This window comes from Nonomuraea sp. ATR24, from assembly GCF_041950485.1.
GTDB lineage: Bacteria > Actinomycetota > Actinomycetes > Streptosporangiales > Streptosporangiaceae > Nonomuraea > Nonomuraea ceibae.
In genome coordinates, this window is record NZ_JBGNUU010000026.1 from 57,033 (window position 1) to 114,340 (window position 57,308).

The 57,308-nt window shown below is 72.7% G+C and carries 53 protein-coding genes (2 of these 53 cut by a window edge); 27 read left to right on the forward strand and 26 right to left on the reverse strand.

Annotation, left to right across the window (positions count from 1 at the left end; all coding sequences use genetic code 11):
* The 5 genes from ACBI99_RS39800 to ACBI99_RS39820 form a co-directional block, all read left to right on the forward strand.
* A protein-coding gene (locus ACBI99_RS39800) for a hypothetical protein (protein ID WP_357590707.1) crosses the window boundary here: on the forward strand, positions 1-95 show its final stretch. 802 nt of this gene lie to the left of the window's left edge; the window shows 95 of its 897 coding nt (coding positions 803-897); its start codon lies beyond the left edge, outside the window; it ends in the stop codon at positions 93-95.
* 39 nt (positions 96-134) lie between these two features.
* Positions 135-1,817 (forward strand): DNA polymerase/3'-5' exonuclease PolX, encoded by a 1,683-nt coding sequence (gene polX / locus ACBI99_RS39805; RefSeq protein ID WP_375074830.1) that lies wholly within the window; start codon positions 135-137, stop codon positions 1,815-1,817.
* Between the two features lie 204 nt (positions 1,818-2,021).
* On the forward strand, positions 2,022-3,068 hold the full coding sequence (locus tag ACBI99_RS39810) for a sulfite oxidase (RefSeq protein WP_357590710.1): 1,047 nt from the start codon (positions 2,022-2,024) through the stop codon (positions 3,066-3,068).
* Positions 3,069-3,238: 170 nt separating this feature from the next.
* Positions 3,239-5,104, forward strand: coding sequence for a wax ester/triacylglycerol synthase domain-containing protein (locus ACBI99_RS39815; RefSeq protein ID WP_375074831.1), 1,866 nt, complete (start codon positions 3,239-3,241; stop codon positions 5,102-5,104).
* A 56-nt stretch (positions 5,105-5,160) separates the two neighbouring features.
* The gene (locus tag ACBI99_RS39820; protein ID WP_219507412.1) at positions 5,161-6,090 is read left to right on the forward strand and encodes an aldo/keto reductase; all 930 of its coding nucleotides are present in this window, start codon (positions 5,161-5,163) and stop codon (positions 6,088-6,090) included.
* Positions 6,091-6,189: 99 nt separating this feature from the next.
* On the opposite strand, the gene ACBI99_RS39825 is transcribed toward ACBI99_RS39820, so the two are convergent.
* On the reverse strand, positions 6,190-7,257 hold the full coding sequence (locus ACBI99_RS39825) for a polyprenyl synthetase family protein (RefSeq protein ID WP_219507413.1): 1,068 nt from the start codon (positions 7,255-7,257) through the stop codon (positions 6,190-6,192).
* Between the two features lie 121 nt (positions 7,258-7,378).
* On the opposite strand from ACBI99_RS39825, the gene ACBI99_RS39830 reads away from it, so the two are divergent.
* The 7 genes from ACBI99_RS39830 to ACBI99_RS39860 all read left to right on the forward strand — a co-directional run bounded on the left by ACBI99_RS39830 (position 7,379) and on the right by ACBI99_RS39860 (position 15,436).
* The gene (locus ACBI99_RS39830; protein ID WP_357590716.1) at positions 7,379-8,731 is read left to right on the forward strand and encodes a cytochrome P450; all 1,353 of its coding nucleotides are present in this window, start codon (positions 7,379-7,381) and stop codon (positions 8,729-8,731) included.
* Positions 8,728-9,606, forward strand: coding sequence for a hypothetical protein (locus ACBI99_RS39835; RefSeq protein ID WP_357590718.1), 879 nt, complete (start codon positions 8,728-8,730; stop codon positions 9,604-9,606). Before ACBI99_RS39830 ends, ACBI99_RS39835 begins: the two co-directional genes overlap by 4 nt.
* Complete coding sequence (locus ACBI99_RS39840) at positions 9,603-11,564, forward strand: prenyltransferase/squalene oxidase repeat-containing protein (protein ID WP_375074832.1); 1,962 nt, start codon at positions 9,603-9,605, stop codon at positions 11,562-11,564. The genes ACBI99_RS39835 and ACBI99_RS39840 overlap by 4 nt, the downstream gene beginning before the upstream one ends.
* A gap of 156 nt (positions 11,565-11,720) precedes the next feature.
* Positions 11,721-14,114, forward strand: a complete 2,394-nt coding sequence (locus tag ACBI99_RS39845; protein ID WP_375074833.1) for a nitrate- and nitrite sensing domain-containing protein — start codon at positions 11,721-11,723, stop codon at positions 14,112-14,114.
* On the forward strand, positions 14,111-14,515 hold the full coding sequence (locus tag ACBI99_RS39850) for a roadblock/LC7 domain-containing protein (protein ID WP_357590724.1): 405 nt from the start codon (positions 14,111-14,113) through the stop codon (positions 14,513-14,515). The genes ACBI99_RS39845 and ACBI99_RS39850 overlap by 4 nt, the downstream gene beginning before the upstream one ends.
* Positions 14,512-14,871 (forward strand): DUF742 domain-containing protein, encoded by a 360-nt coding sequence (locus ACBI99_RS39855; RefSeq protein ID WP_219507419.1) that lies wholly within the window; start codon positions 14,512-14,514, stop codon positions 14,869-14,871. Before ACBI99_RS39850 ends, ACBI99_RS39855 begins: the two co-directional genes overlap by 4 nt.
* Positions 14,852-15,436: an ATP/GTP-binding protein gene (locus ACBI99_RS39860; RefSeq protein WP_219507421.1), complete on the forward strand. Its 585-nt coding sequence runs from the start codon at positions 14,852-14,854 to the stop codon at positions 15,434-15,436. The genes ACBI99_RS39855 and ACBI99_RS39860 overlap by 20 nt, the downstream gene beginning before the upstream one ends.
* 42 nt (positions 15,437-15,478) lie before the next feature.
* On the opposite strand, the gene ACBI99_RS39865 is transcribed toward ACBI99_RS39860, so the two are convergent.
* The 14 genes from ACBI99_RS39865 to ACBI99_RS39930 form a co-directional block, all read right to left on the reverse strand.
* Positions 15,479-16,423 (reverse strand): hypothetical protein, encoded by a 945-nt coding sequence (locus tag ACBI99_RS39865; protein ID WP_375074834.1) that lies wholly within the window; start codon positions 16,421-16,423, stop codon positions 15,479-15,481.
* A gap of 76 nt (positions 16,424-16,499) precedes the next feature.
* Positions 16,500-18,119: a cation acetate symporter gene (locus ACBI99_RS39870; RefSeq protein WP_219507424.1), complete on the reverse strand. Its 1,620-nt coding sequence runs from the start codon at positions 18,117-18,119 to the stop codon at positions 16,500-16,502.
* Positions 18,116-18,445, reverse strand: coding sequence for a DUF485 domain-containing protein (locus ACBI99_RS39875; RefSeq protein ID WP_219507426.1), 330 nt, complete (start codon positions 18,443-18,445; stop codon positions 18,116-18,118). Before ACBI99_RS39875 ends, ACBI99_RS39870 begins: the two co-directional genes overlap by 4 nt.
* A 152-nt stretch (positions 18,446-18,597) precedes the next feature.
* A complete protein-coding gene (locus ACBI99_RS39880) occupies positions 18,598-19,752 on the reverse strand; it encodes a PLP-dependent aspartate aminotransferase family protein (protein ID WP_219507427.1) in 1,155 nt (384 codons plus the stop codon).
* Positions 19,753-19,801: 49 nt separating this feature from the next.
* Positions 19,802-21,286 (reverse strand): cation acetate symporter, encoded by a 1,485-nt coding sequence (locus tag ACBI99_RS39885; RefSeq protein WP_219507429.1) that lies wholly within the window; start codon positions 21,284-21,286, stop codon positions 19,802-19,804.
* Entirely contained in the window at positions 21,283-21,663 is a 381-nt protein-coding gene (locus tag ACBI99_RS39890) for a hypothetical protein (protein ID WP_219507430.1), read from the reverse strand. The genes ACBI99_RS39885 and ACBI99_RS39890 overlap by 4 nt, the downstream gene beginning before the upstream one ends.
* Complete coding sequence (locus ACBI99_RS39895; protein ID WP_375074835.1) at positions 21,660-22,409, reverse strand: LytR/AlgR family response regulator transcription factor; 750 nt, start codon at positions 22,407-22,409, stop codon at positions 21,660-21,662. Before ACBI99_RS39895 ends, ACBI99_RS39890 begins: the two co-directional genes overlap by 4 nt.
* Positions 22,410-22,442: 33 nt before the next feature.
* A complete protein-coding gene (locus ACBI99_RS39900) occupies positions 22,443-23,621 on the reverse strand; it encodes a histidine kinase (protein ID WP_357590728.1) in 1,179 nt (392 codons plus the stop codon).
* A gap of 13 nt (positions 23,622-23,634) precedes the next feature.
* Positions 23,635-24,042 carry an HIT family protein gene (locus tag ACBI99_RS39905; protein WP_219507434.1) on the reverse strand — a complete coding sequence of 136 codons (408 nt, stop codon included), beginning with the start codon at positions 24,040-24,042 and terminating at the stop codon, positions 23,635-23,637.
* On the reverse strand, positions 24,039-24,749 hold the full coding sequence (locus ACBI99_RS39910; protein WP_357590730.1) for a DUF1838 family protein: 711 nt from the start codon (positions 24,747-24,749) through the stop codon (positions 24,039-24,041). The genes ACBI99_RS39905 and ACBI99_RS39910 overlap by 4 nt, the downstream gene beginning before the upstream one ends.
* An 18-nt stretch (positions 24,750-24,767) precedes the next feature.
* Positions 24,768-25,652 carry a YihY/virulence factor BrkB family protein gene (locus ACBI99_RS39915; RefSeq protein ID WP_308125849.1) on the reverse strand — a complete coding sequence of 295 codons (885 nt, stop codon included), beginning with the start codon at positions 25,650-25,652 and terminating at the stop codon, positions 24,768-24,770.
* A gap of 54 nt (positions 25,653-25,706) precedes the next feature.
* Positions 25,707-26,438: a DUF3618 domain-containing protein gene (locus tag ACBI99_RS39920; protein ID WP_375074836.1), complete on the reverse strand. Its 732-nt coding sequence runs from the start codon at positions 26,436-26,438 to the stop codon at positions 25,707-25,709.
* The gene (locus ACBI99_RS39925) at positions 26,435-26,815 is read right to left on the reverse strand and encodes a phage holin family protein (protein ID WP_219507438.1); all 381 of its coding nucleotides are present in this window, start codon (positions 26,813-26,815) and stop codon (positions 26,435-26,437) included. Before ACBI99_RS39925 ends, ACBI99_RS39920 begins: the two co-directional genes overlap by 4 nt.
* 81 nt (positions 26,816-26,896) lie before the next feature.
* Entirely contained in the window at positions 26,897-27,061 is a 165-nt protein-coding gene (locus ACBI99_RS39930) for a hypothetical protein (protein WP_357590735.1), read from the reverse strand.
* Positions 27,062-27,163: 102 nt separating this feature from the next.
* On the opposite strand from ACBI99_RS39930, the gene ACBI99_RS39935 reads away from it, so the two are divergent.
* Both ACBI99_RS39935 and ACBI99_RS39940 read left to right on the forward strand, forming a co-directional pair.
* Positions 27,164-30,301 (forward strand): SNF2-related protein, encoded by a 3,138-nt coding sequence (locus ACBI99_RS39935; RefSeq protein ID WP_375074837.1) that lies wholly within the window; start codon positions 27,164-27,166, stop codon positions 30,299-30,301.
* A gap of 1 nt (position 30,302) precedes the next feature.
* The gene (locus ACBI99_RS39940; RefSeq protein ID WP_375074838.1) at positions 30,303-31,052 is read left to right on the forward strand and encodes an SWIM zinc finger family protein; all 750 of its coding nucleotides are present in this window, start codon (positions 30,303-30,305) and stop codon (positions 31,050-31,052) included.
* A 22-nt stretch (positions 31,053-31,074) separates the two neighbouring features.
* On the opposite strand, the gene ACBI99_RS39945 is transcribed toward ACBI99_RS39940, so the two are convergent.
* From ACBI99_RS39945 to ctaD, 8 genes are all read right to left on the reverse strand, one after another.
* Positions 31,075-32,013, reverse strand: a complete 939-nt coding sequence (locus ACBI99_RS39945; protein ID WP_219507443.1) for a diacylglycerol kinase family protein — start codon at positions 32,011-32,013, stop codon at positions 31,075-31,077.
* A 48-nt stretch (positions 32,014-32,061) separates the two neighbouring features.
* Positions 32,062-34,809: an immune inhibitor A domain-containing protein gene (locus tag ACBI99_RS39950; protein WP_308125850.1), complete on the reverse strand. Its 2,748-nt coding sequence runs from the start codon at positions 34,807-34,809 to the stop codon at positions 32,062-32,064.
* A 124-nt stretch (positions 34,810-34,933) separates the two neighbouring features.
* Entirely contained in the window at positions 34,934-35,275 is a 342-nt protein-coding gene (locus tag ACBI99_RS39955; RefSeq protein WP_357590741.1) for a hypothetical protein, read from the reverse strand.
* A gap of 19 nt (positions 35,276-35,294) precedes the next feature.
* Entirely contained in the window at positions 35,295-35,681 is a 387-nt protein-coding gene (locus ACBI99_RS39960; protein WP_357590742.1) for a hypothetical protein, read from the reverse strand.
* Positions 35,678-36,403, reverse strand: a complete 726-nt coding sequence (sdhB, locus tag ACBI99_RS39965; protein ID WP_375074839.1) for a succinate dehydrogenase iron-sulfur subunit — start codon at positions 36,401-36,403, stop codon at positions 35,678-35,680. Before sdhB ends, ACBI99_RS39960 begins: the two co-directional genes overlap by 4 nt.
* On the reverse strand, positions 36,396-38,123 hold the full coding sequence (frdA, locus tag ACBI99_RS39970; protein ID WP_375074840.1) for a fumarate reductase (quinol) flavoprotein subunit: 1,728 nt from the start codon (positions 38,121-38,123) through the stop codon (positions 36,396-36,398). Before frdA ends, sdhB begins: the two co-directional genes overlap by 8 nt.
* A gap of 4 nt (positions 38,124-38,127) precedes the next feature.
* Positions 38,128-38,361: a hypothetical protein gene (locus ACBI99_RS39975; protein ID WP_219507452.1), complete on the reverse strand. Its 234-nt coding sequence runs from the start codon at positions 38,359-38,361 to the stop codon at positions 38,128-38,130.
* A 66-nt stretch (positions 38,362-38,427) separates the two neighbouring features.
* The gene (gene ctaD / locus ACBI99_RS39980) at positions 38,428-40,122 is read right to left on the reverse strand and encodes a cytochrome c oxidase subunit I (RefSeq protein WP_375074841.1); all 1,695 of its coding nucleotides are present in this window, start codon (positions 40,120-40,122) and stop codon (positions 38,428-38,430) included.
* Positions 40,123-40,295: 173 nt separating this feature from the next.
* On the opposite strand from ctaD, the gene ACBI99_RS39985 reads away from it, so the two are divergent.
* Positions 40,296-41,501 carry an aminotransferase class I/II-fold pyridoxal phosphate-dependent enzyme gene (locus ACBI99_RS39985; RefSeq protein WP_219507454.1) on the forward strand — a complete coding sequence of 402 codons (1,206 nt, stop codon included), beginning with the start codon at positions 40,296-40,298 and terminating at the stop codon, positions 41,499-41,501.
* A gap of 54 nt (positions 41,502-41,555) precedes the next feature.
* On the opposite strand, the gene ACBI99_RS39990 is transcribed toward ACBI99_RS39985, so the two are convergent.
* Positions 41,556-42,113: a hypothetical protein gene (locus ACBI99_RS39990; RefSeq protein WP_219507455.1), complete on the reverse strand. Its 558-nt coding sequence runs from the start codon at positions 42,111-42,113 to the stop codon at positions 41,556-41,558.
* A gap of 70 nt (positions 42,114-42,183) precedes the next feature.
* Between ACBI99_RS39990 and ACBI99_RS39995 the strand changes: the two genes are divergently transcribed.
* The 6 genes from ACBI99_RS39995 (at position 42,184) to ACBI99_RS40020 (ending at position 51,928) form a co-directional block, all read left to right on the forward strand.
* On the forward strand, positions 42,184-43,545 hold the full coding sequence (locus ACBI99_RS39995; protein WP_308125851.1) for an FAD-linked oxidase C-terminal domain-containing protein: 1,362 nt from the start codon (positions 42,184-42,186) through the stop codon (positions 43,543-43,545).
* Between the two features lie 157 nt (positions 43,546-43,702).
* Positions 43,703-45,952, forward strand: coding sequence for a protein kinase (locus tag ACBI99_RS40000; protein ID WP_375074842.1), 2,250 nt, complete (start codon positions 43,703-43,705; stop codon positions 45,950-45,952).
* Between the two features lie 84 nt (positions 45,953-46,036).
* On the forward strand, positions 46,037-47,569 hold the full coding sequence (locus tag ACBI99_RS40005) for a carboxyl transferase domain-containing protein (RefSeq protein WP_357590855.1): 1,533 nt from the start codon (positions 46,037-46,039) through the stop codon (positions 47,567-47,569).
* On the forward strand, positions 47,566-49,452 hold the full coding sequence (locus ACBI99_RS40010) for a biotin carboxylase N-terminal domain-containing protein (RefSeq protein ID WP_375074843.1): 1,887 nt from the start codon (positions 47,566-47,568) through the stop codon (positions 49,450-49,452). The genes ACBI99_RS40005 and ACBI99_RS40010 overlap by 4 nt, the downstream gene beginning before the upstream one ends.
* Positions 49,449-50,213: an enoyl-CoA hydratase-related protein gene (locus tag ACBI99_RS40015; RefSeq protein ID WP_364168808.1), complete on the forward strand. Its 765-nt coding sequence runs from the start codon at positions 49,449-49,451 to the stop codon at positions 50,211-50,213. Before ACBI99_RS40010 ends, ACBI99_RS40015 begins: the two co-directional genes overlap by 4 nt.
* Positions 50,214-50,296: 83 nt before the next feature.
* On the forward strand, positions 50,297-51,928 hold the full coding sequence (locus ACBI99_RS40020) for an acyclic terpene utilization AtuA family protein (RefSeq protein WP_375074849.1): 1,632 nt from the start codon (positions 50,297-50,299) through the stop codon (positions 51,926-51,928).
* A 33-nt stretch (positions 51,929-51,961) separates the two neighbouring features.
* Here ACBI99_RS40020 and ACBI99_RS40025 read toward each other — a convergent pair whose 3' ends face one another.
* Complete coding sequence (locus tag ACBI99_RS40025; protein ID WP_357590757.1) at positions 51,962-52,837, reverse strand: ROK family protein; 876 nt, start codon at positions 52,835-52,837, stop codon at positions 51,962-51,964.
* Between the two features lie 67 nt (positions 52,838-52,904).
* Here ACBI99_RS40025 and ACBI99_RS40030 point away from each other — a divergent pair, with 67 nt between their 5' ends.
* The 5 genes from ACBI99_RS40030 (at position 52,905) to ACBI99_RS40050 (ending at position 56,418) form a co-directional block, all read left to right on the forward strand.
* Complete coding sequence (locus ACBI99_RS40030; protein ID WP_357590759.1) at positions 52,905-53,711, forward strand: GNAT family N-acetyltransferase; 807 nt, start codon at positions 52,905-52,907, stop codon at positions 53,709-53,711.
* Between the two features lie 61 nt (positions 53,712-53,772).
* Entirely contained in the window at positions 53,773-54,789 is a 1,017-nt protein-coding gene (locus ACBI99_RS40035) for a phosphotransferase family protein (RefSeq protein WP_375074844.1), read from the forward strand.
* Positions 54,790-54,892: 103 nt separating this feature from the next.
* On the forward strand, positions 54,893-55,102 hold the full coding sequence (locus ACBI99_RS40040) for a hypothetical protein (RefSeq protein ID WP_357590763.1): 210 nt from the start codon (positions 54,893-54,895) through the stop codon (positions 55,100-55,102).
* Between the two features lie 128 nt (positions 55,103-55,230).
* The gene (locus ACBI99_RS40045; protein ID WP_375074845.1) at positions 55,231-56,082 is read left to right on the forward strand and encodes a helix-turn-helix domain-containing protein; all 852 of its coding nucleotides are present in this window, start codon (positions 55,231-55,233) and stop codon (positions 56,080-56,082) included.
* 69 nt (positions 56,083-56,151) lie between these two features.
* Positions 56,152-56,418 (forward strand): hypothetical protein, encoded by a 267-nt coding sequence (locus ACBI99_RS40050; protein ID WP_219507468.1) that lies wholly within the window; start codon positions 56,152-56,154, stop codon positions 56,416-56,418.
* Positions 56,419-56,449: 31 nt separating this feature from the next.
* Here the strand turns inward: ACBI99_RS40050 and ACBI99_RS40055 are convergent, their stop codons facing one another.
* On the reverse strand, positions 56,450-56,920 hold the full coding sequence (locus ACBI99_RS40055) for a MarR family winged helix-turn-helix transcriptional regulator (protein ID WP_375074846.1): 471 nt from the start codon (positions 56,918-56,920) through the stop codon (positions 56,450-56,452).
* A gap of 36 nt (positions 56,921-56,956) precedes the next feature.
* On the opposite strand from ACBI99_RS40055, the gene ACBI99_RS40060 reads away from it, so the two are divergent.
* On the forward strand, positions 56,957-57,308 hold the 5' portion of the coding sequence (locus ACBI99_RS40060; protein ID WP_357590767.1) for a hypothetical protein. Its footprint extends 44 nt past the window's final position; 352 of the gene's 396 nt are visible here — the first part of the coding sequence; its start codon is at positions 56,957-56,959; the stop codon falls past the right edge of the window.

Consider the following 57,308-nt stretch of genomic DNA (forward strand, 5'->3'; position numbering starts at 1 on the left):
ACTACGCCCGGATCTCCCCGGCGGGGGCGCTGGAGTGGCGCGGCGCCGCCACCGTGCGGGCCGTCGACGTGCTGCGGCGCAACGGGCGCAGCTGACCTCCGGGACTGTCGGTGCGGGCTTCTAAGCTTGGGGCCATGGCACGGGCAAACGAGGAGGCTGCGGCCGCCCTCCAGGAATACGCGGAGCTGTTCGCGCTCACCGGGGGCGACGCGTTCCGGGTGCGCAGTTATCAGAAGGCGGCCAAGGCGATCGCCGGCTACCCCGACGACATCGCGGCCGTCGACGTGCGCGCCGTCCCCGGCGTGGGCGAGGCGATCGCCAAGAAGATGGAGGAGTTCCTGCAGCGCGGGAGCTTCCGGCAGCTCGACGACCTGCGCGGGCGGGTGCCCGACGGGGTGCGGCGGCTGACCCGGGTGCCTTCGCTCGGGCCCAAGACCGCGATCATGCTGTTCGAGGACTTCGGCATCGACTCGCCCGTCGCGCTCGGCGAGGCGATCGCCGCCGGCCGCCTCGACGGGGTCAAGGGCCTCGGCCCCAAGACGCTGGCCAACCTCGCCAAGGGCATCGAGCAGCTGGAGCAGTCGGGCCGCCGCGTCCACATCGGCGTCGCGATGGCGCTGGCCGAGCAGGTCATGGGCTCGCTGGAGGCCGAGCGCATCGGCTACGCGGGCTCGCTGCGCCGGATGAAGGACACGATCGGCGACATCGACATCCTGGCCGTGGCCGACGAGTCCGTCATGACGGCCTTCCGCGCCCAGCCGTACGTGGCCGAGGTCATCGCGGCCGGCGACAAGAAGACGTCCGTGCGCACCACCTCCGGCATGCAGGTCGACCTGCGGGTGGTGCCGGCGGGCTCGTGGGGCGCCGCGATGCAGTACTTCACCGGCTCCAAGGAGCACAACGTGGCCATCCGGGAGATGGCGGTGAAGAAGGGCTGGAAGCTGTCCGAATACGGGCTGTTCGACGGTGAGCGGGTGATCGCCGCCGAGTCGGAGGAGGAGATCTACGCGGCGCTCGGCATGCAGTTCGTGCCGCCGCCGATGCGCGAGGACGGCGGCGAGGTGCAGGCCGCGCTCCGCGGCGAGCTGCCCGCCCTGCTCCAGCTGGCCGACCTGCGCGGTGATCTCCACACGCACACCGACCTGACCGACGGCATCGCCTCGCTGGAGGACATGGTGGCCGCCGGCGCCGCCCGGGGCTACTCCTACTACGCCGTCACCGACCACGCCCCCGACCTGGCCATGCAGCGCATGACCCTCGACAAGGCGCTGGAGCAGCGCGAGCGCGTCGCCGCGTTGCAGCCGCGCCATCCCGGCATGCGCATCCTGCACGGCACCGAGCTCAACATCGCGCCCGACGGGTCGGTCGACTGGCCGGGCGAGGTGCTGCGCACGTTCGACGTGTGCGTGGCGTCGGTCCACTCCCACTTCTCGATGCCGCGCGACGAGATGACCCGGCGCTTCATCACCGCCTGCGAGAACCCGTACGTGGACATCATCGGCCACCCCACCACCCGCAAGATCGGCAAGCGGGAGCCGGTCGACGCCGACTGGGACGCGATCTTCCGCGCGGCGGCGCGCACCGGCACCGCCATGGAGATCGACTCCTACCCCGACCGCTCCGACCTGCCCTCCGACCTGGTGCGGCTGGCCAAGCACCACGGGGTCAAGTTCTCCGTCGACAGCGACTCGCACGCCATCCCGCACCTGGCGCACCAGCGGTTCGGCGTGGGCATCGCGCAGCGCGCCTGGCTCACCGCCGACGACGTGATCAACGCCTGGCCGCTCGACCGGCTGCTCGCCTTCCTCGGCCGCTGACGGGCGGCCCTGGGGCCCGCCTGCCTCACGCCACCGTCCTCCCCCGGGCCGCCCGGGGAGGGGGCGGGATGTTACCGGTTGTCACCGTTGGGCATGGATCGGTGAAGGGGAAATCGATCGGAGGAGGAGGGCGTGGCTTGCGCTGCGGCCGATTACATGGTTAACAGGTAGGAAATGTGGATGGGGAAAGGCGGGAGGTCAGGCATGGCGCATTCGCTGGTGACGATGGTGAAGCCGGTGCCGGCAAGCCTGTTCGTGCTGCGCGACAGCGGCGCGGAGATGCGCTGGGAGGGCATGGCGGGCCAGGGCTACCACACGCCCACCGACCGGTTCTTCGTACGCAACCACACCTACACGCCGATCATCGACGCGGCCACCTGGCGGCTGCGGGTGCACGGCGAAGGGCTGCGGCAGGCGGCCGGCTACTCCTACGACGACCTGCTCGCCATGCCGTCGCGCACGATCGACGCCGCCATCGAGTGCGCGGGCAACGGGCGGCGCTTCTACGAGACGCAGCAGGGCGAGCCCGCGCCGGGGACCCCGTGGGGCCTCGGCGCCGTCGGGGTGGCGCGGTGGCGGGGGGTGCCGCTGCGCGACCTGCTGAAGGCGTCCGGCATCCGGCGCGAGGCCGTGGACGTGCTCGCCCAGGGGCTCGACGCGCCGTTCGAGCACTACGGCCGGGTGCGCCGGCCGCTGCCCGCGGACAAGGCGATGGACGACGTCCTCGTCGCGTACGAGATGAATGGCGAGCCCCTCCCGCACGACCACGGATTTCCGGTGCGCCTGGTGGTGCCGGGATGGGCGGGAATAGCGTCCATCAAGTGGCTGGGCGACATCGAAGTTCTCACCCGGCCGATATTCACGCCGTGGAACACCGAGTTCTACCGCGACGTCGCCGAACTCCCCGTGAAGAGCGCGTTCGAACTCCCCTGGGACGCGACGCTGCCGGCGGGCCTGCCACTCGTGCTCCACGGCAGGTCATGGTCCGGGCACGGCCGCGTCGTCCGGGTGGAGGTCAGCGTCGACGGCGGCGCCACCTGGCGCACCGCCGAACACCACGGCCACCACCTGGTCAGAGCCTGGCTGCCCTGGCACGTGGAGTGGGCGCCGAGCCGGCCCGGACGGCACGTGCTGATGGCCAGGGCGACGGACGAGACCGGCGCGACCCAGCCGATGGAGGCGCCGTGGCATCCGCAGGGCTACGGGTTCGGCGCCGTCGTACGGCATCCGGTGCAGGTGGTCCTCGGTTAGGGAAATGTCACGGAAGCGCGCTGAGCTGGCCAATCAGCGAATGGGCCGCACGGGGCCGCCGAATTCATCTGTAAGACTTTCGCGGAAACGTCCGGGAAATTCTTCTGTGCGATCGTCGGCTTCATCGCTGGGGAACTCGCTGGGGAAGTCGCTGGGGAAAAGGAGAGCAGATGCGCCAGCTGACCGCGCTCGACGCGCAGTTCCTCAACGTCGAGTCCGCGACGACCGCCGCGCACGTGGCGGGGCTGGCGATCGTGGACCCCGCCGGCGGGCGGCTCAACCGGCAGGCGCTCGCCGACCTCCTGCGGCGGCGCCTCCACCTCGCCCCGGCGCTGGGGCTGCGGCTGGCCGAGGTGCCGTTCGGGCTGGACCGGCCCTACTGGGTCACCGATGCGGAGCTCGACCTCGACCGGCACCTGTTCGAGCTGACGCTCCCGGCTCCGGGCGGGGATCGGCAGCTCGCGGAGGCGGTGGCGCGGATCCACGCCCGGCGGCTGGACCGGGCGCGTCCGCTGTGGGAGATGCACCTCATCCACGGACTCGCCGGTGGCCTCGTCGGCGTCTACACCAAGGTCCACCACGCGGCCATCGACGGCGTCTCGGGCGCCGAAACGCTGGCCGCCCTCCTCGACCTGACCCCCGACGGCCCCCTGCCCACCGGCCTCACGACCTCCCCCAGCCGGGGGTCGGCGTCCCCTGTTCGGGAGTCGGCGTCCATGACCCCGGGAGGCCCCGCCGGTCAGGGCCCCGCGCCGACCGGCTCGGACGCGTCCCCGCTGCCGGGGCACCTCGCCACCGGCAACGCACCGGCAGCCCGCGCCGAAGGGGGCGCGGCGGAAGCCCGTGCCGACAGCCGCGCGGCGGAAGCCCGTGCCGACGGGGGCGCGTACGGGATAGGGGCCTGCTCCGAACCCACGGCCGCAGTTGGCGGTGGAGGGCTCGGCCTTTCGGCGGCTGCTGGCGAGGCGGGCGCGGCGTGCTCCGAACCCGAGGCCGCGGTCGGCGGTGAGGGGCTTGGCTCCTCGGCGGCTGCTGGCGAGGCGGGCGCGTACGGCTGGGAGGGGGAGCCCGGGGTGGTGGGGATGCTGGCCGGGGCGGTGGCGCGGGTGGCGGGGCAGCCGGTGCGGGCGGCGGGGGCGCTCGTGCGGGCGGCCGCGGACCTGGACGTGATCCCGCTGGCCGGGGCGCTGCCCGGGGCGCGGCTGGTGGCCAGGGCGGCGCGGGCGCTGGCGGGTGATCGGCGGCCCCGGCCGGAGGTGCCGGAGGGGCCGGGGATGATCGCGCCGCGGACGCCGTTCAACGGCCCGATCAGCGCGGGACGGCGGCTGGCGTTCGGGTCGGTGTCGCTCAAGGACGTGAAAACCGTCGCCCGCGCGCACGGTCTGAGCGTGAACGACGTGGTCATGGCGTTGTGCACGTCGGCGCTGCGGTCGTGGCTGTCGGAGCGGGACGCGCTGCCCGAGGGGCCGCTGGTCGCGGCTGTGCCCGTGGCGGTGCGGGAGCCGGAGGCGCGGGACGCGGTCGGCAACCAGATCTCCGCGCTGATCGCCCCACTGCCCACACATGAGCCCGATGCCCGCGTACGGCTGCGCGAGGTGGGGACGGCGATGGCGGCGGCCAAGCGGCGGTTCGCGGTGGCGCCCGCGCGGTGGCTGGACGAGCTGTGCTCGATGCTGCCCGCGCCGGTTACCGCCCTGGCGACTCCGGCGATCTTCCGGCTGGCGTCGGTGGCGTTCCCGCCGATCAACCTGATCATCAGCAACGTCCCCGGCCCGCAGTTCCCGCTCTACCTGTGCGGGGGGCGGGTGCTGTCGTACTACCCGATGTCGGTGCTGACGGACATGACGGGCGGCGTCAGCATCACGTGCTTCTCCTACGACGGCATGCTCGACTTCGGCGTGGTGGCGTGCCCGGAGCGCATGTCCGATGTGTGGAGCCTGGCCGGGCATCTGCGGGCGGCGCTGGACGAGCTGCTGGAGGGCATGGCGGCCGAGGCCGACGCCTACAGCGACGCCGCCGCCCCGGCCTCCGGCTAGCCCCGCGGCTCGCGCGGCTCCCCGATCTTCGGGCCGGACGTGCCGATAATGACGAGATGAGATCGATCGGCACCACGGACCTGTCCGTGCACCCCATAGCGCTCGGCACCAACGTCTTCGGCTGGACGGCGGACAAGGAGACCTCGTTCGCGATCCTCGACGCCTACACCGAGGCCGGCGGCAACTTCATCGACACCGCCGACGTCTACCCGTACTGGGTCACCGGCGAGTCCACGTCGGAGTCCTTCATCGGCGAGTGGATGGCCACCCGCCGCAACCGTGACACGCTCGTGCTCGCCACCAAGGTCGGCATGCTGGAGGGGCTGAAGGGCCTGGCCCCGCGCACGATCCGCACCGCCGTGGAGAACTCGCTGCGCCGCCTGCGCACCGACCGGATCGACCTCTACTGGGCGCACGTGGACGACACCGACACGCCGCTGGCCGAGTCGCTGGGCGCGTTCGGCGAGCTGGTCACCGAGGGGAAGGTGCGGCACGTCGGCGCCTCCAACTACGCCGCCGACCGGCTCGCCGAGGCGCTGAAGGTGGCGCGGGAGGAGGGCCTGCCGGCGTACGTCGCCCTCCAGCAGCCGTACAACCTGGTGGAGCGCGGCTACGAGGGCGAGCTGCGTGACGTCGTGGAGCGCGAGGGGCTGTCCAGCACGCCGTACTTCGGGCTGGCGCGCGGCTTCCTGACGGGCAAGTACGCGCCGGGCGTCACCGTCGACAGCCCGCGCGCCGCCCAGGCGGCCCGCTACCTGAAGTTCGAGTACGGGCTGCGCACGCTGGAGGCGCTGGCCAAGGTGGCCGCCGAGCGCGGGGTCAAGCCCGCCACGGTCGCGCTGGCGTGGCTGGCCGCCCAGCCGACGATCACCTCGGCGATCACCAGCGGGCGTGACCTCACGCAGCTCGGGCCGCTGCTGGCGGCGGCGGAGCTGACGCTGTCGGACGACGAGCTCGCCCTCCTCGACGAGGCCTCCCGCCCCTGACGGTTCCGCCGCATCCGGGGGGAGGTTCAGCGAGTTCAACGGGGTTCGGCGAGGTCCGACGGGGTTCGGCGGGAGTCAGCCGGTACGGCCTCGCCCGGGTCAGCGGATGCGGTCGACGAGCGTGAGGCAGAGGGCGCGCAGGGCGGTGTCGCCGGGGAGGCAGGCGTCCATGAGCTCCAGGGCCGAGGCGGCGTGCCGGGCGGCCAGGTCGAGGGCCGCCCGCCTGCCTCCGGCGTGCTCGACGAGCCGGGCGGCGTGCCGTACGGCGTCGTCGTCCGGGGCCGCGTGGCCCGGCGCGGGGTCACCCGAGGCGGGGCCGTCCAGGGCGGCGGCGTCGAGGGCGGCGGCCAGCTCGGCGGCCGGCGGGCTGCCCGCGGACAGGACGGCCAGGACGGGGAGCGTCTTCTTGCCGCGCCGCAGGTCGCTGTGGATGGGTTTGCCCGTGACGGCCGGGTCGCCCCAGATGCCGAGCACGTCGTCGTAGATCTGGAAGGCGACGCCGAACGCGCACCCCATGTCCCAGGCGGTTTCGGCGAGCTCGGGCCGGCCGCCGAGCGCGACGCCGGTCGCGGCGGCGGCGGCGAGCAGGCTTCCGGTCTTGCCTGCGGCCATCACCTCGTACTCGGCGACGGTGACGGCGTCGCGGCCGAGCCAGGGGCGGCTCTCGAAGGCCAGGTCGCGCGTCTGCCCCTGGACGAGCTCGACCAGCGCCCTGGACAGGTGGCGCATGGGCTCGCCGGTCCCCGCCAGCCGGGCGACGGCCAGCGCGAGCAGCGCGTCGCCGGTCAGCAGCGCGGGCCCCACGCCGTACGCCTTCCACAGCGCCTGGCGGTGCCTGCGCCGCTCGTCGGCGTCCATGATGTCGTCGTGCACCAGCGAGAACGCGTGCACGAGCTCCACCGCGACCGCGCCCGGCAGCCCGGCCTCCAGCGGTGCGCCGGCGGCCTCGGCCGCGAGCATCGCGATGGCGGGCCGCAGGTGCTTGCCGCCGTCACCATCGGCCGGTCGCCCGTCCACGTCGGACCAGCCGAGCGTGAACGCGGCCATCCTGGCGCCCCACGGATGCAGGCCCGACACGGCCTCCCGCAGCGCGGGCTCCAGCAGCCGGCGGCAGCGGGCGATCGCGTCGCCGGCGGGGCCGGGGGCCGCGGACTGGCCGACGGTCATGACATCTCCTACCCAACGTACGATCTTGAATCTATATGCAGCATCATGTGATACTCCACCCTGATCACTAACTTTTGTCAGGAGATGTCCGACAGCTGAGACGGACATGGAGGAGAGCCGCGTGTCCACCGGGACCGAAGCCGCCAGACGAGCCAGGATCCTCCCCTTCCTCCGCGCGCTGGCCAGGCACCACCGCTCCCCCATCGACGCCTTCGAGGAAGCCGGCGCCCGGGCGGGCGGCGAGCTGGTCCGTCTGAACATGGGACCGTTCCAGCCATACCTGATCACCCATCCCGATCACGTCCAGCACGTGTTACGCGGCAACCAGCCCAACTACGTGCGCGAGGGCATGTTCTGGGACCCGCTGGCGCCGCTGATCGGCAAGGGCATCCTGTCAGACGGCCCCGACTGGGCGGAGAGCAGGCGCATCGTGCAGCCGCTGTTCACCGCCCGGCAGCTCGAAGGGCTCGGCGAGCGGATGGCCGCGATCATCGCCGAGCTGGTGGACGGGACGCTGACGCCGGGGCGGCCGTTCGACGTGGCGGCGGCCATGTCCGCGATCGTGCACGCGACGACCGTGCGGCTGTTCTTCGGCGAGTCGATCTCCGGCGCGGACATCGACCGGCTGGCCCCGGCCTACGACACCGGCGTGACGGCGCGGGCCATCAGGCTCGTGCTGCCGTCGGTGCCGCAGCGCTGTCCGATGCCCGGTGACCGGGCGTTCGGCCGGGCCGTGGCGACCATCGACGAGGTCGTGTACCCGCGCATCGAGCACGCTCGGCAGCGCGAGGGCAGCGGTGACAGCGCGGGCGACGTCGTCTCGGCACTGTGCCGGGCCCCGTACGCCGACAAGGGCGACCGGCGGGTGCGCGACGACATGGTGGCCATCCACGGCGCCGCCACCGAGACCGCCGCCACGGCGCTGACCTGGGTGTGGCCGGTGCTCGACGCCCATCCGGAGATCGCGGCCAAGGTGTACGAGGAGATCACCCGGGTCGTCGGCGACGGCCCGGTCACGGTCGGCCATCTGCCCGCGCTGACGTACCTGCGGATGTTCCTCAGCGAGCTGCTGCGGCTGTACCCGCCGGGCTGGATCCTGCCGCGCAAGGCGCTCGCGGACGACGTGATCGACGGCGTGGCGATCGAGGCGGGCGCCACGGTGGTGCTGAGCCCGTTCCTGACGCAGCGGCTGCCGCAGGTGTGGGAGCGCCCGCTGGAGTTCGACCCCGAGCGGTTCGCGCCGGGGAACGAGAGACGGCGGTCGCGGTACGCGTACTTCCCGTTCGCGGCCGGGCCGCACTCGTGCGTGGGGCCGCACCTGTTCATGATGGAGGCGCAACTGCTGCTCGCCGGGATCCTGCGCTCGTACCGGCCGGTGCTGCACACGCCCGGGCCGGTGGCGCCCCGGCTGGCCTCGACGCTGCGGCCCACGACGGGGCTGACGATGACGCTCGTCCCGGCGGCACGGTCATGATCGCGGACAGCGGGACCGGCCGGACGAGCGGGATCGACGGGTCGATGCCCGCCGTCGGCGGCGCGGAGCTGGGGCGGACGTGCGCGCTGGCCGTCGAGTGCGCCCGCGAGCTGGCCCGCGACGCCGGGCGGCACCCCGAACTGTTCCCCGCCAAGCCGTTCGACGCCGGGTTCTACCACTCGCTGGCGCTCGTGGGCGCGTTCGGCTCGCCCTGGGCGACGGCCCGCGAGCTGCGCGCGGTCAACCGGGCGGCACTGTGGGTGTTCGCGGTGGACCTGCTCATCGACCACGTCGCCACCTCCCGCGACGAGGTGGCCGACCTCGTCGGCGCCTGCCTGGCCGTGGCCGACGGCGCCGAACCGCGCACCCCCGCCACCCACTTCCTCGCCGAGCTGCGCGACGAGGCCGGCTCCCCCGCCTGGCGCGACCAGCTCGGACGCATGCTGGCCGCCATGGCCCGCGAATGGGACTGGCGCACCGGCGACCGGCCGGACCTGGCGACGTACCTGGACAACGCCGACAGCACCGGCTCCTCGTTCGTCAACCTCGCGCACTGGAACGCCACCGGCGACCCGTGGACGCTCGCCAACCTCGACCGGGTCCGCGCCGTCGGCGACGAGGTGCAGCGCTACCTGCGGCTGCTGAACGACCTCGCCACCCGCGACCGCGAAGCCGGCTGGGGCGACGTGAACGCGCTCACGCTCGGCGCCGGGCACGCCGAGGTGACGGCCCGGATGGGCGAGCTGTCGCAGCGCGCCGTCGCCCTCATCGAGCCGCTGCGCGACACCGCGCCGCGTACCGCCCTCTACCTGGAGCGACAGTTGACCTTCAACACGGGCTTCTACGGCCTGGCGGACTTCTGGGGTGCGCTGTGAACGTCGCCCGCGAGGCGGCGGCCCTGGTCTCCACGCTGATGGCGCTGCCGTGGGGGCAGGTGTCGGCGTCCATCTACGAGACGGGCCGCCTCGTCACGCTCGCGCCGTGGCTCACCGGGCACCGCGAACGGGTCGCGTACCTGCTGGAGCGGCAGCTTCCCGACGGGTCGTGGGGGGCGCCCGACGGGTACGGGCTGGTGCCGACGCTGAGCGCCACGGAGGCGCTGCTGTCGGCGGGCGGCGCCTCCTGGGCCGAGCGTGACGCCGAGCTGCGGGAGGCGGCGGAGCGCGGGCTGCGGGTGCTGCGGCCGTGGCTGGCCGGGCCGGTGGAGCTGCCCGACATGCCGGCGGTGGAGCTGATCGTGCCGTCGCTGGTCGCGCTCATCAACGCGCACGCGGTGGGGGCGCCGCTGCCGCTGCCCGACGGGATGGACTTCGCGCGGGTCGAACGGCTCCGGCACGTCGTCCGGTCCGGGGCCGCGCTGCCGGAGAAGCTGCTGCACGCGCTGGAGGTGGCGGGGCCCGCGGCGGGCAACGCGCACGCGGTGCGGCCGACCCCCATCGGCACCGTCGGCGCCTCCCCCGCCGCCACCGCCGCCTGGCTCGGCGCCGTGCACCCGGACCCGCGTCCGGACCCCCATCCGGACCTGCGTCCTGAGCCGCATCCGGACCCGCGTCCGGGCACGCGCTCCGGCGAGCCCGCCGACGCGCTCGCGGGCCGCGGGCCGGCGGGAAGGACCGCCCTGCTCGACGCCCCGGCGCGCCCGGTCCCGACGGGGCCGGCGACGGTGGCGGGGCCGCTCCTCCTGGCCGGACCGGCCGCCCCAGCCGACCTCCACGTCCCAGCCGACCTCCACGTCCCGGCCGACCTCCACGTCCCGGCCGACCTCCACGTCCCAGCCGACCTCCACGTCCCGGAGGGGCCCGGCGGGTACGCGTCCCGCGCCTCCGGCGAGCGTGCCCGGTCCCAAGGCGGCCTCGTCCAGGACGGGCCGGCCGGCTCCGGCGGGACCGCCTCCCGGGGGTCGTCCTCCTTCGACGGCAGCCTCGCCCCCGGTGCGGACGGGGGGCAGGGGGAAGTAGTCCGGGCGCACCTGGAGGCGGTGGTCAGCCGGTACGGGGGGCCGGTGCCGGTGGGGTTCCCGATCACCGTGTTCGAGCGCGGCTGGGTGCTGAGCTGGCTGGTCAGGGCCGGGGTGCCGGTGACGGCGCCGCCGGAGATGGTGGCGGACCTGCGGGCGGCGATCGGCCCGGCGGGCACGCCGGCCGGCCCGGGGCTTCCGGCGGACGCCGACACGACGTCCGTGGCGCTGTACGCGCTGGCGCTGGTGGGGCAGCCGCACGATCCGGCGAGCCTGCTGGAGTTCGACGTGGGCACGCACTTCTGCACCTGGCAGGGCGAGGACGGCTTCTCCGTGAGCGTGAACGCGCACGTCCTGGACGCGTTCGGGGCGTACGCGGCGCGCCGCCCGGACCGCGCGCGGGCGTACGAGCCGGTGGTGCGCAGGCTGTCGGCGCTGCTGGCCGACCGGCAGCAGCCCGACGGGAGCTGGGACGACCGCTGGCACGCCTCTCCGTTCTACGCGACGCTGAGCTGCGTGCTGGCGCTCGGCGAGTACGGCGGGCCGGGGCGGGCGGAGGCGATCCGGCGGGCGCGCGCGTGGGTGCTGTCCGCGCAGCGGCCGGACGGCTCGTGGGGCCGCTGGGAGGGCACGCTGGAGGAGACCGCGTACGCGCTGCAGACGCTGCTCGCGTGCGACGGGGAACTGGACGAGCAGTACGAGTCTGCCGTCGACCGTGGATATCGGTATTTGCGCACGGTAGCGGATATTTCGGAGCATCCGCCGTTGTGGCATGACAAGGACCTTTACACGCCGTTCGCGATCGTACGGTCCGCGATCCTGGCGGCGTTACACCTGTGCGAGACCAAGGCGAAGACAGGACAAATTCGGACGTAACGCTATTAACGGGCAGGTACCCGGCTTGAGGTGGGTTTGAGCCATTGCTAAGGTAAGCCCGGCACTGGATGTCGGAAATATCGCTCTATAGCTTGACTTCCAGTTTGACGCAATCCCCTTACCTGGATGGCTTATATGCGTTTGCGCAATACGCGCGTGCGAACAAAGGTGACAGCACTGCTGGTGTCCCTGGTCGCGCTGTGGGCGTTCGCCGCATGGGTGACGCTGCGCGAAGGCGTGAACCTGGTCGGCGCCACCACGGTCGACAGCGAGGCGGTGCAGCCCAGCGAACGGCTGCTGGCCGAGCTCCAGCGCGAGCGCCGCCTGACGATGGCCGGCATCGGCACGGGCGGTCCCCTGCCCGGCCAGGCCCTGCGCGAGCAGCGGGCCAGGACCGACGCCGCCGGCGCCGCCCTGCGGGAGAGCGCGGGCGGCACCCTGGTGCAGCTCGCGGCCGACGACGTGCTGACCGGCCGCCTGAACGAGGCGCTCACGAGCGTCGCCAAGCTCCCCGCCACGCGCAAGGCCATCGACGCGGCCGGGCCCGGCCGCATGACGGCGGCGAGCGCGTACGACCACATCATCGACTCGCTCTACGACATGTTCGACTCGGTGGCCTCGCTCGACGACAAGGAGATCGCCAAGGACGCCCGGACCATGCTGGCGCTCAGCCGGGCCAGCGAGAGCCTGGCTCGCACCGACGCGATGGTGGCGCGGGTGCTGGCGCGCGGGCAGTTCACGCCCGCCGAGTACACCGCGTTCGTGCGCGGCACCGGCATCTACCGCTACAACCTGGAGCAGGCCGCCGAGCAGCTGCCCGCGCCCGACCGGGCCGCGTACGAGGCGTGGACCAGGAGCAAGCCCGCGCTGCGGCTGCAGGAGCTGGAACAGCGGCTCGTCACGCAGATCGACAACGCCGGGCCGCCGCCGGTCACCGCCGCCGAGTGGCAGGCGACCGCCGAGCCGGCCCGCGCCGGCCTCGAGAAGATCATCGTCGACGGCGGTGACCGGCTGGTCGAGCGGGCCGTCCCCGGCGCGGTCGGCGTCATCGCCCGCCTGCTGCTGGCCGGCGGGCTCGGCCTGGTCGCCGTCGTGGCCTCGATCGTGCTGTCGATCACCACGACGCGGTCGCTGCTGGCCCAGCTCAAGAAGCTGCGCGACGCCGCGCACGAGCTGTCGGACGAGCGGCTGCCCGGCGTGGTCGAGCGGATCGGGCACGGCGAGGTCGTGGACGTCTCCCGCGAGGTGCCCGACCTGGACTTCGGCGACGACGAGATCGGGCAGGTGGGACAGGCGTTCAACACGGTGCAGCGCACCGCGGTGAGCGTCGCCGCCGAGCAGGCGGAGCTGCGGCGCAGCATCCGCGACATCCTGCTCAGCCTGGCCCGCCGCACGCAGGGCCTGGTGCACCGGCAGCTCACCGTGCTGGACGTGATGGAGCGCCGCGAGACCGACCCCGAGGAGCTGAAGGAGCTCTTCCGGCTGGACCACCTGGCCATCCGCATGCGGCGCAACGCCGAGAACCTCATCGTGCTGTCCGGCTCCTCCCCCGCCCGCACCTGGCGGCGCTCGGTGCCGATGGTCGACGTGGTGCGCGGCGCGCTGGCCGAGGTCGAGGACTACACGCGGGTCACGCTCATGCCGATGGGCGACGTGGTGCTCGTCGGCCGGGCCGTGGGTGACGTCATCCACCTGCTGGCCGAGCTCATCGAGAACGCCGTGTCGTTCTCGCCGCCGTACACGAGCGTGCAGGTGAGCGGGCAGATGGTGGCCAACGGGTACGTGGTCGAGATCGAGGACCGCGGGCTGGGCATGAAGCCCGAGGACCTGGCGGCGGCCAACGAGCGGATCGCCGACCCGCCGGAGTTCCGGATCACGGGCACGGCGCGGCTCGGGCTGTACGTGGTGAGCCGGCTGGCCGAGCGGCACGACATCCAGGTGGTGCTCAAGCCGTCGCCGTACGGCGGCACCACGGTGGTGGTGCTGCTGCCGCAGGAGCTGGTGGAGCTGAGCGAGGGGCCGGAGCCCGGCGGCGAGCCGGTGGCGAGCCTGCCCCGCCGCCCGGCGGCGCTGGCGGGAGTGCCGGGCCCGGCGGGTCAGGGCGCGGGCACGGCCACGGCCGTGCGGCGCGTCCCCGCGGACGCCGGCCGCCCGCTGCCCGGCGAGAACGTGCGGGCGCTGCCGACGGAGAACGTGCGGCCGCTCAAGGTGGCGGCGGCGCCGGAGGCCGCCCGGGAGGCCGAGCCGCCGGACCCCGGGCCGTCAGAAGGGGAGGCGACCACGACCGCCCAGCCGGACGGGAGCGCGGAAGGCGACGGCGAGGCGGCGAGGTTCACGCCCGGCGGGCTCCCCCTGCGGGTGCCGCAGGCGAACCTGGCCCCGGCGCTGCGCGAGGAGGCCCCGGCCGCCCCGCCCGAGCCCGAGCGGGACGAGGACGAGCCGACCCCGGAGGAGATCCGGGCGCGGATGGGATCTTTGCAGTCGGGCACCCGGCTCGGCAGGACCGAGGCGGCCAAACTCATGGACGAGCGGGCAGGAGGCGATACGTGACACCGGGTGCCGGCACAGACCTGAACTGGCTTCTCGACGACCTGGTCGGCCGCGTGAAGGACGCCGAGCACGCGATCGTGCTGTCGTCCGACGGGCTGCTGATGGCCTCGTCTGCCGGGCTGCAGCGGACCGACGGCGAGCACCTGTCGGCCGTGGCCTCCGGCCTGCAGAGCCTGGCCAAGGGCGTCTCCGAGCACGTGGGCGGCGGCCCGGTCAAGCAGACGGTGGTGGAATGGCGTTCGCAGTTTCTCGTGGTGACCGTGGCGGGGCAGCGGGCGTGCCTGGCCGTGCTGTGCGGGCAGGGCGCCGACATCGGCCTGGTCGCCTACGAGATGGCGATGCTGGTGGCGCGCGTCGGCCAGTACCTGACGTCCGGGGCCAGGACCGGGAGCGACCTGTGACCGAGGAGCACTGGGTCGACCCCGAGATCGTCCGTCCGTACGTGGTGACGCGCGGGCGCACCGCGCCCGTGCACGGCAAGTTCGACCTGATCTCCATGGCGGTCTCCGTCGGGCCGCCGCCGGGGCCGGAGGCGGGGCTCGACCCGGAGCACCACTCGATCCTCCGGCTCTGCCGCGAACCGAAATCCGTGGCGGAGATCGCCGCCCATCTTGACCTGCCCGCGGGCACCATCCGCGTGCTGCTCGGCGACCTGTTCGACAGGGAGCTCGTCTCGGCCCAGGAACCGCAATCCGAGGTGGACATGCGTGACATGAAGATGTACAGGGCGGTGCTCGATGGTCTTCGATCGCTCTGACCGCCCGCGCCTGCCGACGGCGATCAAGATCCTCATCGCCGGAGGGTTCGGCGCGGGCAAGACGACGCTGGTCGGCGCGGTCTCCGAGACCAGGCCGCTGCGCACGGAGGAGGTGCTGACCGACCGGGGCGTCGGCGTCGACGACCTGTCGAGCGTCGAGGCCAAGCGGACGACGACGGTCGCGATGGACTTCGGCCGGATCACGCTGGGCGACGAGTACGTCCTCTACCTGTTCGGCACGCCCGGGCAGGAGCGGTTCTGGTTCGTGTGGGACGAGCTGGCGGAGGGTTCGCTCGGGGCGGTCATCCTGGCCGACACGCGGCGGCTGGCCGACTGCTTCCCGTCGGTCGACTACTTCGAGCGGCGCGGCACGCCGTTCGTGGTGGCGGTCAACTGCTTCGACGGCGCGCCGACGTTCGAGGTCGACGAGGTACGGCTGGCGCTCCAGCTCGACCCGTCGGTTCCGATCATCCTGTGCGACGCGCGGCGGCGGCACTCCAGCCGGGAGGTGCTCATCACGCTGGTGAAGCACTCCGCCCGGCTGCGGGCCGAGCCGGTGGGCTGAACCAGCGGTCCGGCGGGATCCGTACGGGTTCCGGGAATGTCCTCAGGTGCGCGAGCTGCGGCAGCACGCGCGCCAGGCGGTAGGCGGACGGCGGGGTGGCGAGGGCTCCTGACAGCCGCCCGGCCGGGCCCGCCGCCGCCTCGGCCCGCTCCGGCTCGCACACCGGGGCGAGCTCGACCGCGTGGCGCACCACGAGCAGCAGCGCCAGGTCCTCGGCGACCGTCTTGGGGCGCAGGCGTCCCTTCGTGGCCAGCCGGTGGCCGACGTCCTCGAGCGTGGCGAGGAAGCGGCGGGTGAAGGCGGCGTCGTAGGCCCCGGCGTACGGCCACGGCAGCTCGGCCAGGGCGTGCACCCGGTGCGGGCCCAGGTCGGCGAGAGTGCGCACGCGGTGGCCCTCGTCGGCCGGGGCGCCGTCGCCGAGCGCCGCCGCGTCGTGCCGCAGGCCGTCGGCCAGCGTCCGGGCCGCCCGCACGAAGGCCCCGGCCGCTCCTCGTCGTCGGCTCGTGCCCGGCGGGCGTCGCGCGGCGGCATGGTCGTCCAGGAGTAGCCGGGATCGTGCGGCGGGTCGAGGCAGGTGCGCGCCCCGGCGGCCAGCGCCCGCAGGTACGGCTCCAGCGCCCGCCGGTAGTGCGCGTCCCCGTCCGGGTCGCGCCACAGGCCGTACAGGCAGCACGCGCCGGTGCGCCGGTCCCACGGCTGGACGAGCGACTCCATGACCTCCAGCGCGATCGTGCGCAGCCGGTCGTCGTCCACGGGGACGGGCAGCCGGGGGAACGACGGGTCGAGGGCCGGGTCGAGGAGCAGGGCCACCTCCCCGGCGGCGGCCAGGCCCGCCTCGGCGACGTCCGGCAGGATCAGGCTGTCCTCGGCATGCACCGCCTCCAGGACCTGGACCAGCACGGGCAGCGGGTCGGCCAGGCCGTGCAGGTGGTCCTGGACGTCTATCGCCTCGTCGCTGCCGAAGGGGTCGTACCCGTGTCTGCTCACCCGACGATCATGGCGTGGCCGGGGCGGCGGGGGGAAGGCGGGCCCGGCGGAGGGGGTGCCGGGCCCGCGGCGGCCGTCAGTGGTCGGCGGCCTTCTCCGCCCCCACCCCGGTGAGGGAGCGGACCTCGATCTCGGCGTACTTGGCCGCGTTGTACTCCTTGCTCAGGATCGTGCCGAGCCAGCCGCACAGGAAGCCGAGCGGGATCGAGACGATGCCCGGGTTGCTGAGCGGGAACCAGGCGAAGTCGGCGTCCTTGAACAGGGCGGCCTTGCTGCCGGAGACGACCGGCGAGAAGATCACCAGCACCAGGGCGGACAGCAGGCCGCCGTAGATGGCGCTGACGGCGCCGGTCGTGTTGAACCTCTTCCAGAACAGGCTGTAGAGGATCGCCGGCAGGTTGCCCGAGGCGGCCACGGCGAAGGCCAGGGCGACCAGGAAGGCGACGTTCTGGCTCTGCGCGAGGATGCTCAGGCCGATGGCGACGGCGCCGATGACCAGGGCGGAGATCCGGGCCACGACGACCTCCTGCCGCTCGCTGGCCTGGCCGCGCCGGAAGACGTGCGCGTACAGGTCGTGGGCGAAGCTGGAGGAGGAGGCGAGCGTGAGGCCGGCGACCACCGCGAGGATGGTGGCGAAGGCGACGGCGCCGATGAAGGCCAGCAGCAGCGTGCCGCCGACCGAGCCGAAGATCTCCTCGCCGATCCGCAGCGCGAGCAGCGGCGCGGCGGTGTTGCCTCCGGGGTCCTGGGCGACGATGGCCTCCCTGCCGACCAGGGCGGCGGCGCCGAAGCCGAGGACGAGCGTGAGCAGGTAGAACACGCCGATGATGCCGATGCCCCAGAGGACGGACTTGCGGGCGTCCTTGGCGGTGGGGACGGTGTAGAAGCGGATGAGGATGTGCGGCAGGCCGGCGGTGCCGAGCACGAGGGCGAGGCCGAGGCTGATCAGGTCGATCTTGCCGGCGATGCCCTGCGCCTCGGTGCCGTACTTCAGGCCGGGGATGAGGAAGCTGTCGGGGTTGGCCTTGGGCCCGCTGGTGGCGGCGGCCTGGCCGAGCAGCGCCGACAGGTTGAAGCCGAACTTGCCCAGCACCAGCACGGTCACCAGGGCGGCGCCGGTCATCAGCAGCACGGCCTTGACGATCTGGACCCAGGTGGTGCCCTTCATGCCGCCGAAGACCACGTACACGATCATGAGGGCGCCGACGGCGACGATCGTCCAGATCTTGCCGGCCTCGGAGGTGATGCCGAGCAGCAGGCCGACCAGGGCGCCCGCGCCGACCATCTGGGCGAGCAGGTAGAAGATGCTGACGACGATGGTCGAGACGCCGGCGGCGGTGCGGACGGGTCGCGGGCTCATCCGGAAGGCCAGCACGTCGGCCATGGTGAACTTGCCGGAGTTGCGCATGAGCTCGGCCACCAGCAGCAGCGCGACGAGCCACGCCACGAGGAAGCCGATGGAGTACAGGAACCCGTCGTAGCCGGACAGCGCGATGATGCCGGCGATGCCGAGGAAGGAGGCGGCGGACATGTAGTCGCCGCCGATGGCCAGGCCGTTCTGCACGCCGCTGAAGGAGCGCCCGCCGGCGTAGTAGTCGGCGGCGGTCTTGGTCTGGCGGCTGGCCCAGAAGGTGATGCCGAGCGTGGCCGCGACGAAGACGAGGAAGAGGATCGTGGCGAGGGTGGTGGAGCTCACTTGGTCTTCTCCTCGACCTCGTGGCGGAGCTTGTCGGCGATCGGGTCGAGCTTCTTCCCGGCGTGCCTGGAGTAGGCCCAGGCGATGAGGAACGTCGTCACGAACTGCAGCAGCCCGAGGATCAGCCCGACGTTGATGTCACCGAGCAGCTTGATGCCCATGAAGTCGCGGGCCCATCCCGACAGCACCACGTACAGCAGGTACCACACCAGGAAGGCCGCCGTCATGGGGAACGTCCACCGCCTGAAGCGGCTCTTCAGCTCCTGGAACTCGCTGCTCCTCTGCACCTGTTCGTAAACGGACGCGTCATGTTCTCTGGTCGTCACGAGACCTCCACTGTGATGCGGATCACGCACAAGGTAAGAGCGCAACCTACCCGCGGTGGAGGGGTCTCGCAGGGCTGTTCGGCGAGCCGCCGCCGAACGGCGTTCAGCTGGTCAGGGGTTGCGGTGAATGGTCCCTTATGTACGACGAACGGTCAGGCGATTCCGCCCAGCGCGCCGCCCAGGTCCTCGATCAGCGTGGCGGCGGGCTCCAGGCCGACCGCCAGGCGCACCAGGCCCACCGGGACGCCCATGGTGGCCCGCACGCTCTCCTCGACGGTCAGCGCGGGTGCGTTGACCAGGCTCTCGAACCCGCCCCACGACACGCCGATCCGGAAGTGCCGCAGCCCGTCGAGGAAGGCGCCCACCTCGGCGCGCGAGTCCGTGTCCAGCTCCACGCTGAACAGGCTGGAGAAGCCCGACATCTGGCCGCGCGCGACGCCGTGGCCGGGATGCGAGGGCAGGCCGGGGTGGTTGACCCGGCGTACGGCCGGATGTCCCTCCAGGTACGCGGCGACCGCCAGGCCGCGCTCCTGGTGCGCGGCCATCCGTACGGGCAGCGTGCGCAGGCCCTTGATCACCCGGGCGGCGTCGTGCGGCGACATGGCCGCGCCGTACAGCTGGTATTCGGTCAGCGCCAGCGGCCTGATCAGCCGCGCCGGGCCCGCCACCACGCCGCCGACCACGTCGCTGTGCCCGCCCGCGTACTTCGACAGCGAGTGCACGACCAGGTCCACGCCCTTGGTCAGCGGCTTCTGGAACAGCGGCGTCGACCAGGTGTTGTCCATCACGGTGACCAGCCCGTGGCCGCGCGCCCACCCGGCGACGGCCTCCAGGTCGAAGATCTCGTAGCGCATGTAGGAGGGCGACTCGAAGTACAGCAGCCGGGTGCCGGGCCGCACCGCCTCCTCGCACGCCGCCAGGTCGGCCGCGTGCGTGTGGGTGACGCCGAACTTCTCCAGGTAGCGCAGGAACTGCGTGGTCGGCCCGTAGACGGCGCCCAGCACCAGCACGTGGTCCCCGGCCGACACCAGCGACGAGATCGCCGCCGAGATCGCGCCCATCCCGGAGCCGAAGCACTTGGCCCGCTCGGCCCGTTCCAGCGCGGCCAGCTTGCGCTGCAACAGGTCGACGGTCGGGTTGGTGCCCCGCCAGTAGACGTAGCGCTCGTCCTCGTCCCTGATCGCCGCGCCGAGCTCCGCCATCGAGCCGAAGGTGAACACGCTGTTGCCGAACACCGGCGGGTTGACCGCGCCGAGCTGCCACGGCTCGTCCTCGCCCAGCCGGGCGCAGATCCACTCGTCATCCATGACGGCCCACCCTAGGACAGCGCCCGCCCGTCACCCCCGGGGCCGCCCGTCACCCCCGGGGCCGCCAGTCGCCCCGGTCGAGGTCGAGGTTCTCCGGGGTGTGCAGGCGGACCATCGTCCTGGCCACGCCCAGCGGCACCCGGTCGGGCGTCAGGAACGACACCGACACCATCACCGCGAACGCGATCGGCACCGTCCACGCGGCGGGCTGGGCCAGCAGGGCGCCCGCCAGGCCCTCGTACGGGCCGCCGGTGATGGTGGCGAGCACGGCCGAGCAGGCCAGGCCGCCGCCGACGAACAGCCCGGCGAGCGCGCCGGTGGTGGACAGGCGCCGCCACCAGATGCCGAGCACGAGCAGCGGGCAGAACGACGAGGCGGCGACCGCGAACGCCAGCCCCACCACGTCGGCGACCGGCAGCGCCCGCGCCCACAGCGCCAGCCCGAGCGGCACGGCGACGGCCATGAGCGTGGCGATCCGGAACGAGCGCACGCCGCCCTTGAGCAGGTCCTGGGCGATCACCCCGGCGACCGACACGGTCAGCCCGGACGAGGTGGACAGGAACGCCGCGAACGCCCCGGCGGTGACCAGCGCCGTCAGCAGGTCGCCGAGCGTGCCGCCGACCATGCGGGCCGGCAGCGTCAGCACCACGGCGTCGGTGCGGACGAGGTCGGGCGCGTAGATGCGGCCGAGCCAGCCGTACAGCGCGGGCAGCAGGTAGAAGGCGCCGAGCAGCGACAGCACGACGAGCGTGGTGCGGCGGGCGGCCCGCCCGTCGGGGTTGGTGTAGAAGCGGACGAGCACGTGCGGCAGCCCCATCGTGCCCAGGAACGTGGCCAGGATCAGCGAGTACGTCGAGTACAGGGCGTAGTCCTTGGCCCCGGCCAGCGGCACCTGCCAGACGGCGGCGTCCACCGGGTCGAGCGCCGGGGCGCCGTCGGCCTTCCACGCCAGCAGCAGGAACACCAGCGGCACGGCCAGCGCGGTCAGCTTCAGCCAGTACTGGAACGCCTGCACGAACGTGATCGAGCGCATGCCGCCCGACAGCACGTTGACCGCGACCACGACGGCCACCAGCAGCCCGCCGGCCCACACCGGCGCCCCGGTGATCGTGCGCAGCACCAGGCCGGCGCTCTGGAACTGCGGCATCAGGTAGAGCCAGCCGATGAGCACGACGAGCACGCTGGCCGTGCGCCGCACCACCATCGACTCCAGCCGCGCCTCGGCGAAGTCGGGCAGCGTGTAGGCGCCGGAGCGGCGCAGCGGCGCGGACACCAGCACGAGCAGCACCAGGTAGCCGCCGGTCCACCCGACGGGCAGCCACAGCATGTCGACGCCGTAGCTGAGGATGAGCCCGGCCACGCCGAGGAAGGAGGCCGCCGACAGGTACTCGCCGCCGATCGCGGAGGCGTTCCACAGCGGGCTGACGGTGCGGGAGGCGACGTAGAAGTCGGAGGTGGTGCGCGAGAAGCGGATGCCGAAGGCGCCGATGAGCACGGCCGCGACCATGACGACGACGACGGCGGCCAGGCTCATGAACGGTCGACCAGGTCGGCGAAGTGGCGTTCGTTGCGCTCGGCCTGCCGGACGTACAGCCAGGCGCCGATGACGAAGGCGGGGTAGATGAGCCCGGCGAGCACCGCCCACGGGAGCGGGACGCCGAGCAGGTGGGCGTCGCGCAGCTCGGGGATGAGCAGGAACAGCAGCGGCAGCCCGCCCACGACGCAGCCGAGCACCGTGCACACGAACAGCGCCAGCCGGAACTGGGTGCGCAGCAGCGAGCGCATGTAGACCTCGCCGAGGTGGGTCTGCTCGTCGATCTCCCGGGTGGCCGGGCGGCGGGGCCGGCGGGCGGCGGCGGTGCGCGGGCTGGTGACGGCGGTGCGCCGGCCCGGCCGCGGCTCGGGGCTCACTCGTGCCGTCCCTTCCTGGCGCGGCGGACGAGCAGGTCGCGCAGCTCGCGGGTGTGGCGGCGGCTGACGGGCAGCTCGGTGTCGTGGACGCGGACCGAGCACCGGCCGGAGTCGATGTGCAGCTCCTCGATGTGCTTGACGGCGACCAGGTGGCTGCGGTGCACGCGCACGAACCCGGCCGCCGACCAGCGCTCCTCCAGCGTGGCGAGCGGGATGCGCACGAGGTGGCTGCCGGCGGCGGTGTGCAGGCGGGCGTAGTCGCCGTGCGCCTCCACGTAGATCACGTCGGCGCTGGAGACGAACCGGGTCACGCCGCCCAGCTCGACCGGGATGGTGTCGCTCTCGCCGCCGTCGGCGGGCACGTCGGCCGATACGGCCACCCGCCGGATCGCCTCGGCCAGGCGCTCCGGCCGCACGGGTTTGAGCAGGTAGTCCTCGGCCTTGATCTCGAACGCGTCGACGGCGTGCTCCTCGTACGCGGTGACGAACACCACCCGCGGCGGGTTGGCGAACTGCGACAGCAGCCGGCCGAGCACGACCCCGTCGAGGCCGCGCATCCGGATGTCCAGGAAGACCGCGTCGATGGGCCTGCCCTCGGCGATCGCCCGGTCCAGCAGCCGCAGCGCCGCCGAGCCGTCCCTGGCGGTCGCCACCTCGCCGATCCGCGGGTCGGCACGCAGCAGGTACGACAGGTCTTCCAGGGCGGGAAGCTCGTCGTCGACCGCGAGGACCCGAAGTTGTGCCATAGACAGTGATAAAACCGACAACGAAGATCCAGGTCAACGGGCCGAGACGCCCGGGTGATACTTCGGCAACCTGACGTTGACCTTCGTGCCCGCCCCGCGGCCGGTCTCGACCACCAGCCCGTACTCGTCGCCGTAGACCTGGCGCAGCCGCTCGTCCACGTTGGCCAGGCCGATCCCGCCGTCGGAGGCGGTCTCCCCGGCCAGGACGCGGCGCAGCCGGTCGGGGTCCATGCCGAGCCCGTCGTCCTCGACGCTGATGCTGCACTCGGCCCCGGCGTCCTCCGCCACGATGGAGATGCGGCCGACGCCGTCCTTGCTCTCCAGGCCGTGGCGCACGGCGTTCTCCACGAGCGGCTGCAGGCACAGGAACGGCACCGCCACCGGCAGCACCTCGGGCGCGATGCGCAGCGTGACCTGGAGCTGGTCGCCGAAGCGGGCCCGCTCCAGGATGAGGTAGCGGTCGATCGAGCGCAGCTCCTCGGCCAGCGTGGTGAACTCGCCGTGCCTGCGGAAGGAGTAGCGGGTGAAGTCGGCGAACTCCAGCAGCAGCTCGCGGGCCCGCTCCGGGTCGGTGCGGACGAACGAGGCGATCGTCGTCAGCGAGTTGTAGATGAAGTGCGGCGAGATCTGCGCGCGCAGCGCCCGCACCTCGGCCTCCATGAGCAGCGTGCGCGAACGGTCGAGCTCGGCCAGCTCCAGCTGCGAGTCGACCCAGCCCGCGACCTCCTGGGCGGCCCGGACGAGCCCGGCGGAGGCGTGCGTGCCGTAGGCGGTCAGCGCGCCGACGACCCGCTCGTCGGTGGTGAGCGGCACCACGACGGCGTTCCTGACCGGGCATTCGAGCAGGTCGCAGTCGATCGCCAGGACCTGGGTGCGGCCGTCCTGCAGGGTCGCCCTGGCGTGCTCGAAGGCGTCCTCGGCGTGATGGTCGCCGGCGCCGTCGTACACGAGCAGGCGCTCGCCGTCGGTGATGGCGAGCGCGGCCGAGCCGAGCAGCTCGCGCAGGTGGCGCGAGGCCCGCTGGGCGCCGTCGGCGGTGAGCCCGGCGCGCAGCGGCGGCCCCGCCAGCGACGCGGTGTGCAACGTCTCGAACGTGGCCCGCTCCGCCGGGCTGGTGCCCAGGTCGCGGCGGCCCCGCATGACCCGCCACAGCACGATCGCGGGCACGCCGACGAGCACGGCCACCACGGCGACGCCGACCAGGTATCCCACCGTGCGGCCCGGCTCAGCCCAGCGCCTTGGCGATCCGCTCCGCGTAGGAGGCGGCCTCGTCGGCGGAGGAGTAGGTGGTGCGCGGCCAGAAGAAGCCGCGCAGGCCGTCCTTCTTGACCCGGGGCACCACGTGCACGTGCAGGTGGGGGACGCTCTGGCTGATCCGGTTGTTCATCGCGACGAACGTGCCGCCCGCCTCCAGGCCCTCCTCCACGGCGCGGGCCATGCGCTGGACGCTCTCGAAGAACGGCCCCACCCCGGTCAGGTCGGCGAGCGTCTCGGCGTGCACGCGCGGCACCACGAGCACGTGCCCCTTGAACACGGGCCGGGTGTCGAGGAAGGAGACGGACACCTCGTCGGAGCCGACGATCGTCGCCGGGCGCTCCCCCGCGACGATCTCGCAGAACAGATCGGTGCTCATCGGCCGACCTTATCCGCGAACGCGGTCCAGCTCGTCACGTTGGGGGCCGACCACTCCTGCGGCGCGTGCAGGAACCGCTCCCCGGCGCGCTCGCGCAGCCTCGGCGGCACCTCGGCGCCCTTGCCGCCCCGGCAGTGGTAGACGAGCCCGCCCGGCCGCTGCGCCATCGCCATCCACGGCAGCCACGGCGACACCCGGCACCAGGAGAACACGCTCGGCACGTCCGGCAGCTCCGACTCGACGTCGGCCGCCCGGGCGAAGAACTGGAACAGCTCCATCGCCCGGTACGTGTCGTCCGCCGAGTTGTCCGGATAGTCGGCCACCTTGAGCGGCGACGGGTAGGCCAGGCGCACGTCCACGTTGAACACCACCTGCTCGCCCAGCCGCGTCACCGGCACCGGGTAGCCGCCCAGCCGCTGGTTGACCGGGTCGTTGAAGACGTGCTGCACCTCCACGCGGCGGCCGGTCAGCGGGTTGTCCCACACGTCGAGCACCTCGCGGGTGCGCGGGTCGAGGTAGAGGGCGGCCTCCCTGGTCAGCAGCAGCCAGCCGCCGTCGTCGCCGCGCACCGCCCTGGCCACGTTGACGCCCTCGAACCCGAACAGGTGATGCGGCCCGCCGCCGGGCTCCCAGCCATAGACGTCGCCGGTCCACGACGAGATCGTCTCCGCGCCGTCGGAGGAGGCGCGCACGCGGATGAAGTCCATGCGCGAAGCCTCTCACTTTCAGCCCGGCAGATCATCCGGCTCCGGCGGGTCGCGCGGCACCGCGTACGGCTCCCGCCCGGGGGGCCTGCCCTGGGCCGCGGCGCGCTCCCTGATGAGCTCGGCGTCCAGTTCGGCGCCGAACAGCAGCGCCATGTTCGACAGCCACAGCCAGATCAGGAACACCACGACCCCGGCGAGCGCGCCGTAGGTCTTGTTGTAGGAGCCGAAGCCCGCCACGTACAGCGCGAAGCCGCCCGAGACCAGCGCCCAGAGCACGACCGCGAGCAGGCCCCCGGGCGTGATCCAGCGCATGCCCGGCTGGCGGACGTTCGGCGCCGCCCAGTACAGCACCATGATCAGGCCGGCCGCGATGAGCGCCAGCACCGGCCACTTGAGGATGTCCCACGCCGTCACGGCGGCGTCGCCGAGGCCGAGCGCCTCACCGGCCGCGGCGGCCAGCTCGCCCGTCAGCGTGACCGCGATCGCGCCCACGACCAGCAGGATCATCATCATGACCGTGAGGCCGAGCCGCAGCGGGGTCAGCTTCCAGAACGGGCGGCCCTCCTCGATGTCGTAGATCTCATTGCACGCCCGGATGAACGCGGCGATGTACCCGGACGCCGACCACAGCGCAACCAGCAGGCCGGTGATCGCCACCAGGCCCGCGCCGCCGGTGCTTCGCACCCCGCGCACGCTCTCCGCGATCAGTCCGCGCGCCTCCTCCGGCGCGAGCACGACGAGGGAGCCCACGACCGTGCCGAGGTCGTCGCGGCCCAGCAGGCCGAACAGCGACACCAGCACGATCAGCGCCGGGAACACCGACAGCACCGCGTAGTACGTCAGCGCCGCCGCCAGGTCCTGGACGCGGTCGTTCTTGAACTCGGCGAACGTTCTTCTGATCACCCGCCACCACGACCGGCGTGGCAGCTCGGCGGGTCCGTCGGGGGCCTCCACGCGTCACTTGGCCTGGTTGCGCCTCATCATGCGGCGCACGACCAGGGCCACCACCGTCCCGAGCGCGACCATCACGAACACCGGGCGCTTCTTGACCTGCTCCGGCGTCGCGTCGCCGACCCTTTCGCCGACCCTGCCCGCGACCTCGTGCGCCTTGCCGGTCATCTCGTGCGCCTTGCCCTTGGCGGCGCCCGTCACCTCGTGCGCCTTGCCCTTGGCCGCGCCGGTCATCTCGGCCGTCTTGCCCTTGGCCGTCTCCGCCAGCTCCGTGGCCCTGTCCTTGGCCGTGCCTGCCATCCTGCTCGCCTTTCCTCTGGCCGTGGCCGCCGCGTCGGCTGCCCGGCTCTTGACGTCCGCCTTGTGCGCCAGGGCGCTCACCGTCTCGCCGAGCTCCCGGCGGGTCTGCCTGATGTCCTCCCGGACCGCGTCCGCGTCGTCGCCCTGGGTGCGGTGCTCGCTCCCGGACCGTTTCGCGGCGCGGCCCCCGGTCAGGGACTCCTCCTCCGTGGCGCGCGACCTGACCGCGTCGGTGCGGTCGTCGGCCTGGGGAGGTTCGGGGATGAAGGTCTCGTGCTCCTCGCGGGCCAGCTCGGCCTCGTGCGCGTTCTCGGCCGCGCCCGGCCTGGTCGGCGGCACGTTGATGGACTCGGCGTCCGTCGGCGTGCCGACGGTGGCCCGGCGCGCGCCGACCGTGCCGGCGTGCTGGTCGCTGCGTCCCGGATCGGTCTCGCTCATCGCCGCGCCCCTTCCTTGACCGCGTCGACGTCGGCCCGCAGGCTCGCGATGGTCTCGGTCGGGACCGGCGGCGTCGCCTGCTTCACCTTGCTCTTGCCGGCCAGCCCCAGCAGGGCGGCCACGATCAGCAGGACCACTCCGACGATGGCCGCGGCGACCCACGCGGGCATCACCAGCGCGAGCAGCATCACCACGGCGGCCACGAGCACCGCGCCGCCGAAGAACGCGACCAGCCCGGCCGCCCCGAACATGCCCGCGCCGAACCCGGCGCGCTTGCCCTTCTCCGTGAGTTCGAGCCTGGCCAGCCGCAACTCGTCCTTGACGAGCCGGGAGACCTGCTCGGAAAGGTCGTTGACCAGTTTGTGGGTGTCGTTCACGACGTCGCCTCCTCCGTCGCGAACCCGCCTACCCGAAGAGCCCGGCTTCTATCACCCCGCGGTTTTCCGCCGGGCCGGGTCCTACCGCTTGGCGGCGCGAAGGAGGAGGCCGACCAGCGACTCGACCGGCGACTTGGGCGCCTCGCACCAGTTGTCCGGCTTCTTGGGGGCGCTCCACGGGGACGGGAGCTCGCACGACGAAGCCGGCGGCTTGGGCCGCTCGCACCACGATCCCGGAGTATTCATGCCTCCAGTCTACGACTTGCACTGATTTTTCCCATGAGCCGGCGAGTGCGCCGTCGGCGGACACGGGCCACCGGCCCCTCCCGGCCCGGGTACCCTGCCGAGGTGCTGGTCGTGCATGGGGTCTGGGCCGGGGACGGGGTCGCCTTCTGGGCGGAGGACACCGCCCTCGCGCCGCGTGCCGCCCGTGGCCCGGCGCCGCGCGCCCATCCCTGGGCCGCGCCCGTCGAGCGCCTCCCGGCGGGCGGGCCGCGCACGCTGGAGCTCCTGCTGCCGGGGTCCGCGGCCGAGCCGCTCCCCTCCCCCGAGACCGGGCTCCTGTCCGCGGTCACCCGCCCCTCGCTGCGCCCCTGGCGCGTCCCCGCCGTGGTCCCGCCCCTGCCCGCCGCCGTACACCTCCTCGCCCCCGACCCCACCCCAGCCGCCGCCCCCGCCGCTGACCCCGACCCTGCCCCCGGCCCCGACCTCGCCCCCGGCCCCGACGCTGACGCCGGCCCTGGCTCCGATGCCGGGCCCGGTCTCACCGGCTGGGGTGACGCCGTGCCGGGCGCTACGGTGCGGCACTGGCGGGCCGTCGCCGCGTTCGCGCGGGATCTCGTACGCCGCGGCCGGGTCGTTCCCCAGCTGGAGCTGACGGAGGCCGACGGCGAGGCCCGGGCGGCCTGGCGCGCGGTCGTCACCGGCGCCGACGCCGCCTACTTCCGCGACCTCGCCCTCACCATGCCCCCCGCCTGCCGCACCTGGGCGGTCGAGCGCCCCTCCCACGAGGTGCTGCGCCAAGCCCTGGACGCCTTCGCCGACACTTTCGCCCGAACCGCACTGAACGCCCGGCCCCCGCACACGGACACGGGCACGGGCACGGGCACGGGCACGGGCACGGGGCGGGGGCGCTGGCTGGCCGCGCTGGCCTCCCCCGACACCACCTGGCCCGGCGCCGCTTCCTCCCGCGCCGACTCTCTCGGCGCCGCGTGCCCCGATGACCCGGACCTGCGGCGGGCCCTGGAGGAGTGGCGCCGCTCCGTGGAGTCGGCCGAGGGCGCCACCCGCGTGTGCTTCCGCCTCACCGAGCCGGTCGACCCCCCGGCCCCCGCCGGGGACGGCCGCGACGATGCGGCCGGGGAGCACCGGTGGCGGGTGGAGCTGGCGGTGCAGGCGGCCGACGACCCGAGCCTGTACGTTCCCGCCGGGAAGGTGTGGGGCGGCGGGCCGGTGGCCGGGTTGCCGGCTGGGGCGGAGCGGGAGCTGCTGGCCGGGCTGGGCCGGGCGGTGCGGCTCTATCCGGAGCTGGACCGGGCGTTGCGGGTGCCGCAGCCGGAGGAGCTGGTGCTCGACACGGCCGGGGCGTTCGCGTTCCTGCGGGAGGCGGCGCCGTTGCTGCAGGCGGCCGGGTTCGGGGTGCAGCTGCCCCGCTGGGCGGGCCGGGCGAGGCTGGGGCTGAAGGTGACGACGCGGACGAAGACGCAGAGCGCGGCGGCGAGCCAGGGGTTCGGGCTGCGTGAGCTGGTGGACTTCCGGGTGGACCTGGCGGTGGGCGGGGAGACGATCGGCGAGGAGGAGCTGGCCGAGCTGGCCCGGCTGAAGGTGCCGCTGGTGCGGGTGCGCGGCCAGTGGGTGGAGCTGGACGAGCGGCAGCTCGCGGCGGCGCTGCGCGCGGTCGGCGGTGAGCGCGGCGGGGTGCTCCCGGCGGCGGAGGTGCTGCGGCACGTGGTCCAGGGCGACGACGAGCTGCCGCTGCTGGACGTGGACGCCGACGGGGTGCTGGGCGAGCTGCTGTCGGGCCGGCCGGAGGGCGGGCCGGAGGGGCGGCCGGCTGTGATCGGGACGCCGGCGGGCCTGGACGCGACGCTGCGCCCCTACCAGGAGCGGGGGCTGGCGTGGCTGAGCTTCCTGTCGGAGCTCGGGCTGGGCGGGGTGCTGGCCGACGACATGGGGCTGGGCAAGACGGTCACCACGCTGGCGCTGCTCGTGCACGAGCGGGCAGCGGAGCCGACGCTGCTGGTGTGCCCGATGTCGCTGGTGGGCAACTGGCAGCGGGAGGCGGCGAGGTTCGCGCCTGGCCTGCGCGTGCACGTCCATCACGGCAGCGGCCGGGACGCGACGCGCATCGCGGACGCCGACCTGGTGATCACCACGTACGGGACGGCGCAGCGCGACCTGGAGACGCTGCGGCGGGTCCCGTGGCGGCGGGTGGTGTGCGACGAGGCGCAGGCGATCAAGAACAGCGGCACCCTCCAGGCGCAGGCGGTGCGGTCGATCCCGGCGGGCACCCGGCTGGCGCTGACGGGCACCCCGGTGGAGAACCACCTGGCCGAGCTCTGGTCGATCATGGAGTTCGCCAATCCGGGCCTGCTGGGGCCGAAGGCGCGCTTCCGCACCCGGTTCCAGGAGCCGATCGAGGCGCGGCAGGACGAGCAGGCCGCGCAGGCGCTGCGGCGGGCGACGGGGCCGTTCATCCTGCGCCGGCTCAAGACCGACGCCTCGATCATCTCCGACCTGCCGGAGAAGCTGGAGGTCAAGGAGTGGTGCACGCTGACGCCGGAGCAGGCGTCGCTGTACCAGGCGGTGGTGGACGACATGCTGGGCAGGATCGACGACAGCGAGGGGATCGAGCGGCGCGGCCTGGTGCTGGCGGCCATGGCCAAGCTGAAGCAGGTCTGCAACCATCCGGCCCACCTGCTGAAGGACGGCTCCCGGCTGGCGGGCCGGTCGGGCAAGCTGGCGCGGCTGGAGCAGCTCGCGGAGGAGATCCTGGCCGAGGGCGAGAAGGCGCTGCTGTTCACGCAGTACGCGGAGTTCGGCAGCATGCTGCAGCCCTATCTGGAGCAGCGGCTGGACCGGCCGGTGCTGTGGCTGCACGGCGGGCTGCCGAAGAAGGCGCGTGACCGGCTGGTGGACCGGTTCCAGCAGGACGACGAGCCGATGCTGTTCCTGCTGTCGCTGAAGGCGGCCGGGGTGGGGCTCAACCTGACGGCGGCGAGCCACGTGGTGCACGTCGACCGCTGGTGGAACCCGGCGGTCGAGGACCAGGCGACCGATCGGGCGTTCCGCATCGGCCAGCGCAGGAACGTGCAGGTGCGCAAGCTGATCTGCGCGGGCACCCTGGAGGAGCGGGTGGACGAGATGATCGAGCGGAAGAAGGCGCTGGCGGAGCGGGTGGTCGGCGCGGGCGAGGACTGGCTGACGGATCTGTCGACCGGGGAGCTGCGCGAGGTGTTCCGCCTGACGGCCGGGGCGGTGGGCTGACGTGCCGGGCTGGAGCACCCCGATCAGCGTCGAGGGCGGCATCCGGGCCAGGTCGCGGCGTGGTTCGATCGGCTCGACCTGGTGGTCGAGGCGGTTCATCGACGTGCTGGAGCGGATCTGCGACAAGGGCCGCCTGTCGCGCGGGCGCGGCTACGCCAGGGCGGGTCAGGTGCTGTCGATCGACCTGTCGCCGGGCCTGGCCAGGGCGTCGGTGCAGGGGTCGCGTCCGGCGCCGTACGAGGTGACGATCGCCGTCGAGGTGTTCGGCGAGGAGCTGTGGCAGGCGGTCGAGCGGGCGGTGGCCGATCAGGCCGTCCACCGGGCGAGGCTGCTGGCCGGGGAGATGCCGGAGGAGATCGAGGAGCTGTTCGCGGCGCTGGGCGCCGACCTGTTCCCGCGCGATCTGGACATGGCGTGCTCGTGTCCCGACTGGGGTTTCCCGTGCAAGCACGTGTCGGCGGTGCTCTACCTGCTGGCCGAGTCGTTCGACGACGACCCGTTCCTGGTGCTGGCCTGGCGGGGGCGCGCCCGTGAGGAGCTGCTGGGCTCGCTGGCGGCGGGCGGCGGGGCCGCGCTGGAGGTGGCGGACGTGCCGTTCGCCGACCGGCTCGCCGACTTCTACGCGCCCGCCGGCACGGCCAGGCCCGAGCGCCGCCCGTCCGCCGTGGAGCCGGGCCTGCTGCTGCGCGTCTTCCCGCCGCCGGCGGGCCTGTCGGCGCCGCTGACCGAGCTGTACGACCGCCTGCGTTAGGAGACCGGCCGGGCTGTGCGGGTCAGCGGTCCTCGAAGTCGGCGGGCACCATGACGCGCACCCCGTTGGGCACCACGCGCAGCCGGATCGGGGTGCGCAGCCGCACCTCGCCGTCGACGTCGGCGGCCATCGGCGGGTCGGTCTCCAGCAGCATCTCGCGGCCGACGACGAACGGCCCGCCCGCCAGGCTGCGCCAGCGCCCGGTCGTGGCGCGGGCCAGCGTCTCGACGAGCAGGCGCACCTTCTTGCCGGAGCCGAGCTGGTAGGCCACGAGCATGCCGTCGTCGATGCTGATGTCGCGGGCCACCTGCCAGCCGCCGTGGAAACGCCCGTTGGCGATGTTGAGCTGGTGGGTGAGCAGCTCGTGGCGCTGCCCGTCGACGGTGATGTAGGCGCGGAAGGGCCGGTGCCCCGGCAGCACGGTCAGCGCGGTCAGCGGGTAGGCGGGCCGGCCGAGCACCCGCTTGAGCCACGGCTTGACCTTGCCCGCGACCTCGACGGAGACGCCGAAGCTGGCCAGGTTGGCGAACGGCCGGTCGTCGGCCATGCCCAGGTCGATGTCGGCGACCTTGCCGGTGTCGAACACCCGGATCGCGCCGGCCAGGTCGAGCGGCAGGCCGAGGCTGCGGGCGAAGTTGTTGGTGGTGCCGAGCGGGAGAACGCCGAGCGCCACGTCGCGGTGGGCGACGTGGCGCACGGCGGAGGACAGCGTGCCGTCACCGCCGCCGACGATCAGCAGGTCGGGCCCCGTCGCCAGGGCCGTGTCGAGCAGGTCGCGCAGTCGCTTGGGATTGTAGACGCCGATCTCGGCCAGCGGCTCGTAGCCCAGCTCGTGCAGCTGCTCGATCACCTCGAAGTAGTGGCGGCGGCCACGGCGTGAGCGAGTGTTGATCACCACCGCCACCCTGCGGTCCTGACGGATCGCCTCGGTGTGCTCGGCCTTGGTGCGCAATTCGCTCATGGTCATCAATGTTAGGGCCGCCGGGACACCGCCCGGCGGCCCCTTGGATCACTTCTTCGGCGGGGTCACCTGGACGAGCGCGCCCAGGTTGCCCGGCAGCGGGGTGACCAGCTTGAACTGGACGCCCAGCGCCTTGCCCTCGTCGCCGGGGTTGCCGGTGCCGAGGACGTGGCCGTTGCCGAGGTCGGTGCCGTAGAGCTCGGTCGCCGGGGTTCCGTCGACGTTGACCACGCGGGTGCTGTACGGCTGGTCGCCCTTGCTCGGGACGACGACGGAGGCGTCGAAGTCCCGGTAGTACAGCGAGCCGTCCTGCAGCTCAAGGCCCGGGTACCAGGTCTTGGCGTCGGTGAAGCTCGGCACGCCCTTCAGCGCGGGGACGTTCGTGCAGTACTCGCTGAACGGCTCGTCCGCGGCCTCGAGGCACTCCTTGAACGGGTAGGTCTTCGTGAAGGAGAACGCGGCGTTGGAGGTCTGCGAGCGGCCCTCCATGTTCTTGTGCCGTGACGGGTCCTTCGCGGCCGCCTCGCCGGTGCGGCGGAGCGGGTCGTAGTGCGAGTCCACGAGCAGCAGGCTGCCCTTGGAGCCGATGCTCGGCGCCGCTTCGAGGTTGTTGGCCAGCACGTTGTTGGTGTAGGTCGAGTCGCGGTACCAGACCAGCAGGCCCGGCGCGTTGTACTTGACCTTCTCCACCTTCCACGCCCCGTCACGCGAGTACGTGGTGTCGTAGGCGTACTGCAGGCCCTTGTCGAAGCCGTCGAAGTTGCGCCACTCGGCGAGGTAGAAGCGGTCGATCTGGCGCTCGCCGTTGTTGATGGTCCAGCCCTGGCCGCTGGTGTTGGTGAACGTGCCGCCGAAGGCGCGCCAGCCGTTCTCGCCGTTCTCCACGTCGTCGCTCCACACGGAGGCGCCGCCGTTGGTGATCGAGAAGTCGTCGGCGTGCCAGCCGCGCGGCGTGAAGGCGGCGTCGGTGTTGTACGCAAGCCGCAGCTTGATCGTCTGGCCGGCGAACGGGGTCAGGTTGACGTAGTCGTGCCGCCAGCCGTCGGTGTTGCCGGTGATGCCGTACTTCTTGTTGCCGAACGTGGCGAGGTTCTTGTTCGGGTCCGGGTAGCCGTCGGGCGTGGTGATCTCGGTGCCGGCCTCGTCGTAGACCTTCTGCTGGGTCCAGGTGTTGCCGCCGTCGGTGGACACCTCGACGAAGCCGAAGTCCCAGTCGGCCTCGATCTCGTAGTTGTTCCACATCCAGAAGCGGACGTCGGTCCCGGCGGGCACCTGGATGTCGCGGGCCAGCGAGACGTTGGCCCACTCCTGGTCCATGCCGGACCACCAGGCGTTGGCGCCGCTGTGCGGGTCGATCATCTTCAGCGGCTCGGAGGCGAGGTTGACGCGGACGCCGTCCTCGGTGAAGCGGGGCGTGCGCGAGGTCTGGCCGACCGTGACGAGCTTCTTGCTGTCACCCGGGTTGAACACCTTCGGGTTCGCCCAGCCGAGCACCCACTTGTCCCAGAGGCCCATGTGGGTGGGCATCGACTGGAAGATGGGGCCGGAGTGGGAGCCGCTGGACATCAGGTCCCAGAAGTCCACCGCGGAGCTGGCCTGGCCGGAGGTGTCGTACAGGTCGGGCAGGCCGAGGTCGTGGCCGTACTCGTGGGCGAAGACGCCGACACCGGAGTCCTCGGGCTGCACGATGTAGTTGGAGATCTTCTTGTCGGTGCCGGGCACCTGGTAGCCGCCGGCGACCGCGCTGGAGTGCGCCCAGATGGCGTACGTGCCCTCGGCGCCGCCGTCGGAGGATTTGTCCTTGCCGGCGTGGACGAGCACGAGGTGGTCGATCACGCCGTCGGGCTCGGCGAAGTTGCCGTCACCGTCGGCGTCGGAGACGTCCTCGATGTCGTAGTCGGCCCACGGGAAGTCGGGCTGGGTCTGCGACAGGACGTTGACGGCGTCGATGGCGAGCTGGCCGGCGCCGAGCGGGTTGTCCGGGTGGCCCGACATGTCCTGCGGGACCCCGCCGCAGGCGGCCGCGCCGTACCACGCCTCGGAGTGCGGAGCCTTGATCCAGCCGACCGCGGAGCCGGTGACGGAGTAGGCGCCCTTGGACATCTCCTCGTACATCTTCTTCAGCGTGTGGCCGGAGATGTCGATGCCGGGCTTGCCGTCGCGCGGGTCCTTCAGGTCGGGGCGGACGCGCTCGGTGATGCCCTTGTCCGTGTAGAGCATCTTGTTGAAGTGCTCGGGGCTGAAGTCCTTGACCCAGAAGGAGTTGTTGTCCTTGTGCGGCAGCGTGGCCGGGTCCGGGATGTTGTTGTGCAGCGGGCCGTTCTTGAGCGTGCCGGCCGGCTCGACGACGCAGTCGTCGGGGGCGCTGTCGACGGTCCGCAGGCGGTTGAAGCCGGAGAAGTCGTCGTTGGCGTTCTCGTTGAACTCGACCAGCAGCGTGAGAAGCTTGGCGGTCTTCGTCTGCTTGGACTTTTTGAAGATCCATTCAGCGGGGTTTCGGCCGGTGCGGATGGCCTCGGCCTCGCGGGCCGCGAGCACCCGGGCAGCGGCCGGGTTTCCGCTGCTGAACTTCTGGTCGATCTTCTTCGCGGCGGAGATCGACCGCTTGTTCTTGCCCGGGACTCCCGGCTCGGCCGGCGGGTCGTCGTCCCTGGGTGGCGCGTAGTTAATGTAGTAGTCAGACGCGCTGGGCTGGTATGACGCGACCGAGTCGGCCTGAGCGCTGGGTACGGTCAGGGCGGCGCCGAGGAGGGCTACCGCCGGGATTGTGGCTAATAGGCGCTTCTTGCTGGGCACCAGTAACCCCTTCTGCCCGGGATCGCCGGGCGCAATGGCCATAGGGTCTTGCAAACCGGCACGGTAGACCGTTTCTAAAGATTGCGTAAAGTAGGTTGTGGAAATGTGATCAAACTACGACATTTCACAACAACCGCATCGCGGCAATGATCCCGCCCGTAACTGCTCCCCCGTAACAGAGGGCCGCGATGAACCCGTCGTACCGCCCGATCCCCAGCAGTTCCTCACTGGTGAACCTGATCCGGTGCGCCGCGTGGAACAGGCACAGCACCACCGCCACCACCAGTCCCATCCGCACCCACAGGGGCTCCAGCAGCGCGGCCAGGTGCGCCGCGTCGGGCCAGCCGATCACGCCGAGCGGCATGAGCACCCCGAACAGCAGCGCCAGCACCGGCAGCACCAGCGCCGCGACGATCCCCCCGCCGCTGAACAGCAGCCACAGATACGGCTCAGGCGTCCTTCTCACGGCATCTCCCCCCGGCTTCTCATGGCGTCCGCAGGACGACGTACGCGATCACCGCCGAGACGAGCAGCCAGCCGGAGTGGTTGCCGCCCTGGATCATCCAGGCGGGCACCCGCCAGCCGTCCAGCCGCACCACGGTGGCCTTCGGCGCGAGGTTGAGGAACGTGATCGCGTGGTAGGCGGTCGCCGCCAGCGCCACCGCGTTGAGCGCGATCATCCACGGGCGCGCCGCCAGCGCCGTGAACTGCGCGTACGTCCCGGCGACCACCGAGTCGGCCAGCAGGACCAGGTACGCGACGGTCCAGGCGACGAAGACGCTGGTCAGCTCGCGCAGCACGAACAGCGTGTAGCGCCTGCTGCGGGCGAACCAGAGCGGGTCCCTGGGCGGGCGGCGGGCGGGCGCGGTCATCGCCGGCTCCACGGCAGCACCGAGCGCAGCGCGGCGGTCAGCTTGTAGCGCTGGATCGCCTCGGCCGGGTCGACGTGCTTGGGGCAGGTCCGGGTGCACTCGCCGACGAACGTGCACCCCCAGACGGCGTCGTCCAGGTTGAGCACGTCGAAGCGGTCGCCCATGTCGCGCGAGTCCAGGTTGTAGCGCTGGGCCAGCGCGATCGCCGCCGGGCCGAGGAAGTCCGGGTCGAGCACGTACACCGGGCAGGCCGAGTAGCAGAGCATGCAGTTGATGCACATGCTGTACTGCTTGTACGCCTCGAGCTGGTCCGGCGTCTGGGCGTACTCGGCGGTCAGCGGCAGCTCCTCCCCCTCCCGGATCAGCCACGGCCGCACCGACGACAGCTTGGCCAGGAAGTCGTCGATGTCCACGACCAGGTCCCTGATGACGGGGAAGCCCTTGAGCGGCTCGACCCTGACCGGGCCGGCGCCGTACTCGGTGAGGAAGGTACCGCAGGTCAGGCGGGGCTCGCCGTTGACGGTCATGCCGCACGAGCCGCAGATGCCCATCCGGCACGACCAGCGGAACGACAGGCTGCCGTCGAGCCGGTCCTTGACGTGGGTGAGCCCGTCGAGCACGGCCCAGTCGGGGCGCAGCGGCACGTCGTACGCCTGGAACACCGGCTCGTCGTCCTGGCCGGGCCGGTAGCGGGACACTTCCAGCCGGATGGAGTCAGTCACGGCCGTACACCCTTTCCCCGGGAGGCCAGCGGGTGATCGTCACGGGCAGCAGGCCGACCGACGGGCTGCCGTCGGGGGCCCGGTGGACCAGCGAGTGCGCCAGGTAGGCGGCGTCGTCCCTGGCCGGGAAGTCGGTGCGCTGGTGGGCGCCGCGCGACTCGCGCCGCTCGGCCGCGCAGGCCACGATCGTGCGCGCGACGTCGAGCATGGCGTGCAGCTCCAGCAGGGCGACCAGCTCGGTGTTGAAGGCGGCGCTGGAGTCGTCCACGAGCGCCCCGGCGGCCCGTTCGCCCAGCTCGGCGAGGGTGTCGGCGGCCTTGGCGAGGACGTCGCCGGTGCGGTAGATGCCGGCGGCGCCTTCGAGCGTGCGCTGCATCTCCTCGCGCAGCACGGCGATCCGCTCGCCGCCGCCCTCGCGCGCCCGCTCCAGCCGCCGCCGCTCGTCGGCGCCCTGGCTGCGGACGGCGGCCGCCTCGCCGTCGCGGTGGCCGCGGGCGAAGCGGGCGGCGGCCAGCCCGGCGCGCCTGCCGAAGACGAGGATCTCCGGCAGCGAGTTGGAGCCGAGCCGGTTGGCGCCGTTGATGCTCACGCAGGCCGTCTCGCCCGCCGCGAACAGGCCGGCGATCGGGGTGGCGCCGTCGAGGTCGGTGTGGACGCCGCCCATCATGTAGTGCACGACGGGGCGGACCGGGACGAGGTCGGTGACCGGGTCGAGGTTCTGGTAGCTGCGGCACAGCTCGCGCACGAACGGGATGCGCGCGTCGATCCTGTCCTCGCCCAGGTGGCGCAGGTCGAGGTGGACGACGGGACCGTACGGCGTGTCGACGGTGCGGCCCTTGCGCTGCTCGTGCACGAACGCCTGCGAGAGGCGGTCGCGCGGGCCGAGCTCCATGCTGCGCAGCCGGGGCGCCGGGGTGGGGGTGCCGAGGTCGTAGTCCTGGAGGTAGCGGTAGCCGTCCTTGTTGATCAGCCAGCCGCCCTCGGCCCTGGCCGCCTCGGTGATGAGGATGCCGGTGAACGGCAGGCCGGTGGGGTGGTACTGGACGAACTCCATGTCCTTCAGCGGGGCGCCCGCCCGGTAGGCCAGGGCCATGCCGTCGCCGGACTTGATGGCGGCGTTGGTGGTGAAGGGGAAGGCCCGGCCGCAGCCGCCGGTGGCCAGGACGACGGTCCTGGCGGGGATCGCCTCGACGCGGCCGGTGCGCAGCTCGACGGCCACGACGCCGTGGACGCGGCCGTCGTCGACGACGAGCCGGGTGACGTACCACTCGTCGTACCGCGCGATGCCGGGGTGTTTGAGCGTGGTCTGGAACAGCGTGTGCAGCAGGTGGAAGCCGGTCTTGTCGGCCGCGTACCAGGTGCGCATCCGCTTCATGCCGCCGAACGGGCGCACCGCGACGCGCCCGTCGCGCTCGCGGCTCCACGGGCAGCCCCAGTGTTCGACCTGGACGAGCTCGCGCGGCGCCTCGGCCACGAACGCCTCCACCGCGTCCTGGTCGCACAGCCAGTCGCCGCCGGAGATCGTGTCGTAGCAGTGCTCGTCGAGCGTGTCGCCGTCGGCGACGACCGCGGCGGCGCCGCCCTCGGCCGAGACGGTGTGGCTGCGCATCGGGTAGACCTTCGACACGACCGCCACGCTGAGGGTGGGGTCGCTCTCGGCGACGGCGACGGCCGCCCGCAGTCCGGCGCCGCCGCCTCCCACGATGAGCACGTCGATCATCGGTTCAGCTCCCGCGGTCCGGTTCGATCGGATCCTTCACCCGCTTGCCGTCGCAGCGGATGGCGGACAGGTGGATGCTGCCGTCGTGGTACTCGTGCCGGATCCGGCGGCAGCCGCAGTCGAAGAGCTGGTCACGGATCACCAGGCCGTAGCCGTCGTCGTCGAGGAGACGCTCACCGCCGTGCTTCTTGCCGCAGGGGGCGGTCTCGGGGGTGAAGGGGCTCTTGGCGCCTGTCATCGCCGATCTCCTTAGATGGGCGAAACGTAACCTCCACACAAGCACCGCGGCCCGGTCCGGGAAAGGTCAGTCGGGCGTTTTCTCGCCGGGTTCTCCGGGTTCGGCCCGCTCGCCCGTCTCGTCCGTCTCGTCCTCGTGCGGGTAGTGGAGGTCGAAGGCGGGCCGTTCGGAGCGGATCGGCGGCATGAACGTGAAGTTGTGCCGGGGCGGCGGGCAGGAGGTCGCCCATTCGAGGGAGTTGCCGTAGCCCCAGGGGTCGTCGAGCGTGACCTTGGGCGCGTGCCTGGCGGTCTTCCAGACGTTGTAGAGGAACGGCAGCGTCGACAGCCCGAGCAGGAACGCGCCCAGCGACGAGAGCTGGTTGAGCGCGGTGAACCCGTCGGCCGGGCCGTAGTCGGCGTAGCGGCGCGGCATGCCGATCTGCCCGAGCCAGTGCTGCACCAGGAACGTGGTGTGGAAGCCGACGAACAGCGTCCAGAAGTGCACCTTGCCGAGCGGGTCGTTGAGCATGCGCCCGGTCATCTTGGGCCACCAGAAGTAGAACCCGGCGAACATGGCGAACACGACGGTGCCGAAGACCACGTAGTGGAAGTGCGCGACGACGAAGTACGTGTCGCTGATGTGGAAGTCGAGCGGCGGGGAGGCCAGGATGACGCCGGTCAGCCCGCCGAGCAGGAACGTCACCAGGAACCCGATCGCGAACAGCATCGGCGTCTCGAACGTCAGATGCCCCCGCCACATGGTGCCGATCCAGTTGAAGAACTTCACACCTGTCGGCACCGCGATGAGGAACGTCATGAACGAGAAGAACGGCAGCAGCACCTGCCCGGTGGGGAACATGTGGTGCGCCCACACGGTCATCGACAGCCCGGCGATCGCGATCGTGGCGCCGACCAGGCCCATGTAGCCGAAGATCGGCTTGCGGCTGAAGACCGGGATGACCTCGGTGATGATCCCGAAGAACGGCAGCGCGATGATGTAGACCTCGGGATGGCCGAAGAACCAGAACAGGTGCTGCCACAGGATCGGCCCGCCGTTGGCCGGGTCGTAGATGTGCGTGCCGAGCTTGCGGTCGGCCTCCAGCGCGAGCAGCGCCGCCGCCAGCACCGGGAACGCCAGCAGCACGAGCATGCTGGTCAGCAGCACGTTCCAGGTGAACAGCGGCATCCGGAACATCGTCATGCCCGGCGCCCGCATGCCGATGATCGTGGTGATGAAGTTGACCGCGCCGAGGATCGTGCCGAGGCCCGACATCGCCAGCCCCATGATCCACAAATCGCCGCCGACCTGCGGCGAGTAGGCGGACGACGACAGCGGCGTGTAGGCGAACCAGCCGAAGTCGGCCGCCCCGCCCGGCGTGAAGAACCCGGCCACCACCATGAGCCCGCCGAACAGGAACAGCCAGTACGCCACCGCGTTCAGCCGGGGGAAGGCCACGTCGGGGGCGCCGATCTGCAGCGGCATGATCACGTTGGCGAACCCGGCGAACAGCGGCGTGGCGAACAGCAGCAGCATGATCGTGCCGTGCATGGTGAAGAGCTGGTTGTACATGTCCTGGTTGACGACCTGCATCCCCGGCTGGGCCAGCTCCGCGCGGATGATCATGGCCATGACGCCCGCGATCAGGAAGAACGCGAACGAGGTGATCAGATACAGGTACCCGATGACCTTGTGGTCGGTCGTGGTCAGCCAGGACGTGAGCACGGTCCCGGTGCGGCGCCGCCTGACCCGCTCGATCGACGTCTCGCGCACGCTGGTCACGGCTGCTCCCTCCAGTCGAGAGGTATGGCCTGCCCCGATCACCCCATTCCACGCCACCGATCGCCGTCCGTGAAGTCGTTCCGGGCAAAGACATCCACATCCCGGACCCGTGCCTGCCTCGGCGGCGAAGTCTTCTATCCTTCGTAGCGACCCGATCGGAGGAGAAGAATCCCGTGAACGCCTCGCGTGACTATGCCGCCCTTGTCCAGCAGGGACTCAAGCTCGACCTCACCAGGGGCAAGCCGTCACCGCGCCAGCTCGACCTCTCCGACGACATGCTCAAGCTCCCGACCACCCACGTGACCGCGGGCGGCCTCGACGCGCGCAACTACGGCGACCTGCAGGGGCTGCCGGAGCTGCGCGAGCTGTTCGGGCCGCTGCTCCAGGTGCCGCCCGCGCAGCTCGTGGTGGGCGGCAACGCCAGCCTGGCGATGATGCACGACACGGTCGTGCACGCGCTGCTGAGCAAGGTGCCCGGCGCCGGGCGCCGCTGGGTGGAGGAGCCGGAGATCACGTTCCTGTGCCCGGTGCCCGGCTACGACCGGCACTTCACCATCTGCCAGGAGTTCGGGATCAAGATGGTCCCGGTGCCCATGAACGCCGAGGGCCCCGACATGGACGTCGTCGAGCGCCTGGTCGCCGAGGACGCGAGCGTCAAGGGCATCTGGTGCGTGCCCAAGTACAGCAACCCGTCCGGCATCGTCTACAGCGACGAGACCGTGCGCCGCCTGGCCGCCATGCCCGCCGCCGCGCCCGACTTCCGCATCTTCTGGGACAACGCCTACGCCGTCCACCACCTGACCGACACCCCGGCCGAGCTCGCCGACCTGCTCGCGCTCTGCGCCGAGCACGGCAACCCCGACCGCGCCTTCGTCTACGGCTCCACCTCGAAGGTGACGCTGGCCGGCGCGGGTGTGGCGTTCTTCGGCTCCTCCCCGGCCAACGTCGCCTGGTTCCTCGACAACACGCGCAAGCAGTCCATCGGCCCCGACAAGCTCAACCAGCTGCGCCACGTGGAGTTCCTGCGCGACGCCGACGGCGTGGCCGCGCACATGCGCAAGCACGCCGAGCTGATCGGGCCCAAGTTCGAGGTGGTCGACCGGGTCCTCGCCAAGGAGCTCGGCGACCTGGCCACCTGGACCAGCCCGAAGGGCGGCTACTTCATCAGCCTGGAGGTTCCGCACGCCGCCGAGGTGGTGGCCAAGGCCAAGGCCGCGGGCATCGCGCTGACCCCGGCCGGCGCCACCCACCCCTACGGCCAGGACCCCGACGACCGCACGATCCGCATCGCGCCCACCTACCCCGGCCTGGAGGAGCTGGAGCAGGCCATCACCGGCCTGGCCGTCTGCGTCCGCCTCGTCGCCGAGGAGCACGCGTAAGCGCGCGTAAGCACCCCGGCCCCGGAGTGACCGCCCGGCCGGTGACGTGACCGGTCAGGCGGCGCCGGAGCGGCGGAAGCCGAAGATGTACTCGCGCGTCTCGCTCGGATGGAACGAGACGCCGACCCCCGGCTCGAACGCGACGTTGTCGCGCGAGCAGTAGTAGAGCCCCTCCCAGACGGCGAGCGCCTTCTCCCTGGCCGGCCCCTCGGCCAGGTCGCGCTTGCGCGCCGCGTGCGCGCCGAGCACGAACAGCATCCCGAACCCCCACAGCACGCCTGTCAGGCAGAACGGCGCGAGCAGCACCTCGGCCCAGCCCGAGTGCTTGCCCATGGCCAGCACCAGCCCCACCACCAGGTGCGCGAGTGCGGCGACGAGCAGCAGCAGGTAGCCCTGGTTCCTCGACCAGGGCGCGTAGTGGCGGCTGGGGAACGACAGCCACACGGCGAGCTGCGTGCGGCTCATCTGGTGCTTGGACGCGCCCAGCGCGGACCCGGTGGGCAGATCGGCGACCTGGCGGTCACCGGGCATGCGTACCCTGCCGATCCGGTACGTGGTCCCCGCCGCGACCGCTCCGGGCACCGAGACGACCTGGTCGACCTGCGTACACACCGGACAGCTCACTTCCACCCGGGCAGTCTGGCCGTAAGCCACCGTCCACGCAAACCGTAAGGTTTCTCATGTGAGACCCATTGACGCTCTGGTGAACTCCCTGCCCGGCGGCCGTGTCGTCACCGACCCGGACGTGATCGACTCCTACGCCCGCGACCGCACGTTCGTGGCCCCGGGCAAGCCTCTGGGAGTGGTGCTGGCCGCCTCCCGCGACGACGTGGTGACCACCATGCGCTGGGCCACCGAGCACCGGGTGCCCGTGGTGCCGCGCGGCGCGGGCAGCGGGCTGGCGGGCGCCGCCACGGCCACCGACGGGTCGGTGGTGCTGTCGCTGGCCAGGATGACCGCGATCCGGGAGCTCTCGCCGGTGGACGAGATCGCCGTGGTCGAGCCCGGCGTGATCACCGCCGACCTCGACAGGGCCGCGCGCGAGCACGGGCTCATGTACGCGCCCGACCCGTCCTCGTACGAGATCTCCACGATCGGCGGCAACCTGGCCACGAACGCGGGCGGGCTGCGCTGCGTCAAGTACGGGGTCACCCGCGACTCGGCGCTGGGCCTGGAGGTCGTGCTGGCCGACGGCCGGGTGCTCCAGACCGGGCGGCGGACCGTGAAGGGCGTCACCGGGTACGACCTGACCGGGCTGTTCGTCGGCTCCGAGGGCACGCTGGGCGTGATCACCTCGGCCACCGTCCGGCTGCGGCGGGCGCCGGTCGCCCCGCCCGCGACGTTCGCCGCCGAGTTCGGCTCTCTGCGCGACGCGGGCGCCGCCGTGACCGCGATCATGGCGGCCGGGTGCCAGCCGTCGCTGATGGAGCTGCTGGACCGGGCCACGCTCCAGGCCATCGACGACTGGCGCAACATCGGCCTGGAGCCCGCCACGATGGCGATGCTGATCGGGCAGTCCGACGCCGCCGACAGCCAGGAGGTGGCCGCCCGCATGGAACGCCTCTGCCTCGACAACGGCGCCACGTTCGTGGCCGTGTCGTCCAGCCCCCAGGAGACCGAGGAGCTGATCGGGCTGCGCCGGATGGCCTACCAGGCCAAGGAACGCCTCGGCGCGTGCCTGGTCGAGGACGTGTGCGTGCCCCGCTCGGTGCTGCCCGACATGATCGGCGCCATCGAGGCCGCCGCCGTCCGGCACGGCGTGCGCATCTGCACGGTCGCGCACGCGGGCGACGGCAACCTGCACCCGACGTTCGTCTTCGAGCACGGGACGACCGAGCCGCCCGCCGAGGTGTGGGCGGCGGCGGACGAGATCTTCACCCGGGCGCTCGAACTCGGCGGCACGCTGACCGGCGAGCACGGCGTCGGGGTGCTCAAACGGCGCTGGCTGGCCCTGGAGTCGGGGCCGGTGGCGCACGAGGTGCAGCACGGGATCAAGGCCGTCTTCGACCCGCTGGGACTGCTGAACCCGGGCAAGGCCATCTGATCAGCTATTGTTCACCAACCCGTGACCTGAGCCACGACCTGCGCAGAAACCCTGACTTGCGGGGGTAAAGGTGAATGATCTAGCAGGTCGGCGTACGTACCAAGTGTCACGCTGGTAGCGTTTCGCCCCAGAGATCGTTCTGTTATGGGGGTCCGGGGTGAATCAGTTCCAGCCGCTGATGGCGGACGACCCGCGGCGGCTGGGCGAGTACGAGATCGTCGCCCGGCTCGGCGAGGGTGGTCAAGGGGTCGTCTATCTGGGCAAGGCCGAGTCCGGGGAGCAGGCTGCCGTCAAGCTCCTGCACCACGCGCTCGTCGCCGACCCCGAGGCGCGCAGCCGCTTCCTGCGCGAGGTCGCGGTCGCCCAGCGGGTCGCCCGCTTCTGCACCGCCCCCGTGCTCCACGCCGACCTCGAAGGCAGCCGGCCCTACATCGTCAGCGAGTACGTGCCCGGGCCGTCGCTGCGCGAGCTCGTCATCAACGAGGGCCCGCGCCGCGGCGCCGCCCTCGAACGGCTCGCCATCAGCACCGCCACCGCGCTGGCCGCCATCCACCGGGCCGGCATCCTGCACCGCGACTTCAAGCCGGCCAACGTGCTCATGGGCCCCGAAGGCCCGGTGGTGATCGACTTCGGCATCGCCCGCGCCCTCGACTCCCCCGGCGCCACGGCCACCGGCATGGCGATGGGCACCCCGTCCTACCTCGCGCCCGAGCAGCTCACCGCCGCCTCCCCGGTGTCGGAGGCCGCCGACGTGTTCGCCTGGGGCGTCACGATGGTGTACGCGGCCACGGGCAAGCCGGCCTTCGGGTCCGACTCGATCCCCGTGGTCATGAACCGCATCCTCCACGAGGAGCCGCAGCTCGGCGGCATGGACGGCACGCTCGCCGAGCTGGTGGCGGCCTGCCTGTCCAAGGACCCAGCCCAGCGGCCCACGGCCGACCAGCTCATCGTCCGTCTCACCGGCCAGCCGGCCCCCAACGCGGCCATCGAGCCGCTCACGGGGCCCACCGCCCAGATCGCCCCCCAGGGCTGGACGCCCCAGGCGGCGGCCTGGCGGGGCGGCGACAACCCCGTCCCGGAGACCGGCCCGTACGGCCGCCCCACGCCGAGCGCCCCCGCGGCCGGATCCCAGCCGGGACCCTCCTCCGCAGCAGGTCCCCACCCGGGACCCGCCCCCGCGGCCGCTCACCAGGCCGGGCCCGCGCCTGCCGCCGGTCCTCAGCCGGGGCCCGCGCCCGCCGGGACGCACGGCGGGGCCCAGCCCCAGGCCGCCGCCCAGCCGCAGGGCCAGGGCGGCCCTCAGGGGCAGGGCGGCCTTCAGGGCCAGGGCGGCCCTCAGGGGCAGGGCACCGCGCACGGCCGGCCCCCGCACGGCCCCGGCGGGCCGCACGGCCAAGGTGCCCCGCAGGGTTACGGCGCCCCGCACGCCCAGGGCGGCGCGCAGCCGCCGCACGGCCAAGGCGGCGCGCAGCCGCCGCGAGGGCCCGGTGGGCCTCAGGGGCCGGGAATGGCGCAAGGACCCGGGGGGCCGCAGGGGCCGGGGCAGCCCGCGAAGGGCGGGCAGCCGGGGCAGCGGCGGACGCTGACGTTCGCGCTGTCCGGCGCGGCGGCCGCGGCGCTGCTGGTGGTGGCCGGGGCCGTGGTGGTCCAGGCGAACTCCAAGCCGCAGACCGTGGTGGCCGTCGGCAACACCTCGGTGACCTCCCCCACCACGGACGCGCAGATCCCGCCGGAGGTGGTCAACCCGCCGAGCATCGCCCCGTCGACGGTCCCGGAGCTGGACATCGACGAGCCGAAGCCGACGAAGACGAAGACCAGGCCGAAGGACGACGGCGTGGCCCAGGTGCCGGACCCGATCACGCAGCCGACGCGGCAGCCGGCGACGCGCCGCCCGGAGCCGACGAAGACCAGGACGCGGACCCAGGAGCCGACGCAGAAGCCGGCGGACCGGGTCGAGCCCGAGTCGGAGCCGACGGGCTCGCCGACGGCGGACGTGTCGCAGCAGCCGACGAGCATCCCGACGAAGAAGCCGACGGTGAAGCCCACGGTCAAACCGACGGTCAAGCCGACGCAGCTCAAGCCGAACCCGTACACGCCGGCCGGGGTGTGCGGCTCCGGCTACAAGGTGATCAACAAGCACGCCCTGGGCACCAAGGCGACGATCTACCTGCTCTACAACAGCGGCGCGGGCCGGAACTGCGTGGTGACGATGTCGCGCCTGGTCTATCCGGGCAAGGTCCAGATGAACGCGATCCTTCAGGTGAAGGGCGGCTCGACCGGCAGCAACCCGGGCAAGTTCACCGCCTACGCGGGCCCGGTCCGGCTGCCCGGGAAGGGCAAGTGTGTCATCTGGGGCGGCACCTGGGCCGGTCTGACCTGGAAGTCGGGCTGGAGCCACTGCGGCTGACCCGGGCGACGGGTTACGGTATGCGTCGTGATCGTCAGCACGCTCGACACGTCCGGCCCCGACTACGCGCGGCGGCGGGAGGCGATGCTGGGCAAGCTGGCCGAGCTCGACGCCGAGCACGCCAAGGCGGTCGCGGGCGGCGGTGAGCGCTACGTGCGCCGCCACCGCGACCGGGGCAAGCTGCTGGCGCGCGAGCGGATCGAGCTGCTGGTCGACCCGGATTCGCCGTTCCTGGAGCTGTCGCCGCTGGCGGCGTGGGGCAGCGACTTCCCGGTGGGCGCGAGCGTGGTGACGGGCATCGGGGTGGTCGAGGGCGTCGAGTGCGTGATCACCGCGAACGACCCGACGGTGCGCGGCGGTGCCTCGAACCCGTGGACGCTGCGCAAGACGCTGCGCGCCGCCGACATCGCGCTGGCCAACCGCCTGCCGTACGTCAATCTGGTGGAGAGCGGCGGCGCGGACCTGCCGACGCAGAAGGAGATCTTCATCCCGGGCGGCCGGATCTTCCGTGACCTGACGCGGCTGTCGGCGGCGGGGATCCCGACGATCGCGCTGGTGTTCGGCAACTCGACGGCCGGGGGCGCGTACGTGCCGGGGATGAGCGACCACGTGGTGATGGTGCGCGAGCGGGCGAAGGTGTTCCTGGGCGGGCCGCCGCTGGTCAGGATGGCGACCGGCGAGGAGTCCGACGAGGAGTCGCTGGGCGGCGCGGAGATGCACGCCCGGGTGAGCGGCCTGGCCGACTACCTGGCGGCCGACGAGCACGACGCGCTGCGGATCGGCCGCCGGATCGTGCGCTCGCTCGGCTGGCGCAAGCTGGGCGCGCGGCCTGGCGCCGTGCGCGATCCGCTCTATCCGGCGGAGGAGCTGCTGGGGATCGTGCCGGAGGACCTGAAGGTGCCGTTCGACCCGCGCGAGGTGATCGCCCGCATCGCCGACGGCAGCGCGTTCGAGGAGTTCAAGCCGCTGTACGGGGCGTCGCTGGTGACGGGGTGGGCGCGGCTGCACGGCTATCCGGTGGGCGTGCTGGCGAACGCGCGCGGGGTGCTGTTCAGCGAGGAGGCGCAGAAGGCGGCGCAGTTCATCCAGCTCGCCAACCAGTCGCGCACGCCGCTGATCTTCCTGCAGAACACGACGGGTTACATGGTCGGCAAGGAGTACGAGCAGGGCGGCATCATCAAGCACGGCGCCATGATGATCAACGCGGTGTCCAACTCGACGGTGCCGCATCTGACGGTGGTGATGGGCGCCTCCTACGGGGCGGGCAACTACGGGATGTGCGGGCGGGCCTACGATCCGCGGTTCCTGTTCAGCTGGCCGAGCGCCAAGTCGGCGGTGATGGGCCCGGCGCAGCTCGCCGGGGTGCTGTCGATCGTCGGCCGGGCGTCGGCGCTGGCGCGCGGCCAGGCGTACGACGAGGAGGCGGACGCGGCGATGCGGGCGATGGTGGAGGAGCGGATCGAGGCGGAGTCGCTGCCGTTCTTCCTGTCGGGGCGGCTCTACGACGACGGCGTGATCGACCCGCGTGACACGCGGACGGTGCTGGGGCTGTGCCTGTCGGCGATCAACAGCGCGCCGGTGCCGGAGCCCGCCGGATTCGGGGTGTTCCGGCCGTGATCACGCGTCTGCTGGTGGCCAACCGGGGCGAGATCGCCCGCCGCGTCTTCCGCACCTGCCGCGAGCTCGGCGTCGAGACGGTCGCGGTCTTCTCCGACGCCGACGCCCGCGCCCCGCACGTGGCGGAGGCCGACCGCGCGGTGCGGCTGAGCGGGGTCACGCCCGCCGAGACCTACTTGGCGGCCGACCGGCTGATCGAGGCGTGCCGGGCGTCGGGGGCCGACGCGGTCCATCCGGGTTACGGGTTCCTGTCGGAGAACGCGGCGTTCGCGCAGGCGGTGCTCGACGCGGGGCTGGCGTGGGTGGGGCCGCCGCCCTCGGCGATCGCCGCGATGGGCTCGAAGCCGGCCGCCAAGCGGCTGATGGCGGAGGCGGGCGTGCCGGTGCTGCCGTCGCTGCCGGTGGACGGGGAGCCCGGCCCGGGGTGGGAGTTCCCGCTGCTGGTGAAGGCGAGCGCGGGCGGCGGCGGGCGCGGCATGCGGGTCGTCCGCGATCCGGGCGAGCTGGCGCGGGCGGTGGAGTCGGCGCGGCGGGAGGCGGAGGCGGCCTTCGGCGAAGGCGGCGTGTTCGCCGAGCCGCTGCTGGAGGGCGCCCGGCACGTCGAGGTGCAGGTGCTGGCCGACCGCCACGGCGGCGTGTGGGCGCTGGGCGAGCGCGAGTGCAGCGTGCAGCGCCGGCATCAGAAGGTCGTCGAGGAGTGCCCGTCGCCCGGCGTCACCGCCGCCCTGCGGGCCGAGCTGGAGGACGCGGCCGTGCGGGCGGCACGGGCGATCGGCTACGTCGGCGCGGGCACCGTCGAGTTCCTGGTCAGGGGCGAGCGGGTGGCGTTCCTGGAGATGAACACCCGGCTGCAGGTCGAGCATCCGGTGACCGAGCTGGTCCACGGGATCGACCTGGTCCGATGGCAGATCGAGGTGGCGCGGGGCGCGACGCTGCCGCCGGGGCCGCCGCGCCCGTCGGGCCACGCGGTGGAGGTGCGGCTGTACGCGGAGGACCGCGACTTCCTGCCGCAGGCGGGGGTTCTGCACCGGTTCGAGGTGCCGGAGGGGGTGCGGGTCGACGCGGGGGTGGAGAGCGGGTCGGCGGTGCCGCCGCACTACGACGCGCTCCTGGCCAAGATCGTCGGGTACGGGGCCGATCGGGACGAGGCGGTGCGCAGGACGGCCCGGGCTCTGCGCGGGGCCAGGATTCACGGGCTCACTACGAACCGCGACCTTCTCCTCCACATCCTGAAAAATCAGGACTTCTTGCGGGGGGAGACGCACACCGGGTTCCTCGACCTCCATCCGGAGCCCGCCCCCGCGCCCCCGTCGGACCTCGCGGTGCTGGCCGCCGCGCTGGCCCTGGCCGCCGCCAACCGCGAGCGCGCCCCGGTCCTGCGCGGCCTTCCCAGCGGGTGGCGCAACGTCCGCTCGCAGCCGCGCACGGCCCGCTTCGAGGAGGCCGAGGCGGTCTACGACCCGCTGCCCGAGGGCGTGACGGTGACCGAGGTCGCCCGCGCCGGTGACGCGTACCGGGTGGTGCTGGAACGCGGCACGGTGCGGCAGGCGTTCGAGGTGGCCCGCTACGACGGCGGGAAGGTGTACGTGGACGGGCCGGACGAGTCGGTCACGCTGACGCCGGTGCCGAGGCTGCCGGAGCCCGCCGAGCACGTCGCCCCCGGGTCGCTGCTGGCCCCGATGCCGGGCAACGTGCTGCGCGTCGAGGTCGAGGCGGGCGCCCGGGTGGAGAAGGGCCAGCCGGTGCTGGTGCTGGAGGCGATGAAGATGGAGCATCTGATCACCGCCCCGGCGGGCGGCGTCGTCTCGGCCGTGCACGCGCGCCAGGGCCGCCAGGTCGAGGCGGGAGCCGTACTGGCGATCATCGAAGAAGGGGAATCATGACGCGCCTGGTCCACAAGGAGCTGTCCGGCGGCATCGCGACGATCACGCTCGACTCGCCGCCGAACCGCAACGCCCTGTCCACCCGCCTGCTCGCCGACCTGACCGACCGCCTGGAGTGGGCGCTGGCCGAGCCGTCGGCACGGGTGATCGTGCTGACGGGCACCGGGCACGTGTTCAGCTCCGGCGCCGACCTGAAGGAGCAGCGGGCCGCGGGCTCGGACGCGCCGGTCACCTCCGCGTTCCCGCAGGTGATGGCCACCCTCTGGGAGAGCCCGAAGCCGGTGATCTGCCGGCTCAACGGCACCGCCCGCGCGGGCGGGCTCGGGCTGGTGGCCTCGTGCGACTTCGCGATCGCGCCGGTGACGGCGTCGTTCGCGTTCACCGAGGTGCGGCTGGGCGTGGTGCCCGCGATGATCTCGGTGCCGGTGCTGCGGCGGCTGGACCCGAGGGCGGCGGCCGAATACCTGATGACCGGCGAGGTGTTCCCGGCGGCCCGGGCGGTGGAGATCGGCCTGCTGACCCGCGCCGTCCCGGAGGAGGAGCTGGACGAGGCCGTCGCCCACTACGCCGGCATGCTGCTCAAGGGCGGCCCGGAGGCGCTGGCCATCACCAAGCGCCTGGTCAGGGAGGTGCCGGCGCTGTCGTTCGAGGAGGGGCTGAGCCGGATGACGGAGCTGTCGGCCGAGCGCTTCACCTCCGACGAGGGCCGCGAGGGCATCGCCGCCTTCGCCGCCAAGCGCCCGCCCCGCTGGGTCCCGTGACCGGGGCCGGGGCCGGGAGCGGTCCGCTGCGGGTGGCCAACTGCAGCGGCTTCTACGGCGACCGGCTCTCGGCCGCCCGCGAGATGGTCGAGGGCGGCCCCATCGACGTGCTGACCGGCGACTGGCTGGCCGAGCTGACGATGCTCATCCTGGCGGGCAACCGGCTCAAGGGCCGCCCCGGCTACGCGCCCACGTTCCTGCGGCAGCTGGAGGACGTCCTCGGGCCGTGCCTGGACCGGGGCATCAGGATCGTCGCCAACGCCGGCGGCCTCGACCCGGCGGGCTGCGCGGAGGCCGTGCACGAGCTGGCCGCCCGGCTCGGCCTGTCGCCCAGCGTCGCCTGCGTGACCGGCGACGACCTGACCGGGACGGACCTCGACCTGGTCAACGCCGACACCGGCGAACGGCTGACCGCCACGCCGCTGACCGCCAACGCCTACCTGGGCGGCCGGCCCATCGCCGCCGCGCTGTCGGCGGGCGCGGACGTGGTGGTGACCGGCCGGGTCACCGACGCCGCCCTGGTCACGGGGCCGGGCATCTGGCGCTACGGGTGGCGGCCCGGCGACCTGGACGCGCTGGCGGGCTCGGTGGTCGCCGGCCACGTCATCGAGTGCGGCTGCCAGGCCACCGGCGGCAACTACGCGTTCTTCCGCGACGTGCCCGACCTGGCGCACTGCGGCTTCCCGCTGGCCGAGCTGCACGCCGACGGCTCCAGCGTGATCACCAAGCATCCCGGCACGGGCGGCCTGGTGTCGGTCGGCACGGTGACGGCGCAGCTCCTGTACGAGATCGCCGGGCCCGCCTACCCGGGGCCCGACGTGGTGGCCCGCTTCGACACGATCACGCTGTCCGGCGACGGCCCCGACCGCGTGCGCATCAGCGGCGTGCGCGGCGATCCGCCGCCCGGCACACTCAAGGTCGCGGTCACCTACCCGGCGGGCTACCGCAACACGATGACGCTCGTGCTGACCGGCCTGGACCAGGAGGCCAAGGGCCGGGTCGCCGAGGAGGCCATCTGGGCGCGGGTGCCCAAGGAGTCGTTCGAGCGGGTGGAGGTCTCCCGGGCGGACGGGCTGCTGCGCATCACGGTCATGGACCCCGACCCGGGCCGGGCGGGCCGGGCGTTCTCCTCCGCCGTGGTGGAGACGGGCCTGGCCAGCTACCCGGGCTTCCACGCGCTCTCCCCGCCCGGCGCGGCGTCGCCGTACGGCGTCTACTGGCCGGTGCTGGTCCCGGCGTCGGCGGTCACGCCGGAGGTCCGCGTGGACGGCGAGCTGCTGCCCCCGGACGGCCCGCCCCCGCCCTTCCCCGACCTGCCCTTCGCCGACCCGCCCGAGCGGCCCGTCCCTGCCGTCCCGGACGCGCCGGTGGCCGATGGGGAGCCGGTACGGGTCCCGCTGGGGCGGGTGGCCGGGGCGCGGTCGGGCGACAAGGGCGGCAACGCGAACCTTGGCGTGTGGACCACCACGGCCGCGCAGTACGCCTGGCTGGCGGCCCATCTGACCGTCGGGCGGCTGAAGGAGCTGCTGCCGGAGCTGGCCGCCCACCGGGTGGACCGCTACGAGCTGCCCAACCTGAACGCGCTGAACTTCGTCGTGCACGGCCTGCTGGGCAGGGGTGTCGCGGCCAGCGCCCGGCCCGACCCGCAGGCCAAGGCACTGGGCGAGGAGCTGCGCGCCCAGGAGGTGGAGATCCCGGCGTCCCTCCTGGAGTGAGCGGTGGCCCTCCTGGAGTGAGCGGCGGCGCGGTCAGGCGAGTGCGCGGAAGCCGAGCAGGGCCGCGCCGAGGAGCCCCGCGTCCACGCCGAGCGCCGAGGCGCGCACGCGGGGCGGGCGGCGGAAGGTCAGCCGGCCCGCCAGGTGCTCGCGCAGCGGGCCGAGGAGGGCGTCACCGGCGCGCGAGAGGCCGCCGCCGATGACGATCAGCGCCGGGTCCAGCAGCAGCGTGCAGGTGGCCAGGGCGGTGGCCAGGGCCGCCAGGGCGTCGTCCCAGACCTCGGCCGCCACGGGATCGCCCTCGGCCGCGCGGCGCACCACGTCGGCCGCCGACGACTCGCCGCACCGGGCGGCGATGGCCGACGCCGACGCGTACAGGGTCAGGCAGCCGCGCTGGCCGCACGCACAGGACGGCCCGGCGGGGCGTACCGGGATGTGCCCGAGCTGCCCGGCCCAGCCGGACGCGCCGCCGTACAGGGAGCCGTTCAGCACCAGCGCGCCGGCGATGCCGGTGCCGATCGGCACGTACAGCACGTGGCCGGGCGTCCGCTCGGTGACGCCGTAGGCCAGCTCGGCGTCCCCGGCGGAGCGGACGTCGTGGCCCAGGGCGAGCGGGAGGTCCAGCGTGGTGAAGGCGCCCGCCGGGACGTCGCGCCAGCCGATCGCGGCCGAGTAGACGGCGTGGGTGGGCGTGACGAGGCCGGGCACGGCCAGGCCGACGGCCTCGGGCGCGGCGCCCGGGCGGGCGGCGAGGTCGGCGATGAGGGCGGAGACGGCGGCGACGACGCGGTCCGGGCCGTCGGCACGCGGGGTGGGACGGCGCTCATGATGGAGGATTGTGCCGTCACGAGCGACAAGTCCACCTTTGATGGTGGTGCCGCCGACATCTACCGCTATAACGCATTGCATCCCTCCATGGTCGCGGTGACGGAAAACACTTTGAGCCGCCGGGGTGCCGTACAGGAGGATGGCGGCCATGCACGTACGCCGTCTGACCCTCGACGACCTGGACGCCTGCGGCCGGCTGGCCAAGGACCGGGGCTGGCTGCCCGAGCGGCACAAGTGGACGCTGCTGTTCGAGGTCGGCGAGGTCTACGGGATCGACGCGCCCGACGGCGACGGCCTGGCCTCGACCACGATCCTGACCCGCTACGGCGACGACCACGCGGTGATCAGCATGGTGCTGACCGCTTCCCGCTACGGCCGGCAGGGGCTGGCCCGCCGCCTGATGGAGCACGTGATCGCCCAGGCGGGCGACCGGATCGTGTCGCTGCACGCCACCGAGAACGGCCGCCCCCTGTACGAGCGGCTCGGCTTCCGCACGGTCGGGCACGTCGCCAAGCGGACCGGCGTCTTCGGCGGCGAGCACTCCGGCCGGACGCGCCCGGCGACGGAGGCCGACCTGGAGACGATCCTGGCGCTCGACGCCGACGCGTTCGGCACCGACCGGTCGCCGCTGCTGCGCAGGATGTTCAGCTTCGGCGAGCGGGTGCGGATCGCCGAGGGCGGCTTCGGGCACTGCTGGCGCAACGACGACAACGTGGTCATCGGCCCCGTCGTGGCGGGGGACGAGGAGACCGCGCGGGCGCTGATCGGCGACCTGGCCCTCGACGTGGGCGGCGAGGTGCGCCTGGACCTCGACCTGGCCAAGGAGGACCTGGCCGGCTGGGCGGCCGAGCACGGCATCGGCGCCCCCTGGCAGGTGTCGCTCATGGTGCGCGGCGGCGACCTGCCGGGTGACCGCGCGCGGCAGTTCCTGCCGTTCATGCAGGCGCTGGGTTGACCGGCGGATCGGCGCTCTCGTAGGGTCGATCACCAGAATATCGTTCTGTCGAAGGGCCGTCATGTCCGCCACCCACATCGACGTCAACGCCGTCGACCTCGCCGGCCTCGGCGCCTGGATGGACGCGCAGGGCCTGCCCGAAGGGCCGATCACCGGCCTGGCGCCGGTGCCCGGCGGCACCCAGAACGTCATGGCCCGCTTCGAGCGCGGCGGCCGCCCGTACATCCTGCGCAGGCCCCCGCAGCACGCCCGCGCCAAGAGCAACGAGGTGCTGCGGCGCGAGGCGCGGGTGCTGGCGGCGCTGCGTGACACGCCCGTCGCGGCGCCCCGGCTGGTCGCCGCGCAGACGGCGGAAGAGCCGGTGTTCTACCTGATGGAGCCGGTCGACGGGTTCAACCCGTCGACCGGGCTGCCCGAGCCGCACGCCTCCGACCCGGCGATCCGGCACCGGATGGGCCTGGAGGCCGCCTCGGCGCTGGCCGAGCTCGGGCGCGTCGACCCGGGGGTGCTGCCGGGGTTCGGCCGGCCGGAGGGGTTCCTGGAGCGGCAGGTGCCGCGCTGGATGCGGGAACTCAACGGCTACGGGGAGCTCGACGGCTACCCGGGGCCGCGGATTCCCGGGCTGGCCGAGACGGCGGCGTGGCTGGAGGCCAACCGGCCCGCGTCGTTCACGCCGGGGATCATGCACGGCGACTACCACTTCGCCAACCTGATGTTCGCCCACGACGGGCCCCGGGTGGCGGCGATCGTCGACTGGGAGATGTGCACGATCGGCGACCCGCTGGTCGACCTCGGCTGGCTGGTGGCGATGTGGCCGCAGGCCGCGGGGCTGGTGCCGGGGCTGGCCTCGCCCCGGGAGATCGTCGACTGCTACGCGGCGCTGTCCGACCGCGACCTGTCGGCGATCGACTGGTACGCGGTGATGGCCTGCTTCAAGCTCGGCATCGTGCTGGAGGGCACCCACGCCCGCGCGTTCGCCGGCAAGGCGCCCAAGGACATCGGCGATCTGCTGCACGCCACCACGCTGTCGCTGTTCGAACGGGCCGGGCACATCATGCGCGACTCGATTTCGACATAACCCCCACATAGCCCAATATCCCGATTTTTCCGAAAAAGGATCACAAGTAGGAAGTTGTCCCCTACAATTGCGCGCAATTGCAGTTGTTCGGGGAAGGATCGTCATGCGGATGCGGTTCCTGGGTTCCACGTCGGACGCCGGCGCCTGCCCGACCCTGTACGAGACCGACCGAGGCACCATCGTCATCCAGGGGCTCCAGGTCACCGACGCCGAGGCCCTGGCCGACCTGCGGGACGTGCTCGACGGCGAGACCGCGGTCGAGGTGCCCCGCGAGCTCATCACCGAGATCGCCCGCCGGGTCCTGCCTGCCTGACCCCCGCCCTGCCCGGTCGTGCGCGGCCTCGGGACATCGGGAAAGTGACCACCCCCCGCGACCGGCTGGTCACGATTGCGCGACTGGGCCTGGCATGATCCACCGGCCCGGGGCTAGCCTCTTGCGTCGTGACGTCGTTTCAACAGGCGCGCGCCGACCTCGGCGGGCAGCTCAGGCAATTGCGTGAGGCGGCCCGCCTCACGGGCAAGGAGCTGGCCGAACGGCTGCGCTGGCAGCCGTCCAAGGTCTCCCGCCTGGAGAACGCCCGGCAGACCCCGTCCGAGGACGACGTCGTGGTGTGGGCGCAGGCGGTGAAGGCGCCACCCGAGGTCACGGACGAGCTGATCGCCCAGGCCATCGCCCTGCTGGAACGGCACGACGGCTGGAAGCAGCGCCACCGCAGCGGCCTGGCCGCCCTCCAGGAGGACGTGCGCGACCTGGAGGCGCGCACCAAGCTGTTCCGGGTGTTCGAGCCGGGCATCCTGGCCGGCCTGCTGCAGACCTCCGAGTACGCCCGCCACGTGTTCCGCAAGGTCAGGCGCCTCTACAGCGCGGCCGACCAGATCGACGCGGCGGTGCGGGTGCGGATGCAGCGCCAGGAGATCCTCTACGACCGCACGCGCACGTTCAGGTTCGTGGTGCCGGAGGCGGTGCTGCACACCCGGCTGGCCCCGCACGACGTGATGCTCGGCCAGGTCGACCGGCTGCTCGCGGTCAGCTCACTGCCGAACGTGCAGTTCGGCGTGATCCCGTTCACCCAGGAGCTGCCGTCGGCGCCGGTCAACGGCTTCTGGATCTACAACGAGGCCATGGTGGGCGTCGCCACCATGACGAAGGATCTGGTGCTGCGCGATCCCGACGACGTGGCGTTCTACGTTCGCGCCTTCGACGATTACGCGAAAGTCGCGCAGTTCGGCGAAGCCGGGCGGGACACCATCATCCGGATTCTTAACGAATACCGCAAACAATCCCCACACTAATCCTCGCAATTGCTTGCCCTCCTCCTCAAGATCGTGCAATTCTGGCGCGAGACGATGCGGAGGTGACGCATGATGCTTGACACCGCGCTCTGCCTGGAGCAGTTCGCGAGGTTCGCGGGTCGTCACGCCGACCTGTCCGTCCAGAGCCTGTCCCTGGCGAGCGATCCGGCGTTCGTGTGCGTGCGCAACCGTTTCTCCGCCACGCTGGCCGAGAACGTCACCTGCTCCGACGACGGCAGCTTCGTCACGTCGTGGGGCTACCGGCTCGGCACGGCCGACGACGTGGAGGCCGCCGCCGCCCGCCTCGCCTACCTCCTGGCCGCCCTCCCCGCCTAGCCCTCCCGGCCGCCTGCCCCACTCTCTCCGCTCACTCCTCGGGCGGGTCGGACGACAGCCGTCGCGCGTGCTCGCGGTTGACGTCGGCGAGCCGGCCGAGCAGCAGGAGGAGGTCGCGGAGCCGGGCGGCGGGAACGTCCTCCAGCACGGCGACGGCGTCGGCGTGGACCCGTTCCCATGTCGTGGCGCGCAATTCGGCGTGGCCGTCCGACACCCCGATGACCTGCGAGCGCCGATCGGTGGCGCTCTGCCGTCTGACCGCGTATCCCGGGGCGACGAGCCGGTCGGCGATCTTGGTGATGGCCGCCGGGCTCAGGTTGCTCAGCGCGGCCAGCCGCTGGGCGGGCATCGCGCCCTCCCGGTGCAGGATCTCAAGGCAGCGCAGGTCGTTGTGGTTGAGCCCGTAGCGCCCCGCGACCGCCTCCAGCAGGGCGTCGTGGGTGGCGTGGAGCTCGCGGATCGCGTTCAGCGCGCGGGCCGCGTCGTCTCGGTCGGTGGCCATGTCCGCCTTTGGTTTCCATCGTGTATCTTTCACGGCGTGAACTACTTTATCGCACCTGCAAGGTGGCCCGCCGCCGCCACCGCGCTGTACGTGCTGTGGGGGGTGCTGCACGTCGGGCTGGGGGCGGGCATGATCCTGTCCGGCGGCTCCCCCGCGGACGAGGCGGCGGCCGAGAGCCTCATGTTCTTCGCGTGCGCCGCCGTGTTCGGGCTCCAGGCCATCGGCGTCGCCCTCACCATGAACCGCCTCAACAGCCGCCGCGGCCACTGGCTCAACCTGCTCGTGCTCGGCGCGGTCGACGCGGCGTTCCTCGCCGTGATGGTCCGGCCCGGGCACGTGGACGCGGTGGGCGGGCTGTCGGGGCCGGTGATCTGGCTGCTCGCCGCCG

Coding starts and splice junctions, on each gene's coding strand:
- frdA (WP_375074840.1), bottom strand. CDS start 38,123: ATGATCGACGTGCTCATCGTGGGAGGCGGCGGCGCCGGACTGCGGGCG.
- ACBI99_RS39825 (WP_219507413.1), bottom strand. CDS start 7,257: ATGACCGTCGGCCAGTCCGCGGCCCCCGGCCCCGCCGGCGACGCGATC.
- ACBI99_RS40025 (WP_357590757.1), bottom strand. CDS start 52,837: ATGCAATGCGTTATAGCGGTAGATGTCGGCGGCACCACCATCAAAGGT.
- ACBI99_RS39820 (WP_219507412.1), top strand. CDS start 5,161: ATGAGATCGATCGGCACCACGGACCTGTCCGTGCACCCCATAGCGCTC.
- ACBI99_RS39815 (WP_375074831.1), top strand. CDS start 3,239: ATGCGCCAGCTGACCGCGCTCGACGCGCAGTTCCTCAACGTCGAGTCC.
- ACBI99_RS40015 (WP_364168808.1), top strand. CDS start 49,449: ATGACGCGCCTGGTCCACAAGGAGCTGTCCGGCGGCATCGCGACGATC.
- ACBI99_RS39945 (WP_219507443.1), bottom strand. CDS start 32,013: ATGAGCGAATTGCGCACCAAGGCCGAGCACACCGAGGCGATCCGTCAG.
- ACBI99_RS40020 (WP_375074849.1), top strand. CDS start 50,297: ATGGTCGAGGGCGGCCCCATCGACGTGCTGACCGGCGACTGGCTGGCC.
- ACBI99_RS39910 (WP_357590730.1), bottom strand. CDS start 24,749: ATGGACTTCATCCGCGTGCGCGCCTCCTCCGACGGCGCGGAGACGATC.
- ACBI99_RS39835 (WP_357590718.1), top strand. CDS start 8,728: ATGATCGCGGACAGCGGGACCGGCCGGACGAGCGGGATCGACGGGTCG.
- ACBI99_RS39810 (WP_357590710.1), top strand. CDS start 2,022: ATGGCGCATTCGCTGGTGACGATGGTGAAGCCGGTGCCGGCAAGCCTG.
- ACBI99_RS39860 (WP_219507421.1), top strand. CDS start 14,852: ATGGTCTTCGATCGCTCTGACCGCCCGCGCCTGCCGACGGCGATCAAG.
- ACBI99_RS40030 (WP_357590759.1), top strand. CDS start 52,905: ATGCACGTACGCCGTCTGACCCTCGACGACCTGGACGCCTGCGGCCGG.
- ACBI99_RS40035 (WP_375074844.1), top strand. CDS start 53,773: ATGTCCGCCACCCACATCGACGTCAACGCCGTCGACCTCGCCGGCCTC.
- ACBI99_RS39880 (WP_219507427.1), bottom strand. CDS start 19,752: ATGGATGACGAGTGGATCTGCGCCCGGCTGGGCGAGGACGAGCCGTGG.
- polX (WP_375074830.1), top strand. CDS start 135: ATGGCACGGGCAAACGAGGAGGCTGCGGCCGCCCTCCAGGAATACGCG.
- ACBI99_RS39960 (WP_357590742.1), bottom strand. CDS start 35,681: ATGACCGCGCCCGCCCGCCGCCCGCCCAGGGACCCGCTCTGGTTCGCC.
- ACBI99_RS39905 (WP_219507434.1), bottom strand. CDS start 24,042: ATGAGCACCGATCTGTTCTGCGAGATCGTCGCGGGGGAGCGCCCGGCG.
- ACBI99_RS39930 (WP_357590735.1), bottom strand. CDS start 27,061: ATGAATACTCCGGGATCGTGGTGCGAGCGGCCCAAGCCGCCGGCTTCG.
- ACBI99_RS40050 (WP_219507468.1), top strand. CDS start 56,152: ATGATGCTTGACACCGCGCTCTGCCTGGAGCAGTTCGCGAGGTTCGCG.
- ACBI99_RS40055 (WP_375074846.1), bottom strand. CDS start 56,920: ATGGCCACCGACCGAGACGACGCGGCCCGCGCGCTGAACGCGATCCGC.
- ACBI99_RS39920 (WP_375074836.1), bottom strand. CDS start 26,438: ATGAGCGAGACCGATCCGGGACGCAGCGACCAGCACGCCGGCACGGTC.
- ACBI99_RS40005 (WP_357590855.1), top strand. CDS start 46,037: ATGCTGGGCAAGCTGGCCGAGCTCGACGCCGAGCACGCCAAGGCGGTC.
- ACBI99_RS39975 (WP_219507452.1), bottom strand. CDS start 38,361: ATGACAGGCGCCAAGAGCCCCTTCACCCCCGAGACCGCCCCCTGCGGC.
- ACBI99_RS39895 (WP_375074835.1), bottom strand. CDS start 22,409: ATGGCACAACTTCGGGTCCTCGCGGTCGACGACGAGCTTCCCGCCCTG.
- ACBI99_RS39885 (WP_219507429.1), bottom strand. CDS start 21,286: ATGAGCCTGGCCGCCGTCGTCGTCGTCATGGTCGCGGCCGTGCTCATC.
- ACBI99_RS40040 (WP_357590763.1), top strand. CDS start 54,893: ATGCGGATGCGGTTCCTGGGTTCCACGTCGGACGCCGGCGCCTGCCCG.